This is a genomic window from Magnetococcus marinus MC-1 (assembly GCF_000014865.1).
GTDB lineage: Bacteria > Pseudomonadota > Magnetococcia > Magnetococcales > Magnetococcaceae > Magnetococcus > Magnetococcus marinus.
Genome location: NC_008576.1, coordinates 2,868,803 through 2,926,473, shown reverse-complemented (window position 1 = coordinate 2,926,473; position 57,671 = coordinate 2,868,803). Strand labels below are relative to the sequence as shown.

At 52.3% G+C, this 57,671-nt stretch carries 51 protein-coding genes (2 of these 51 running past the window's edge); 39 read left to right on the top strand and 12 right to left on the bottom strand.

Going from position 1 to position 57,671, the window contains the following annotated elements; all coding sequences use genetic code 11:
• Nucleotides 1-206, top strand: partial view of a peptide-methionine (S)-S-oxide reductase MsrA gene (msrA, locus tag MMC1_RS11780; protein WP_011713916.1) — the 3' end only. It extends 421 nt beyond the left edge of the window; 206 of the gene's 627 nt are visible here — the last part of the coding sequence; its start codon lies off the left edge, out of view; it ends in the stop codon at nucleotides 204-206.
• Nucleotides 207-299: 93 nt separating this feature from the next.
• Here the strand turns inward: msrA and MMC1_RS11775 are convergent, their stop codons facing one another.
• The 3 genes from MMC1_RS11775 to MMC1_RS11765 form a co-directional block, all read right to left on the bottom strand.
• A complete protein-coding gene (locus MMC1_RS11775) occupies nucleotides 300-1,364 on the bottom strand; it encodes a glycosyltransferase family 4 protein (protein ID WP_160162704.1) in 1,065 nt (354 codons plus the stop codon).
• Between the two features lie 95 nt (nucleotides 1,365-1,459).
• Nucleotides 1,460-2,326 (bottom strand): endonuclease/exonuclease/phosphatase family protein, encoded by an 867-nt coding sequence (locus MMC1_RS11770; RefSeq protein ID WP_011713914.1) that lies wholly within the window; start codon nucleotides 2,324-2,326, stop codon nucleotides 1,460-1,462.
• Nucleotides 2,327-2,473: 147 nt separating this feature from the next.
• Entirely contained in the window at nucleotides 2,474-3,268 is a 795-nt protein-coding gene (locus tag MMC1_RS11765) for an HAD-IIB family hydrolase (RefSeq protein ID WP_011713913.1), read from the bottom strand.
• 127 nt (nucleotides 3,269-3,395) lie between these two features.
• Here MMC1_RS11765 and MMC1_RS21925 point away from each other — a divergent pair, with 127 nt between their 5' ends.
• The 7 genes from MMC1_RS21925 to MMC1_RS21685 all read left to right on the top strand — a co-directional run bounded on the left by MMC1_RS21925 (nucleotide 3,396) and on the right by MMC1_RS21685 (nucleotide 7,976).
• On the top strand, nucleotides 3,396-3,542 hold the full coding sequence (locus tag MMC1_RS21925) for a hypothetical protein (RefSeq protein WP_160162703.1): 147 nt from the start codon (nucleotides 3,396-3,398) through the stop codon (nucleotides 3,540-3,542).
• Nucleotides 3,543-3,790: 248 nt separating this feature from the next.
• On the top strand, nucleotides 3,791-4,162 hold the full coding sequence (locus tag MMC1_RS11760; RefSeq protein WP_011713912.1) for a diacylglycerol kinase: 372 nt from the start codon (nucleotides 3,791-3,793) through the stop codon (nucleotides 4,160-4,162).
• 629 nt (nucleotides 4,163-4,791) lie between these two features.
• On the top strand, nucleotides 4,792-5,286 hold the full coding sequence (locus tag MMC1_RS11755) for a Ros/MucR family transcriptional regulator (protein ID WP_011713911.1): 495 nt from the start codon (nucleotides 4,792-4,794) through the stop codon (nucleotides 5,284-5,286).
• Between the two features lie 159 nt (nucleotides 5,287-5,445).
• Nucleotides 5,446-6,360 (top strand): ABC transporter ATP-binding protein, encoded by a 915-nt coding sequence (locus tag MMC1_RS11750; protein ID WP_011713910.1) that lies wholly within the window; start codon nucleotides 5,446-5,448, stop codon nucleotides 6,358-6,360.
• Between the two features lie 4 nt (nucleotides 6,361-6,364).
• On the top strand, nucleotides 6,365-7,156 hold the full coding sequence (locus MMC1_RS11745) for an ABC transporter permease (protein ID WP_011713909.1): 792 nt from the start codon (nucleotides 6,365-6,367) through the stop codon (nucleotides 7,154-7,156).
• A gap of 6 nt (nucleotides 7,157-7,162) precedes the next feature.
• Entirely contained in the window at nucleotides 7,163-7,729 is a 567-nt protein-coding gene (locus tag MMC1_RS11740) for a hypothetical protein (RefSeq protein WP_011713908.1), read from the top strand.
• Nucleotides 7,713-7,976, top strand: coding sequence for a hypothetical protein (locus MMC1_RS21685; protein ID WP_143711418.1), 264 nt, complete (start codon nucleotides 7,713-7,715; stop codon nucleotides 7,974-7,976). Before MMC1_RS11740 ends, MMC1_RS21685 begins: the two co-directional genes overlap by 17 nt.
• Here MMC1_RS21685 and MMC1_RS11735 read toward each other — a convergent pair.
• The gene (locus MMC1_RS11735; protein ID WP_011713907.1) at nucleotides 7,921-9,675 is read right to left on the bottom strand and encodes a chemotaxis protein CheA; all 1,755 of its coding nucleotides are present in this window, start codon (nucleotides 9,673-9,675) and stop codon (nucleotides 7,921-7,923) included. The two genes, MMC1_RS21685 and MMC1_RS11735, sit on opposite strands and share 56 nt — an antisense overlap.
• 199 nt (nucleotides 9,676-9,874) lie before the next feature.
• On the opposite strand from MMC1_RS11735, the gene MMC1_RS11730 reads away from it, so the two are divergent.
• From MMC1_RS11730 to MMC1_RS11715, 4 genes are all read left to right on the top strand, one after another.
• Entirely contained in the window at nucleotides 9,875-10,240 is a 366-nt protein-coding gene (locus MMC1_RS11730; protein WP_011713906.1) for a response regulator transcription factor, read from the top strand.
• A 141-nt stretch (nucleotides 10,241-10,381) separates the two neighbouring features.
• A complete protein-coding gene (locus MMC1_RS11725; RefSeq protein WP_041641198.1) occupies nucleotides 10,382-11,023 on the top strand; it encodes a chemotaxis protein CheC in 642 nt (213 codons plus the stop codon).
• A 44-nt stretch (nucleotides 11,024-11,067) separates the two neighbouring features.
• Entirely contained in the window at nucleotides 11,068-13,125 is a 2,058-nt protein-coding gene (locus MMC1_RS11720; RefSeq protein WP_011713904.1) for an ATP-binding protein, read from the top strand.
• 3 nt (nucleotides 13,126-13,128) lie between these two features.
• Nucleotides 13,129-14,187: an esterase-like activity of phytase family protein gene (locus tag MMC1_RS11715; RefSeq protein WP_041641197.1), complete on the top strand. Its 1,059-nt coding sequence runs from the start codon at nucleotides 13,129-13,131 to the stop codon at nucleotides 14,185-14,187.
• 54 nt (nucleotides 14,188-14,241) lie between these two features.
• Here the strand turns inward: MMC1_RS11715 and MMC1_RS20170 are convergent, their stop codons facing one another.
• Complete coding sequence (locus tag MMC1_RS20170; protein WP_011713902.1) at nucleotides 14,242-14,673, bottom strand: rhodanese-like domain-containing protein; 432 nt, start codon at nucleotides 14,671-14,673, stop codon at nucleotides 14,242-14,244.
• Between the two features lie 252 nt (nucleotides 14,674-14,925).
• Between MMC1_RS20170 and MMC1_RS22545 the strand changes: the two genes are divergently transcribed.
• Nucleotides 14,926-15,138 carry a hypothetical protein gene (locus MMC1_RS22545; protein WP_407081011.1) on the top strand — a complete coding sequence of 71 codons (213 nt, stop codon included), beginning with the start codon at nucleotides 14,926-14,928 and terminating at the stop codon, nucleotides 15,136-15,138.
• A gap of 285 nt (nucleotides 15,139-15,423) precedes the next feature.
• On the opposite strand, the gene MMC1_RS20165 is transcribed toward MMC1_RS22545, so the two are convergent.
• The 3 genes from MMC1_RS20165 to MMC1_RS21255 form a co-directional block, all read right to left on the bottom strand.
• On the bottom strand, nucleotides 15,424-16,497 hold the full coding sequence (locus tag MMC1_RS20165; RefSeq protein ID WP_011713900.1) for a sensor histidine kinase: 1,074 nt from the start codon (nucleotides 16,495-16,497) through the stop codon (nucleotides 15,424-15,426).
• A 212-nt stretch (nucleotides 16,498-16,709) separates the two neighbouring features.
• Nucleotides 16,710-17,903, bottom strand: a complete 1,194-nt coding sequence (nhaA, locus tag MMC1_RS11700; RefSeq protein WP_011713899.1) for a Na+/H+ antiporter NhaA — start codon at nucleotides 17,901-17,903, stop codon at nucleotides 16,710-16,712.
• A 130-nt stretch (nucleotides 17,904-18,033) separates the two neighbouring features.
• Nucleotides 18,034-18,471, bottom strand: a complete 438-nt coding sequence (locus MMC1_RS21255) for a cyclic nucleotide-binding domain-containing protein (RefSeq protein ID WP_011713898.1) — start codon at nucleotides 18,469-18,471, stop codon at nucleotides 18,034-18,036.
• 618 nt (nucleotides 18,472-19,089) lie between these two features.
• Between MMC1_RS21255 and MMC1_RS11690 the strand changes: the two genes are divergently transcribed.
• Entirely contained in the window at nucleotides 19,090-19,674 is a 585-nt protein-coding gene (locus MMC1_RS11690; protein WP_011713897.1) for a hypothetical protein, read from the top strand.
• Between the two features lie 14 nt (nucleotides 19,675-19,688).
• Nucleotides 19,689-20,024 (top strand): hypothetical protein, encoded by a 336-nt coding sequence (locus MMC1_RS11685; protein ID WP_011713896.1) that lies wholly within the window; start codon nucleotides 19,689-19,691, stop codon nucleotides 20,022-20,024.
• A gap of 82 nt (nucleotides 20,025-20,106) precedes the next feature.
• Here the strand turns inward: MMC1_RS11685 and MMC1_RS11680 are convergent, their stop codons facing one another.
• Entirely contained in the window at nucleotides 20,107-20,379 is a 273-nt protein-coding gene (locus MMC1_RS11680; RefSeq protein WP_143711417.1) for a hypothetical protein, read from the bottom strand.
• A 233-nt stretch (nucleotides 20,380-20,612) separates the two neighbouring features.
• On the opposite strand from MMC1_RS11680, the gene MMC1_RS11675 reads away from it, so the two are divergent.
• The 9 genes from MMC1_RS11675 (at nucleotide 20,613) to MMC1_RS20150 (ending at nucleotide 33,485) form a co-directional block, all read left to right on the top strand.
• Nucleotides 20,613-21,959, top strand: a complete 1,347-nt coding sequence (locus MMC1_RS11675) for an alanine/glycine:cation symporter family protein (RefSeq protein WP_011713894.1) — start codon at nucleotides 20,613-20,615, stop codon at nucleotides 21,957-21,959.
• Between the two features lie 10 nt (nucleotides 21,960-21,969).
• Nucleotides 21,970-22,386: a CZB domain-containing protein gene (locus tag MMC1_RS11670; RefSeq protein WP_011713893.1), complete on the top strand. Its 417-nt coding sequence runs from the start codon at nucleotides 21,970-21,972 to the stop codon at nucleotides 22,384-22,386.
• Between the two features lie 111 nt (nucleotides 22,387-22,497).
• Nucleotides 22,498-22,908: a hypothetical protein gene (locus MMC1_RS11665; RefSeq protein ID WP_011713892.1), complete on the top strand. Its 411-nt coding sequence runs from the start codon at nucleotides 22,498-22,500 to the stop codon at nucleotides 22,906-22,908.
• A 203-nt stretch (nucleotides 22,909-23,111) separates the two neighbouring features.
• On the top strand, nucleotides 23,112-24,395 hold the full coding sequence (mamH, locus tag MMC1_RS11660) for a magnetosome biogenesis transporter MamH (protein ID WP_011713891.1): 1,284 nt from the start codon (nucleotides 23,112-23,114) through the stop codon (nucleotides 24,393-24,395).
• A gap of 268 nt (nucleotides 24,396-24,663) precedes the next feature.
• Entirely contained in the window at nucleotides 24,664-24,894 is a 231-nt protein-coding gene (gene mamI, locus MMC1_RS11655; RefSeq protein WP_011713890.1) for a magnetosome protein MamI, read from the top strand.
• An 87-nt stretch (nucleotides 24,895-24,981) separates the two neighbouring features.
• A complete protein-coding gene (locus MMC1_RS20160; RefSeq protein ID WP_160162702.1) occupies nucleotides 24,982-27,312 on the top strand; it encodes a trypsin-like peptidase domain-containing protein in 2,331 nt (776 codons plus the stop codon).
• Between the two features lie 71 nt (nucleotides 27,313-27,383).
• A complete protein-coding gene (locus tag MMC1_RS21675; RefSeq protein ID WP_011713888.1) occupies nucleotides 27,384-31,136 on the top strand; it encodes a hypothetical protein in 3,753 nt (1,250 codons plus the stop codon).
• A 703-nt stretch (nucleotides 31,137-31,839) separates the two neighbouring features.
• Nucleotides 31,840-32,241: a magnetosome protein MamC gene (gene mamC, locus MMC1_RS11640; protein WP_011713887.1), complete on the top strand. Its 402-nt coding sequence runs from the start codon at nucleotides 31,840-31,842 to the stop codon at nucleotides 32,239-32,241.
• Nucleotides 32,242-32,345: 104 nt separating this feature from the next.
• Nucleotides 32,346-33,485 carry a DUF2202 domain-containing protein gene (locus MMC1_RS20150; protein WP_049757669.1) on the top strand — a complete coding sequence of 380 codons (1,140 nt, stop codon included), beginning with the start codon at nucleotides 32,346-32,348 and terminating at the stop codon, nucleotides 33,483-33,485.
• 240 nt (nucleotides 33,486-33,725) lie between these two features.
• Here the strand turns inward: MMC1_RS20150 and MMC1_RS11630 are convergent, their stop codons facing one another.
• From MMC1_RS11630 to MMC1_RS11620, 3 genes are all read right to left on the bottom strand, one after another.
• Nucleotides 33,726-33,911 carry a hypothetical protein gene (locus MMC1_RS11630; protein ID WP_041641195.1) on the bottom strand — a complete coding sequence of 62 codons (186 nt, stop codon included), beginning with the start codon at nucleotides 33,909-33,911 and terminating at the stop codon, nucleotides 33,726-33,728.
• An 890-nt stretch (nucleotides 33,912-34,801) separates the two neighbouring features.
• The gene (locus tag MMC1_RS11625; RefSeq protein WP_041641194.1) at nucleotides 34,802-35,620 is read right to left on the bottom strand and encodes an HD-GYP domain-containing protein; all 819 of its coding nucleotides are present in this window, start codon (nucleotides 35,618-35,620) and stop codon (nucleotides 34,802-34,804) included.
• Nucleotides 35,621-35,646: 26 nt separating this feature from the next.
• Entirely contained in the window at nucleotides 35,647-35,865 is a 219-nt protein-coding gene (locus tag MMC1_RS11620) for a hypothetical protein (protein WP_011713883.1), read from the bottom strand.
• 1,044 nt (nucleotides 35,866-36,909) lie between these two features.
• On the opposite strand from MMC1_RS11620, the gene MMC1_RS11615 reads away from it, so the two are divergent.
• From MMC1_RS11615 to MMC1_RS11540, 15 genes are all read left to right on the top strand, one after another.
• Nucleotides 36,910-38,946, top strand: coding sequence for a hypothetical protein (locus tag MMC1_RS11615; protein ID WP_143711415.1), 2,037 nt, complete (start codon nucleotides 36,910-36,912; stop codon nucleotides 38,944-38,946).
• A gap of 788 nt (nucleotides 38,947-39,734) precedes the next feature.
• Nucleotides 39,735-40,775: a MamK family actin-like protein gene (gene mamK / locus MMC1_RS11605; RefSeq protein WP_011713881.1), complete on the top strand. Its 1,041-nt coding sequence runs from the start codon at nucleotides 39,735-39,737 to the stop codon at nucleotides 40,773-40,775.
• A 105-nt stretch (nucleotides 40,776-40,880) separates the two neighbouring features.
• Entirely contained in the window at nucleotides 40,881-41,207 is a 327-nt protein-coding gene (locus tag MMC1_RS11600; protein WP_011713880.1) for a magnetosome magnetite crystal formation protein family, read from the top strand.
• The gene (locus MMC1_RS22445; RefSeq protein WP_081436277.1) at nucleotides 41,165-41,467 is read left to right on the top strand and encodes a lipopolysaccharide assembly protein LapA domain-containing protein; all 303 of its coding nucleotides are present in this window, start codon (nucleotides 41,165-41,167) and stop codon (nucleotides 41,465-41,467) included. Before MMC1_RS11600 ends, MMC1_RS22445 begins: the two co-directional genes overlap by 43 nt.
• An 85-nt stretch (nucleotides 41,468-41,552) precedes the next feature.
• Nucleotides 41,553-42,551, top strand: coding sequence for a magnetosome biogenesis CDF transporter MamM (gene mamM / locus MMC1_RS11590; protein WP_011713878.1), 999 nt, complete (start codon nucleotides 41,553-41,555; stop codon nucleotides 42,549-42,551).
• 37 nt (nucleotides 42,552-42,588) lie between these two features.
• Entirely contained in the window at nucleotides 42,589-44,589 is a 2,001-nt protein-coding gene (mamO, locus tag MMC1_RS11585) for a magnetosome protein MamO (protein WP_041641192.1), read from the top strand.
• The gene (gene mamP, locus MMC1_RS11580; protein ID WP_011713876.1) at nucleotides 44,586-45,371 is read left to right on the top strand and encodes a magnetosome magnetite formation protein MamP; all 786 of its coding nucleotides are present in this window, start codon (nucleotides 44,586-44,588) and stop codon (nucleotides 45,369-45,371) included. The genes mamO and mamP overlap by 4 nt, the downstream gene beginning before the upstream one ends.
• A 14-nt stretch (nucleotides 45,372-45,385) precedes the next feature.
• The gene (locus MMC1_RS11575; RefSeq protein WP_011713875.1) at nucleotides 45,386-46,045 is read left to right on the top strand and encodes a tetratricopeptide repeat protein; all 660 of its coding nucleotides are present in this window, start codon (nucleotides 45,386-45,388) and stop codon (nucleotides 46,043-46,045) included.
• Nucleotides 46,046-46,085: 40 nt separating this feature from the next.
• Nucleotides 46,086-49,154: a tetratricopeptide repeat protein gene (locus MMC1_RS20145; RefSeq protein WP_011713874.1), complete on the top strand. Its 3,069-nt coding sequence runs from the start codon at nucleotides 46,086-46,088 to the stop codon at nucleotides 49,152-49,154.
• Between the two features lie 45 nt (nucleotides 49,155-49,199).
• On the top strand, nucleotides 49,200-50,126 hold the full coding sequence (mamQ, locus tag MMC1_RS11565) for a magnetosome protein MamQ (protein ID WP_011713873.1): 927 nt from the start codon (nucleotides 49,200-49,202) through the stop codon (nucleotides 50,124-50,126).
• A complete protein-coding gene (mamB, locus tag MMC1_RS11560; RefSeq protein ID WP_011713872.1) occupies nucleotides 50,123-51,007 on the top strand; it encodes a magnetosome biogenesis CDF transporter MamB in 885 nt (294 codons plus the stop codon). The genes mamQ and mamB overlap by 4 nt, the downstream gene beginning before the upstream one ends.
• 206 nt (nucleotides 51,008-51,213) lie before the next feature.
• On the top strand, nucleotides 51,214-51,846 hold the full coding sequence (gene mamS / locus MMC1_RS20140; protein ID WP_011713871.1) for a magnetosome protein MamS: 633 nt from the start codon (nucleotides 51,214-51,216) through the stop codon (nucleotides 51,844-51,846).
• 9 nt (nucleotides 51,847-51,855) lie between these two features.
• Nucleotides 51,856-52,359: a magnetosome protein MamT gene (gene mamT, locus MMC1_RS11550; protein ID WP_011713870.1), complete on the top strand. Its 504-nt coding sequence runs from the start codon at nucleotides 51,856-51,858 to the stop codon at nucleotides 52,357-52,359.
• A gap of 11 nt (nucleotides 52,360-52,370) precedes the next feature.
• Entirely contained in the window at nucleotides 52,371-57,488 is a 5,118-nt protein-coding gene (locus MMC1_RS11545; protein ID WP_011713869.1) for a coiled-coil domain-containing protein, read from the top strand.
• Between the two features lie 72 nt (nucleotides 57,489-57,560).
• On the top strand, nucleotides 57,561-57,671 hold the 5' portion of the coding sequence (locus MMC1_RS11540) for a hypothetical protein (protein WP_011713868.1). 750 nt of this gene lie beyond the right edge of the window; 111 of the gene's 861 nt are visible here — the first part of the coding sequence; the start codon lies at nucleotides 57,561-57,563; its stop codon lies beyond the right edge, outside the window.

The window sequence follows — 57,671 nt, the reverse complement described above, 5'->3', positions numbered from 1 at the left end:
ATCTGGCCCATGAGGCGGAGCTGGCCCTGGCCTTGGCAACCCGGGATGCCTATCAGCAGCGTTTGAGTGGTGCGGGTCTAGGCACCATCACCACAGAGATTTTACCCATGCCCCCCTTTTATTACGCAGAAGCGTATCATCAACAATATTTGGCTAAAAACCCAGGCGGCTATTGCGGGCTGGGTGGAACTGGGGTGGTGTTTTAGACCCTGCTTACCTAGAGACGAACCGATTTTGGATCGGTAAAACCCTGCCCGTAGCGCGGTCCACCTTGGTAAGCGGGTGGGCCGCACGGTTTTTTAACCCGCTGCGCAGGGTACAAGGTTATTACGAAATTGCGCTGTTGCCCCGGCAATGGAAAAATCCGCCGCCCGTTTCAAACAGAGCAGGGGATCAATCTGGCGTGCCGCCAGCATGGCGATTTTGAGATCATCATGCATGACCCCCGCTCCAGATTGACCCAATACAAACGCCGGTGCCAAATGATGGAACGCCGCTATAGGGGTGCCACTGGCGAGAGCCTCAATCAACACCTTGCCAAAGGTGTCTGTGAGTGAGGGGAAGACAAAGACATCCGCCGCGGCATAAAAACGGGCCAAGGCCTCCCCCCGTTGCAACCCCGCAAACAGAGTGTTCCCCCCCAAACGCTGAAGACGCTCTTGGTCAGGACCTTCCCCCACCAAAACCTTGGTGCCCGCCACATCGGCATGAATAAAAGGATCCAAATTCTTCTCGCGGGCCAAACGTCCCACATAGAGATAGATCGGCCCCTTTGCGTGGCGTAAAATCTCTGGCTTTTCGGTGGCAGGGCGGGGCCGGAAAAGCTGCGTGTCAACCCCCCGCATCCACAAGGCAATGCGGGTGTTAAACTGTTTTTCTTTAAGCATATCTGCCATGGGCGGCGTGGTGGCCATAATGCAGGCCGCGCGGTTATGAAAACGACGCATCAAGGGATAGACCCAGTTGCTGGAGATCAGCCCACGGCTGCGACGTTGGGCATACTCAGGCCACTGAGTGTGGTAGGTGGTGGTAAAGGCCAAATGGTGGTTGCGGCAATAGCGACAGGCTGCCATGCCAATGGGGCCTTCGGTGGCAATATGGATATGCTCGGGTTGAAACGACTCGATCAAGCGGGCAGTTAACCCTTGGTCGCGAATCATCTCCACATTATCCCCTTTGAGGGTGAACCATTTTTTTTCAAAGCGGCGGGGATGAATAACCTCTAAGTGGTCCCCCCACAGCCGCAATTGATCCACTGTGTCCTGGTAGGTTAGCGCAACACCATTTACCTGGGGGGGGTCCCAGGCGTCGGTGGCGATAAGAATCCGCTTGTTGCGGCCAAAGGTAGGATTCGGGTTTTCCATATGGGGCTCGGTTTGGCGCATGGCAAGGTCGATACTCAAATAAGAGAAAGGGTTGGGGCCGGAGGATGGCCGTTAAAATACCCCCATGCAGCCCCTTAGTTGGCGGCCACCAAGCGGCTGCTCACGGCGGCGTGGTCCGATTGAAAGGTGGTGGCTATAACGCGCCCCTGTTCTGGTTGGGGATAACACCCCCGGGCCAAGATATGGTCCACAGAACGGCGGTCCCACCACTGTAGAAAGGTGGGGGCTTTGGGTTGGTTCATGCAGTCAGTAAAATTTTGCAGGCTGGGTACCTCATGCTGCAAGCGATGCAGCGGAACATTAAAATCCCCCATCAGGATCAAGGGGGCCTCGCTGGGTACGCTCAGCATGTTGTGGTTAAGGGTTTTTAAATGGTGTTGGTAGAGGGTGAGCTTTTCTGTGGTGCAAAGGTGCACATAAAAATAGGTTGTGCCGCTCTCGCTGCCCCGTGCCATCACTGCCCCGCCGCCGCCGCCAATTTTTTTAGCCCAGGGAAAAGGGTGGGGAATGGCAACCGCTTCGCTGGTTTCACGGGTGGCTAGGATGACGCTAAGGTGCTCTTTTACCCCTTTGGCTTTGTGTCCCAGCGCTGTGTGAATGGTTTTAAAACCCATGGTGCGCAAAGCCTGGACGTAGAGCGGTTGTTGCGAACGCAACACTTCGCACAAGCCGACCACATCCATGGGTTCATCTTGATTAAGGTGTTGGAGTTGATCGATAATCCGTTGGGGTGATAACTTGCTATAAACACGTTTGCGGCGCTCTTCTAAAGAACGTTTGCGCCACTTAAAGGGCATGCGCATGCCCAGCAGTTGTTCGGTAAAGGATTGCAGCGGTCGTTTGTAGTGTATGCCGTAGTGGATATAAATGTGGTGCCAAAAACCCCTGCCATCTCCCCCTGCCATGGTATTGAGATGGAAACAGTTTTTTTGTGCAGACATGGGATGCTCCCCCGGTTTTTTTGATGAGCTTAACCGGTGGCATTGTCCCTTGAGGGCAAGACCTAAATGTCGCGCTTGAGTAACAAAATTTTATGGTTGCGTGTCTTTTTTATGTTGAGCGACCAATATTTTAAAATAAAGTTGGTTCTAAGGGCCGTAGAAGTGGTGAAACCCTTCACAGATACCGTCGGCGTAATTCTCTCGTGCCAGATAAAGGCTCTGCGCTACCCCCGCTTGCTGGCACTGGTAGAGGGCTTGTTCCCGCACGCTTTTATCGGCATTTCCCACTAAAATACTGGGTACCGAGCTGGCAAATACCGACAGATCGTTGGCCGAATCCCCCGCAAAAAGGGTGTGGCTATCGTCGATCGCACAATGCTGTTGCAGCATGCGTATGGCGGTTAACTTATTGATACCGGATGGTATAATATTTAACAGACGTGTGCCACTCTCTTCATCGCGGCTCCAGCGCTGCTCGATGGGTAATCCCTTTAGCCGTACGGAAATCTGCTCCATAAGGGGCTGTTTGTCTAAATCAGGGGCAACGCTATAGCTCTGCTTAAACCGGCTTTGGCGGTCAACACAGCGTGGGGTGAGGGGGAGGTCACGGAGCAAAAGAGGAATTTGATGGCGCAGCTCCAAACTCCAAGTGGAGGCTAAAATGGTACGCCAGCCGGGCAACGATTGCCAATGACCGTCGGTAAAGAGAGAGATGGCTCCCCCCGCATCGGCGACCATAAAACGAGGGGTCGGGAGTTGGTAGGTTTTTATGGCCTCTTCCATACCGCTGTGGTCACGACCAGAAAGGTAGCTCAACTGGATATGGGGTTGCTTGACCAGTTGCTGGAAGCGGTGGCGTGCGCCATGGGGTTCAGGGCTTCCCCCATTCGGGAGAAGGGTGCGGTCCAGATCGGTGCAAAGCAGTAGGGCTGGGGTAGACATGACGGTTTTCCGCAGGGTTGCAAAGAGGGGGGTTGGACAAAGTAACGGAACTTTTACGGCATATACTTTCTAAGTGGCAGTGTATGATAACACCAATTCTCCCTGATTTTAAACGACGAGGTGGTTTGTGAAGCTGGATATGCAGAGTATTATGTGGATAGCTTGGGGTTCAGCGGTTATTATTCCTATAAAAATTTACCTGATTATACGCTATTTTAAACGCAAAATAGCCGAAGATGTCGCTAAACAAACCCAGCAAGATCAAGCTTCTTGACGCACTTTTTTTGGCAGAGTGTGGTGGCTTTTAGGGGAAGCAACGGCATGTCCAATATTTTTTATGTGAAATGTTGATGGAGGTAGGCGAATTTTTAGTGAAATATGCGCTTAAATGGGCGATTCTGTGTCGGGATGATGACAACGGCCATGGCACGATTAAACCCTAATCGAGTATCCCGTTTATCCTAAAAGGCGTTATGGATTTGGTTTAAGGTGAAAATTAATAAGGATAAAGAGGGATCGAATATGAAACAGGCGCAGGAGAGCGGGCTATTACATTTGGTACGGGCATCGGGCTATTCATGGCAGGGGTTAAGAGCGGCCTGGAGCCACGAAATCGCTTTTCGGATGGAGGTGGCACTCTGTTCTTTGATGATGCCTGTCGGCATGTTGGTGGGGGGCGATGCGGTAGAGCGGGCATTGTTGGTGGGTAGCCTGTTGATTGTGCTGATTACAGAGTTGCTTAACTCGGCTGTGGAGGCCGTGGTGGACCGTGCCGGTCCAGAGTGGAACGCTTATGCCAAGCGGGCCAAAGATTTGGGTTCGGCTGCGGTGTTTATGAGTGTGGGTTTGGCGCTGCTGGTATGGGGTATGCTCATTGCAGAAAAATTGGGTTAAAGCGTGCCTTAAGCTTGGCTTGTGAAGAGGGACGGGGTCGGCAGAGGAGAGGCACCTCATGCGTGGCGTGGAACGAAGATAGGATTTATGCAAACCCAATGCTGGCATGCTGAGGTTTGCTTGGTTGCGCAGGGGGAGGCGTTTTCGCAAAATCGACGACGGCACCCTGGGTGTGCCGCTGCCCCAGCGGAGTGGTAAAGGTCAGAATAGATGCGGCGTCTGCCCAGGTAGACGCCGTTTTTTGTATCGAAAGAGTCGGGCGATACGAAGAGCATGTCGAAACAAAGAGGTGACTTTACCGTTTTTCTGTTAAAAGTTGCGGTTTCTTCCTTGGAAAGGTGATTCAGGTTAGGCTATAAATAGAAGCTAAGCGGGGAATGGTGTAGCCATGCTAATTTGGTGGCAAGGGTTGCACAGGCAGGCTGTGGAGGAATTGACCATGGCCCACGATTATAAATAAAAAACCGTGGCGATTCCAATGAAGTGGTGCGCCAATCCCCTCGGGCAGACTTTTTAACCAAGCACGCCTATCAAAAAAACGTGTGGACAGATGTGGTGGCAGACGACATCTGGGTGAAAGCCTGTTTACCAGACCGATCCAAGTAAAAAAAGCAGACAGGGAGATATACATGTCAAGGGATCTGATTCAAACCACAGCCGGCATCATCCAGTCCTATGTAAGCAATAACCCCATCGAGGCTGAGCAGTTAACCGGCCTAATTGGTGAGGTGTTTAACTCCCTAGAGGAGTTGTCCCAAAAGGGTTCGTTGGGGGATATTGACGCCGCCACTGCTGAGGATCTGGACCGTTGGGTTGATGGCCTAAACAAAAAAGAGCGTACCGGGTTGACCAAGTTGCAACCTGCGGTGGCCGTGGATCAAGCGGTGCAGGAAGATAGTGTGACCTGTCTCATCTGCGGCAAGACCTGCAAGGCCCTTAAAGGGCATTTGACCCGCACCCATAAGTTGGATGTGGCCGATTATCGCGCCATGTTTAATTTGCCTAAAGATTTTCCCATGACCGCCCCCAACTATTCGGCGCGGCGGCGTGTGTTGGCTGAAGAGGTGGGCTTGAGTGAAAAACTGCAAGCTAGCCGTGAGCGTAAGAAAAAACAGAGCAGCTAATAACAAGAGATCCAACACCCTATAGGAACGGGCTGAGACGCTGCATTGTCTCAGCCCGTTCTGTTTTGGGTCGGTATCTGTTAGGGTGTTTGCGGGTATCAACACGGTAGCAGCCGGGTGGGTTGTGGCGGATGGTACTAACTAGAGGATTTTAAGCGCATGGCTGGAACAGCAGCAGCCCTGTTGGTCGAAGGGTTGGTTAAACGGTATAAAGGGGGCATTACGGCCCTCGATGGGGTGGATCTGCGGGTAGAGCCTGGAGAGGTGTTTGCCATTTTGGGTCCCAATGGTGCGGGAAAATCCACCTTAATTAATATTGTGGCGCAAATAACCACTGCCACGGCCGGTGCGGTGGCGGTCTTTGGTACCGCCTTGCAGCAAGATCCACTGGCCACCAAGCGGTTGGTTGGGATAACCCCGCAAGAGATCGCTTTGGACCCCTTTTTTACGGTGCGTGAAGTACTGGTCAACCATGCTGGTTATTATGGCTTTCGCGATGCCTCAGCGCATGTGGAGCGTTTGTTGGAACGGCTGGGATTGGCCGAGCATGCGCATAAGCGTACACGGCAGCTCTCTGGGGGAATGAAGCGGCGTTTGACGGTGGCGAAATCCCTGGTCCACCAACCCCCCTTGATTATTCTGGATGAGCCGACCGCTGGGGTGGATGTGGCTCTAAGGCGGGATTTGTGGGCCTTTGTCAGTGAGCTGCATCAAGAGGGAGTTACGGTTATTTTAACCACCCACTACCTGGAAGAGGCGCAGGCGTTGGCGGGGCGGGTTGCCATTATTAACCATGGCCGGGTGGTGCGTTGTGCGCCCATGAGCCAGTTGTTGAACAGCTTTGGCGGGCGTCGTGCGGCCATTCAGTGGCAGGGGGGGGTGGCTAAGCCTGCTCAGTTGCCGGTGGGGATGCAGTGGGATGTGGCCGGTGAAGCGTTGTCCGGCACCGTGGATGAGCAAGCCTTGCCACAGTTGTTGGCTTGGGCGGCAGAGCATGGCCATGGGGTGCGGGATTTGCGTTTGGAGCCTCCCCGGCTTGAGGATGTTTATCTGCAACTTACCGCAGAGGGGTGATGGCATGAACCATACACCACAAGCACGCCCCAGCAGTTGGTTTGGGGCTTGGTCGTTGTTTAAACGGGAGTGCCACCGCTTTATGCGGGTATTTGGGCAGACCGTCGGGGCTCCTTTGGTCTCGGCCATGCTCTATTTTGCCGTTTTTGGAGGGGCTTTGGGGCACCGTATTGGCCCCACCGAAGGGATCAGTTATCTACAGTTTTTAATCCCAGGTTTGGCCGCCATGGGCATTGTGCAACACGCCTTTCAAAATGCCAGCTCATCCTTAATCCAAATGCGCTATATCGGCATGTTGCCCATGGATTTGGTGGCGCTGCCGCTGCACCCTTTGCAGGTGGTGCTGGCGATGGTGGGGGGGGCGATGGTGCGGGGATTGTTGGTGGGTTGCGTGGTGTTGTTGGCGGCGCGGATTTTTCTACCCTTTCACATTGAACATGTGGCTCTGCTTGTGCTGGTTTCGGCGTTATTGGCAGGGATTTTTGGTTTGGTTGGGGTACTCACGGGATTGTGGGGGAAAACCTTTGACGATATCTCGTTGGTGAGCAATTTTGTGTTGACCCCTTTAACCTATCTTGGCGGGGTGTTTTTCTCAGCGGCGATGCTGCCCCAGGGTTGGCAACCGCTGGCGACGTGGAATCCCATCTATCATTTAGTGGGGCTCTATCGGTATGCCATTTTAGGGTTGCAAACCACCGATCTTACCTTGGCCATGGGGTTTGCCGTGGGCTTTATGTTGGTGCTGTTTGGCGTAACGGTGTGGATTGTGCGGCGCGGATGGCGCCTGAAGGAGTAAAAAACCATGTCGGACAAGGATTATGTGGCCGAACATAGTGGGCCAGAGTGGAAAAAGATGATTTTTCTGCTGGGCATTCCGCTCATTTTTTTGGCTCTCAACTTTATGCGTATCGAGATGCCAAACCCGGCAGATATGGCCGCGCATTTTCAAAAAAACCAGCCTGCTTTTGAAGCATTAGTCAAACAGTTGGGGGGCGATCCCCCCTTTGCATTTTTAGATGTGGAAAAGTTTGAGAGCACCCGTGACCGCCATGGCGAGCGGGTAGCCGTGGCGGCTGGTCGCTACAGCCGTGAGGTGTGGCGGCACTGGCAGCAGATGTTGCAACAGGCTGGGCTAAAGGCGCTCAAAATTCGGTGGTTGGAGGGTGACCGTCGGCATATCCTGCTCTATAGCGCCTCGTTCCGTAAGCTTAAAGATGTTGGTAGTTTTGGCTATCTCTATTTAGAAGATGATCTGGCCCATGCTAAAGAGCTCTTTGCGCGGGAAAAAATTCGGCTTTTCCCTCTCCAGGGGCGTTGGTATCTGTTTCAATGGGATCCTAAAGGGGGCGTAGATGTTCCCTCTCGCTAAAGGGCTACAGCGTTGGTTTGGTGGGCCATCGACGCGGGTGGAGGATCAGTCGCCACAGCCCTGTGCTGAACCCACCTTGTGGCAGGCGTTAAGCGAGCAGCAGCAGTTGGCGCTGCAACAGGCTTATGGGTTTTACCTGGATAAAAACCCACAGTTGTGTGGCTGTGACCGCCGGGCGAAGGCCCGTTCTTTCACTGTTTTTTTGCAGCGTTATCGGGTGATCTATCCAGAGGACGAGAGGTACTAAAAATCTGGCTGAGTTCGGCCACGTTGAGTAAAAACGAGATGGAGCCATCGGGCATGACCGCAGAGCCCGACAGCATCTGTACCGATTTAAAGACATGGGGCATAGGCTTAACCACCAGCGATACCGGTTCGTCAATACTGGTCACGCGCAGGGCAAAACGGCGCTCTTCTGCTTGCACGACCACCAGATGCAGGGCCTGTTGTTGCTGGAGGTAGTGTAGGGCATGTTCCGCTTTTTGTGGCACGCACTCTTCTAAAATACACTCAAGATCCAACAGGGGTAAAAGTTGATCTCGCACCCTGACCATGGGGGTTTGTAGCTTGTTTTCTAGGTGGGTAGCCACTTGCGCATCGTAGTAGGAGAGCAGCTCAACCACGCTATTTTGGGGAATGGCATAGCGGCTTACCCCCACGTGGGCAATGAGTGCCGGGACAATGGCCATGGTCTGGGGAATGCGAATCAGAAAACGGGTGCCTTGGCCCGGTGTGTTGTAAATACGTAGGGTTCCACCAATTTTTTGCACGGCTGCGCTAACGGCGTCCATACCCGTGCCACGGCCAGAGATGGTGCCGACCTCACCACGGGTAGAGAAGCCCGGTCGTAAAATAAGGGCGCAGAGGGCTTGTTCGCCCATGGTGGCGGCCTCATCGGGGGTGATCATCCCTTGTTCAAGGGCTCTTTTGCGCAGATTGTTTAGCTCTAAGCCGCGCCCATCGTCGGCAATGCTGAGCAGGATCCAGCCATGTCGGCGCGAGGCTTCGAGTTGAATTTTCCCCACCACCGACTTGCCCGCTTGTTTGCGCTGTTCGGGTGTCTCTAAGCCGTGGTCCACGGCATTACGCAGCAGATGCACCATAAAATCTTTGACCGAAAGCAGGATGCTGCGGTCGACTTCGGTTTCCTCTCCAGTAAGGTTGAGCATGACCTTTTTGCCGGTGGCGATGGCCAGATCCCGTATGAGACGGTGGTAGGTCTCCCAAACATGGCCGATGGGCTGTAGCCGGTACTGTAAAATTTCATCCTGAAGGGTATGGATATGTTGTTCGAGCGCTTCTAAGTGTTGGGTGGTGTGGTCCGATCCGTGTAACACGCCAAAACGCAATTGGTTATAGCTTGCAGCCAGTTCACCAACCATATCCATCAGGCTATCCAGCTTATCAATGGAGAGACGAATGGTCTGCAAGCCTGCCTTCTCCCCCAAGGCTTCGGCGGTTGCCGTTTCGGTGGTTGGGGCGGTGCTCTCCAGATCCAGATGAATCCCTTGCGTGGTGGTCTCTAAATAGGTTTCGTCGGTGGCTGTTTCGGCGCAGGCTGCGGCCTGTTGCAACTGTTGGATCAGGTGGGTAAACACCATGCCATCGTCGGATCGTTCTTGGGCAACGCGGTCTAGGGCATTACGCAGGCTATCCAATACTTCCAAGAGCAGGGTGCCGATGGCTTCATCGACGATAAGCTTGTGGTTGCGCACCAAATCCAGTAGGTTTTCGGCTTGATGGCCGAGGCTTTCTAGTCGTTCAAAGCCCACCATGCGACAGTTGCCCTTAACCGTGTGCATATAACGGAAAATTTCGTTGAGCAACGCTTGGTTTTTAGGTGTCTCTTCCAGTTGCAGGAGTTTGCGCTCAATATGGTCGAGAGCTTCTCGGTTTTCACTGAGAAACTCATCAAATACCTCTTGAGGTAACGCCAACTGACTCATAGATAGAGATCCGTAAGGATAAGTTAAATGGGTGGGTTAAGCGCTAAACCGCTTGCTACCGATGTTGGTCCATGACACCATAGGCCTACATAGGGTGGTAGGGAAACTTTTTTGGCCCTAATCGCGTACCTTTTTATGTTGTTGGTTTAGCAACTTCGGCCACGCAACGACATTATAACATAGTGTAGGAGTGGATGGGATGGCACAAAAACGTGTGCTCATCGTTGATGATAGCAGCTTGGCGCGCATGATGATGCGCAACAACCTGACCAAAAATCATCCAGAGTGGGAGATCTTGGAGGCGAAAGAGGGGGCTGAAGCATTGAACCTAGTTCGCGCAACTGAGATAGATTTGGCTCTGATTGATTATAATATGCCGGGTCTAAATGGGATTGATTTGGCAACGCAGTTAATGGAACAGCAGCCGAGTGTGTCGATCCATTTGGTGACGGCCAATATCCAGGATCGCATGCGTCAACGGGCTGAAGCCTTGGGTGTGGGTTTTATCATGAAACCCATTACAGAGGATAAGCTTGCTGGTGTGGTTCATGAATTGGAAGGGTGATCTGGCCAACAAACCGGGCGCATTGAGGGTGGCATGTAGAGCGTGGTACCCAGTAAGCCGATGTGACTGGCGCCCCCTCCCGCTATTGTGCGCCCATGCATGGGGTGAGGGTAACCATCAGCGTTGTGGAGTGGGTGTCTGGTGATTCAGCTTAGCAGCTTCGAAAAAGATGCGCTTAAAGAGTTGTTCAATATAGGTATTGGACGTGCTGCCGAAGCCTTGGCCGAGATGGTTAACGACGAAGTGCTGCTGTCGGTGCCTGAGCTTGAAGTTTTACCCAGTCAAGAAGCGGTCGCGCTGCTAAGCCGACATGTGGTGGGGCAAGTGGCGGCGATACGCCAGCAGTTCAAAGGGCCGTTTTGCGGTTCGGCGCTGTTGATTTATCCAGAGACAAAAAGTTTAGAACTGGTGCGTACCTTATTAGGTGGGGCTATTTCACTAGAGAGTTTAACCGAGTTGGAGCAGGAGAGCCTGCTTGAAGTGGGCAATGTCATCCTCAATGCCTGCTTGGGTAGCTTTGCCAACATTATGCATTTGGAGTTGGATTTTTATCTGCCTGAATATATGAAACTCCAAAGTGAAGCGCTGCTTAACCTTACCCCGCAGAATGGACCCAGTTATGCGTTGGAGGAGGATCGGGTTATTTTCCTCATCGTTGATTTTGTGACCGGAGCCCATAACCCATTGAAAAACAGTATTAAAGGGTATGTTGTTTTGCTGTTGGATGCCGAGGCCGTAGAAAAATTAAAACAGATGATTGGTCAAATGTTACCGTCAATTTGAACACCATGAATGCGTTTGGGTGAAATGGGGGTAAGGGGGGTAAGATGCAAGAACTGGATCCCCAATTAATGTTAGCCGGAATCAACGACGGCGCTTTGGGTAGCATTTTTCTGGATGACCAAGAACAGATTGTGTTCTGGAATCGCTGGATGGAGCGTGCTTCTGGTCTAAAACGAGCAGAGGTTCTGGGGCGTCCATTGCGAGAGGTTTTTCCAGAGCTGGTGGGTGGTCGCCTTTTGCGTGCTGTCGCTACCGCGTTGGAGACGGGCCTGCCGGCCTTGTTGTCACACAAGCTTAATCTTTGGCCCTTACCGCTCTATCCTTCTTATGCGGTGCGTCCACATGGACCGCGCCTCTGTCAGCAAATTATGATCAATGCGCTGCGACCCCATGGGGAAAAACGTTTCGTACTGATCCAAATCCAAGATATCAGCCACACGGTGCAGCGCGAGCAGCTGCTGCAAGAACAGACCCGCGTGCTGATGCAGCGGGAAGAGGAGCTTACCGCCAGTCGCTTGAAGGCCGATCAAGCGAACCAGGCCAAGAGCGAGTTTTTGGCGAATATGAGCCATGAGATCCGCACCCCGATGAATGCCATTATCGGTATGGCAGATCTGCTGCTGGAAACCGAGTTGAATAAGGATCAACGGCGTTATGTGCAAATTTTCGCCCGGGCGGGGGCGTCGCTGTTAGAGCTTATTAATGATGTGTTAGATCTCTCAAAGGTGGAGGCCGATAGGCTGGAGTTGGAACATCGACCTTTTGATCTGTGGGCATTGGTCGAGGGTGCGGTAGAAATTTTTACCCTGCGTACCCAAGAAAAAGGGGTCAAACTGGATTTTGAGCTCTCGGCACGCGCACCACGCTATGTGATTAGCGACCAGAAACGGCTTCGGCAGATCTTGGTCAATTTGCTGGGTAATGCGGTAAAATTCACCCAATCGGGTCAAATTCAACTCTGGGTGGATGTGAGAGATTGTGAAGATGCAGGCGGTTGGCTCTATTTTCGCGTGCAAGATAGTGGCATTGGTATGAGCAAAGCGCAGCAAAAGTCGATTTTTGAGCCCTTTGTGCAAGCGGATGCCTCTGTTACCCGTCAGCATGGGGGGACAGGCTTAGGTTTGGCGATTTGTAAAAAGTTGGTGGAGCTATTATCCGGGGATATCTGGTTGGAGAGCGAACTCGGCCAGGGCAGTCGTTTTCATTTTACCGCACGTTTTACCCATACCGCTCTGGTGGCTGAAAGTGAGCGAGCGTTCACGTCAGCCAAACTGCACGGGCGCCATGTTTTGCTGTTGGGCAGTCAACCGCAAAACCGAGTTTTGCTGGAATCTGTGTTACGCCGTGCCGGCTGCCAGATTACCACGGTCACGCATCAGGCGCAGTTGGCGGGCCATTTGTTGGAGCCGCCAGCGGGATTGCGCCCTTTTCACGCGGTGCTGGTGGACTGTTACAATAGCATGGCGCGTGTTCACCAGCAGATTGCCTCGGTCCGGGCCAATGGCAGCGTTATGCCCATGGTGCTGTTGGTGGGTGAAGCGCGGCAAGAGGATATCCAAATAGCGGCAGATTTAGGGGTATTGCTGCTGGAAAGGCCCGTTTCGCACGGTCGCCTGCTTGAGGCGCTGGGGGCGACGATGGAGCAGGGTGAAGCAGCGCTATTATCTTCTTCTCTGTCACCGACAGCCGCCATTGAGATGCTTAAACAGGTGCCGCTTAAAATTCTGCTCACGGAAGATTCGGTGGACAACGCCGTACTGTTTAAAGCCTATTTAAAACAGTATCCCTTAGAAATTACCCATGCCGCCAATGGGGCTGAAGCACTCACGCTTTTTGAGCAGCATCACTATGATCTGGTCTTTATGGATTTACAAATGCCGGTTATGGATGGCTACAGTGCAACCCGTGCCATGCGTTTTTTTGAAAAGCAGCAGCGGCGACCGCCCACCCCTATCTTGGCCTTAACCGCCTATGCATTAAGTGGTGATGCAGATAAAAGTCGGGATGTTGGGTGTGATGCCCATTTGGTTAAACCTATTAAAAAATTGGAATTATTGTCTTCAATTGCCCAATATGGTCTAAAAATTTCGCTGGAAAGCTAGGCTATGTTTAAGGGGATGGCTTGGGCAGTGTTGGCTTGGTTTGTCATCACGCAAGCGCATGCGCAGGTGACGCTGTTGGGTAGTTTTGCTGTGGCTACCGGTTCGACCTTGTGCCGCTCTTTGGCGTCTCCCCAAGCAGAGTTGGCCTTGGGGGGGTTAAGTGGTTTGGATTATGACCCTAATAGCGGCCTCTATTGGGCTTTGAGTGATGATAAAAAGAATCCAAGAATTTATCAGTTAGAGATCTCCCTGAATGAACAGGGTATTCATGGGGTGCATTGTGTGGGGGTGGTTGCCATACAGGGTAGCGATGGCTTACCGCTGAGACCCAACCAAGCCGATGGTGAGGCACTGCGTCTGTTTGGTCAGCAGCTCTTATGGAGCAGCGAACAACGTGGTGGCGCTGCGGTACCGGTGGTGCGCAGCATGGGTTTGGATGGCCGAGTTGGACAAGAATTTAAGCTGCCTGCCCGATTTGGACGCGGGGCGGGGCGGGTGGTGGCGAACAAGAGTCTTGAGGGTATGGCGCGGATGCCCGATGGGCACACCGCGATTTTAGCCATGGAGCAGCCTTTACGGCAGGATGGGGGGGTACACCGTTTGCTGGTGTTGGACCTTCAGCAGGGTAGGGTGGTTGGCAGCTATGGTTATCCCCAATCGGTGGTAGCGGGGCATGCGCTGGAGGTGGTGGAGTTGCTGGCGCTGGATGCCACGCAACTGTTGGTCTTGGAGCGATTTCACCCGCACCGTTACTGGGGGGATGTGCTGGTGCGGCTGGTGCTCTACGATTTGAGTGGCGCCAAAAACCAGCTTGCTCAAGAGCATCTGTCTGCGGCCTCGCCGGGCATGGGGGTGAAACGCTGGGCGGTGGAGCTCAACGCATTGCAGACCCCTGCACACCGACCGGCCAGCCACAATCTAGCCAGCCACAATCTAGATAATCAGGAGGCGATGAGTTGGGGGCCTCGGCTGGCGGATGGGCGGCGCACGTTGGTGTTGGTATCCGATAATAATTTTAACCCGCAGCAACGCACGCTGTTTTTATTGCTGGCGTTTGAGTAAGAGGGCTCTTTTGCGGCCCAATGTTCCCCGCGTGCCCTTGTGGTGTTTATCCTTTTAGGGCACAAAGCGGGGCATGTTTTGGCCGTCAACCAAGGGTAATCCCTGCTCTGCCCAGCCATTAATGCCCCCTACCAATTCACAGGCTTGCAGCCCTGCTTCCACAAAGGCTTCGACGGCAATTTCGGTGCGGGGACCGGTGCGGCAAAGCAGAATATAGCGTTTGTCGGCATCGAGGTCAGCGGGGGTGCAGCGGCTGAAAAAATCATGCTTAAACGGCTCGGTATCTGCGCGGTTTTGCAGATTATGGGCAAAGGGATATTGTAGAGAGTGGGCAACCATGCCCTCGCGGAACTCTACTTCAGTGCGTATATCCAAAATTATGACATCCTCTGGTTTATGCGCAATGACCTGCTCAAGCTGTTCCGCAGAGATCATTTCCGAATCAACCGCCCGCTGCATAATATTTTCAATAACGTCATCGACCATGGTTCACCTATGATAAAGGGGGTGTGGGCACGCTAGGGTGGCACAGAGATGAGAAAAAAAGGCAGGCCATATATACCCTATTTAGGCGGCTAGGCCAAGTGACCATCGGGTAAAGCGAGGCCTCGCTTGGGGGTAAGCGGTCAGAGGGCCGCAGGGTTGCGGCTAGGCGGGGGGAGTGTGTCGTCATCTAAGGCAAAAGCGTATTAAATTTTGGCGTAATCACCTTAAAGCACAGCGTTGTCAGGAATAAGTGTGCAAGCGTACGCTGATCGGCATGGATTAACGGCGTCTACGTTCTACGCGTGGTGGAAACGGCTGGCTGAGCTCGGTGAACCCTTGCAACCAGAGCAGGTCAGCGGAGAGCCTCATTTTCAAAGCCTCAAGATTGCGCCCCCCAGAAAAAACCCGCTTGAGTTTCGGAGATGGCTTGACCAGCGGACTCTGCAAATGAGCGTTTTAAGATGAATTCAGGCCAGTTTGGCCCACAAGGGGCATGTTTCCGGCCAAAAAAAGAGAAGTTCCGGGGAGATCTATGGACCCGCCCCCTAATTATAAGAAGAATTTTTTTATCTGGCACAAACATGGTGCGAATGCAGAGATCTATTCGGCCTTTAGGAGGGATGGCTGTTTGATCTCTGGCCCTGATGGAAACCGCGCGTTTTCTCCTGGTCAGTTATACGGCCTCGAAGGCCCCTCTCCTCGGAATTCCCCAGAATTCGCTTTTAAATAATGTATAATAATTAATGATAATCAGCATGATGCGTTTTGGGTTAAGGTGATGGTTACAAGGGTACCCTCCTGCTCAGACGTTATCATCGCCACCTCCCCACCATGGGCATGCACAATGAGTTGGGCGGCATAAGTACCCAACCCAGTCCCCCCAGGTTTGTTTGCGGTTGCCAATTTATCGAAAAAACGTGCCCGCACCGATTCAGCCACCACCGCAGGATTGTGAATCGTAACCTGCGGGCTTGCTTCACCTGTGAGCGTAACCGTAACCCTATCCCCGTTAGCAGAGGCCTCAACGGCATTTTTAATCAAGTTATTGAACACGGAGAAAATCAACATCTCTTCCCCCATGGCGACCGTATTAGAATGGTAATGGATCTCAATACCAACACCCATTTGCTTGGCGAGTGGTGTTAATTCCTCTTTTACCCTTTGTAGCATGGGGTAGAGTTGAATTAATACCGGATTGAGTGTGTATAATCCCTTTTCTATCCGGTAAAGGATAAGTGAATGGTTGATTTCATTGATCATTCTATATCCAGTTTTCTGGATTTGTTGAATGAGTGTTCTCTGCTCTTGGGTGAGATTGTCCGATTCCAGCAGAATATCCGGTGCACCAATAATGAAATTGAGAGGGCTTTTTAAATTGTGGCGGGTAATGTGCTCAGCATCTTCACGGAGTCGAATATTCTCTTTAACCAACGCCTGTTCGTTATAAAGATAATTATTATGTTTTGATAAACTTTCTAAAGTTTCCCTAAGCTTGGAAAATATGTATGCACCAATGAGCGAGATAATCAGCCGCATGATGCTATTAAACACCAGTGCAGCATGGGTTTCCGTTTCATGGTCCAAGATCCAATCAATCTGTAGCCACGCTGTCACCGTAAGAACCGCAACCGCGATGCCAACAGTAAGGCCAAGAAACCATGAGGAGAGCAGGACCGGTATGCTTAGGAAAATGTGGAATTCATACGAAAGTCCAATTAAGTAATGTAATAATAAGATTGCTGCGCCTAGGGTAATTATGCAGAAAAGAGCCACTACTTTTTGAAAGGGGTTCGGTATCCAATAGAGCCAATGTGCCAGAGTCATAGATCTGTTCCTCTATCGAAATGCGATTTATAGGCGAAAGATACCGATTATTGCGGCGTCTGAATGGCACCATGCCTAGTCAACAGCGTTATCCACAAACAGCCCCGTTCGTTAAGTGAACAGAGCCAATAGGCTGTTGATTGGCTGGATGCACGCCTGAACATGGTGCCGCACAATGACATGGCCACCCTATTTTTCCCATCTAATACAACCTATTGCGGAGGTTTTGGTAAGGAAAAACGCAAGAGGATGTATCCGAAAATGCCGGAAAGGATAGAGCCAGTGAGAATGCCCAAACGAGCGCTTCCCATATCGGGAGCGCCCGACACGAGGGCGGAGCTACCATGTTCAAAAGCCAAGGAACTGATAAATAGACTCATGGTAAAACCAACCCCACACAGTAGCGCGACACCATAGAGTTGCTTCCAGGTGAAACCCTCTGGTAATTTGGCCAAACCACTCTTAATGCTCAGCCAAACAAAACCGAACACGCCGATTTGTTTGCCTAAGAACAGGCCCAGTGCAATGCCCAGGGGAACAGGGTCCAGCAGGATGGAGGGCGTAAGCCCTTGCAGAGAAACCCCCGCATTGGCAAAAGCAAACAGGGGCAGAATACCCAACCCTACCACGTGGTGAAGATCGTCTTCCAGTTGATGCAGGGGGGAAAGCTCCCCTGGTTCTTCCCCCTTAAGCGGAATGACAAAACCCAGCACAACCCCGGCCAATGTGGCGTGCACACCAGACTTCAGCACAGCAATCCACAGCACGATGCCCACTACCATGTAGCCAGAAATTCCCGTAACACCTAGGCGATTCATAAGGATAAGCGTACCGATCGCGCTGCCTGCAATCATTAGGGAAGCGGGGGAGAGCTCGCTGGTATAAAAAAAGGCGATGATTAGGATGGCAGCCAAATCATCGATAATGGCTAAGGTTAACAGGAACAGTTTCAGAGATGCAGGTACACGCTTACCCAATAAGGCCAGGATACCCAACGCGAAGGCGATGTCCGTGGCTGTTGGTATGGCCCAGCCATCCAACGCCGCAGGGTTGCCTTGATTGATTAATGTGTAGATTGCAGCTGGCAGAGCGATGCCGCCTACGGCACCGACCACCGGTAAGATGACGTTGGAGGGTTGTGACAGCTCTCCTTCAAGAAACTCACGTTTAAGTTCCAAACCGACCAAAAGAAAAAAAACCGCCATTAAACCATCATTGATCCAAAGCAGCAGGGGCTTGGCAATGGTTAAATCGGCAAACTGTACCGAGACTGGAATATCGAGAAAGGCGTTGTAGTGAGTGTTCCATGCACTGTTTTCTACAGCCATCGCTGCAACAGCCGCAAGAAAGATCAAAATTCCACTTGCCGCCGGATTGTGTAGCATTTTTCTAATTTTAGCATTCATGAACACGCTCCTCGATGTGGGTCTTCAGCAGACAACGTTGCTTTTTATCACGCATGGCGGAGTAAACATACATGGTCTCTATATGCCGTGGACGTTTAAGATAGGGTCACATGGCCGCAGCTACAGGGCACTAATAAGCCTGATGTTTGCTCAGAAGATGATCAAGCAATATGATAGAGATACTCTGGTACATGACGGCAAGGTTTTCAGGGGGAATATCCTGCAAGACTTTGCTTGGGATCTCGATAAGTTCCGCATCTTCGTCAATGGAGATGGTGACGGGGCGTGCGGCTCCTGGCTGAAGGAGTCCCTTAATCCCTGTGATATGGCCGGGTTGTGTGGCAAGGCTGCGGAACGGTTTGCGCAGGTCGTGGACCTCCATGGAGAGTTGCCCGGAGATAATGATCCAAAACCGATCAGCGATCTCTCCTACCCGGTAGAGTATTTCGCCCTTCTTTTTTTTGACAATGCCTATTTCAGGATGGTTGGCGATGGTTTCTAGATGGTCATTGCTTATACCATTGAAAATGTAGGACAGTTTAAGCAAATGTGTTAAATCTGTAGACATGGCTTACGCCTCCTTGCAGGGGGGGAGAAAAGTTGAGCAACACTTAAAAAGTAAAGCAGAGATGCTCAATCATTCGTTTAAACGTGCGGTATCACGGGCCAAGCCCTAGGCACAACCCCTGTAACAAGGCTAGCTAAGCTGGGTCAATAGGTGCCATGTTTTGAGCAGTGATGAGCTTTGCCTATGTTGTGCTCAGCGGCTAACAAGGTTGCTCAAACAGCGACGTTTGAGGTGCCTTCCTTGTCTATTCTAAGAAACAATCTGCTATCATGTAAATTCGTAAATTACGCATAATAAATCAGGATAAACCGAATGAATAGGCGTGCCGCAGGGCGATCTCCACTCCGAATAAGGGCGAAACTGCCACAAAAAAAATCCGGCGGCTCTCCCTGTAAACGGTGGATAAGGGAAGGCGATTTGATCAATTTTGGTCTTAAAAAAAGCCCCATAGAGCGCAAAACCAGATGGTTAGCGGATACAATGAGTCTAGCTAAAAATATTTAATGCCTTAGCGTTTGACAGTTGTACAAATTTGAGTATCATGTAAGGGCTTGTAGCATGCGCCACACTGTGTGTATGTGGTGCTTCCAGTCCTTTTGCGAGCATGGGGGAGTGATCATGCCTGTTGCTGTACCAAATAAAGCCATACCACTGAAAATTCCGGCTGAGTTAGAAGGGGCTAACGCTATGAAACCCTTCGCTTGCCCGGCTGCGCAGGGTAAGGGTGCGGCTGCTAAGGGTGCGGCTGCTAAGGGTGCGGCTGCTCAAACCCAAAATATGGCGGGTGGGACCAACCCCGTTTGCATACCGCAGAAAGCAATGACGGCGGGTGAGTGGGAAGCGCCTGAAGCGCCTAAGGCGGCCAAAACAGCCAAAGCGGCCAAAACAGCCAAAGCGGCCAAAACAGCCAAAGTGGCCAAAACAGCTAAAGCAGGCACCATGAAAGCAGCGCCTCTTGCGGCTAAGGGCATGCCTGTTGCGATGACCGCGACCAAGCCCGCAGTCTCTGGCTCTGCGGCGGCTGGCGGTGCGGCAGCCGTAACGGCTTCGGCGGCGGGTCCAAGCTTAGGTTTGGGGCTGGGCTTGGGCGCGTGGGGTCCTGTTCTTCTGCTAGGTGTTGCGGGTGCCGTGGGTTATGGGATCTACGCCTACATGAAAAATCGTGGCGAACAGGCCGATGAATTGGAAGAGGCCATTAGCTGACGGAGTTGAAGGTTATGTTGCCACGTCGAGATAAAGGGGTAGTCGCCAAGCGGCGTGCTGCCCGTAGTCGTGTTTTTGCCATGCTGAGCTATCTTGGTATTCTCTGCTTGGTTCCCCTGATTTTTAATCAGGATGATGAGTATGTGGATTTCCATGCACGGCAGGGCATCGTGCTGTGGACATGGGGGGTTTTATCTATTTTAGCCCTGCATGTTCCAGTGGTTGGGCCTTTTTTCTTTAGCTTTTCAGCGATGGTCATTGGTCTTTTATCCCTGGTTGGGCTGGTCTCCGTTTTGCTTTCCAGGGCATGGCGCATTCCGGGGGTTGGGTTGTTAGCAACCAAACTCTGATGCAACGGGACGTGGAATAATAAAAGCCCGGCTAGAACTAAGCCGGGCTTTTTTGTGAAGCGTGTTAAAAAATTAGACCCCATCAAGCTGGGGGATTATGCTTTTGCACGGCATCACCAACCAACTTGGTTAAATAGGCTAAACTCAGGGTTACACCAACTAGGCCGAGGGCTGGGCCCATCAAGTTGAGCCCCAAAATCGTTGGTTTGGCCGCGCTGGCCAAGACAGGCAACGAAAAGTGTGGAGCTTTGAAAATGGCAATTTGTTTGGAAGCTATGATCTTGACTTCGCCAGGTCCAGTGATGGTTAGGGTCTCTTCAGTCGCGAGTTTTGTAGTGATGATCGTGCCGGGCATATCTCCCCCCAGGTGGATAGATAACTTTAAAAGTTGCTCAACAGTCTTACCCCATTTCATAAAAAAATGAAAGAGTTTCTATCACCTAAAGTCGTGTTTTTTTTTACATTATTTGATGTTAACAGAATCGGAGCGTGTAAGGCGAGTTGGCAAGCTCACCTTTTTCATTAAACCTATATAGGGTAGGGGTGGGTCATCCGTCGGCTCGGCGCGTACCGGAAGAGAGGGCATGTATGTTGGGTGCGTTGGCTGACGGGATTTGGAATCCCTTTTTCAGCCTTATCTATTTAGAATTGGGAATACTGTTTCTCGTGGTGACCGGTGGTTTTGCGGTACGCTACCTGCTGCCCGTATTTTTTGCGATGCGCAAAAAAGGGCTGCTTCGCGAGGCTGATGGTGACCCGATTAACCACTCACATGGTTTTTTTGCGGCGCTGGCCACCAGTATCGGTGTTGGCAATATGGCGGGGGTTGCCACGGCCATTCATCTGGGTGGTCCGGGTGCGCTCTTTTGGATGTGGGTTTCTGCGGTGTTGGGGGTCTCCTTCAGGATGTGTTCGACCTACATGGCCCTGCGCTATCAGCCGCAAGATGCCAAACACCCCCTGTTTGGCACACCCCTTAGTTATCTGGATCGTTTTTTTCAGGGGCCGTGGCGCTGGATTCCGACGCTGTTTGCCGGTTTGGTCATTGTTCAGGGGATGGTTGCTGCCAATCTTATTCAGACCAACTCGGTTGCCCACGCTGTTGAGTCGGATTTGGGGTTGGCTCATGGGCTGGTGGCATTGACGTTGGCGGTGCTGGTGGCGATGGTCATTGTTGGTGGATTGAAGAATATTCTGACCGTCAGTAATATCCTGGCGCCGTGGATGGCGGGTGTGTATGTGGTGTTCGCCTTTGGTGTGCTGATAACGCATCCAGATCAGGCCATGAGCGCCTTAGAAATGGTCTTTGAGCATGCTTTTGTGCCCTATGCGATGGCTGGCGGTGTGGCGGGTTATACCATGTTGCAGGCGGTTCATTTTGGTATTTCGCGTGGCGTGTTTTCTCATGGTTCTGGAATGGGAATCGCACCATTTTTGCATGCGGCCAACCATGATCACCCAGTGCGAGGCGCGGTCATTGCCGGTATGATACCCATTGTGGATACGCTGCTGGTGTGTAGTGCCACGGGTTTGGTCATTTTAAGTGGGGGTCTGTGGTTGGAACACACCGGGGCCTACCTGACAGTGACCTCGTTTCAGTTGTATGCTGGGGCTTGGGGGCGACTGTTGGTGACGCTGTTTTTGGTGGTGTTTGCGTTTACCACGATCATTAACTGGTCCTATTTTTCTGAGCGCTGTTTTCTTTATCTTGGGGGCCGCAATACGTTGGCTTTTCGCTGGGTTTTTGTGGCCATATCGTTTTGTGGACCCTTTTTGCCTGTTTCTACGATCTGGTCTCTTGGGGACATCTTGATTGCATTGATGATAATCTTCCATCTGCTCCCGCTAACCTACCTTGTTATGCGTAAACAAGCACTACTACGGCAAGATCTGCGGGTTTTGGTAGGTAGCCTGTTGGGTAAAACCCAATCCTGAAAGGTGTGGTATGATTGACCTCTCCGTAGCGCGTATGCTGCACTTAGATTATGAGTTTCAACTCGAAAAAGCCATTCAGACCGGAAAAGTTTCGCGGGTCACGAGCTCAAAAATTCATGTTTCACACCATCAGTGCGAATTGGGTTTGTGGTTAGATCGTTTTGGTCTTGATCGTTACCAGCATTTTCCTGAAATGGCTTCTCTTTATGAGCATCATAAGCGTTTTCACAGTTTCGCGGATCAGGCCATACGCTCGATTAAAAAGGGCGACAGTGCCGATGCTGGCAAAGTTTATAGTGAGCTAAAAGAGGAGAGTCGTGAGTTGATTTATTTGATGACGCTCATGGAGTACCGGTTATTGCACGAGCAAAATTTGACCTCATTGCTAAAAAATCCAATGCGGATATTGAGGCGTGTTTTTGGTTAGGGCGCAATTCAACGTGGAAATTACGCGAATGTTAACGTAGAATCGATTTCCGGTACCTACAAGGTTGCCATCGTGTATTACCAATTATCAGAGTGATGTGGAGCGGGCCTGATGGCGATTACAAATCTGAATGCCACATTAGTGGAGGGCGAGCGGGTTACTTTGACTGGCCCAGGTAAAGTAAAATTTAAAGCGACCAAGCCCATAGCTAAAGCGCTGCAAACGATGAAGGCAGCGACACCGGCCAAAACCGCGACAGTAACCAAAGCAGCCACGGCGACCAAAATAGGGGTTGCGCAAGGGGCCGCGACACAGGCTGCGGCAACGACTACAAAGGCAGCGGCGGCCACTAGTGCCGTTCCAGTTGCAGCGGCTGGGAGCAGCTCTGTCTTGGGTGCGATGGGGCTAAATGTAGGATTGGGGCTCGGCTCTATGGGTACCTTGGCGGTGGGGGCCTTGATCATCGGCGGGGGGTATTATCTCTACCGACGTCAAAAGGCAAAACGCTTCTGGTCCTTTTAGAGCGGCTGGCGGAGCTCTGCTTGCCAAGCCAAGCGTGTGTGAATCTCCATAAGCCTTATGCGCGGCATGGCTTGTTGATGTTTTTAGAGCGCCTTGGCTTAGCGATCGGTCGTGGTTGTGACGAAGGAACGGTGCCCGCACCGTTCTTTTTGTATTGAAGTCAGGTTTTTTTAATCGCTGCGAAAGCTGGTTGGAAACTGTCTATGAGACCCACCCCCATTATTCTGGAGCGGCACCACAATACGCTCTACCTTATTGTCGCGCTCACCATGGTTTTTATGACGCTGGTGCTGGCCACTCAGCCACTCTATTTGCGGAATGTACTGCAAATTGGTCGGGAAAATGCGGGGTTTGTCAATGCCAATATCCAAGTCATAACAGAGGTTCTGGATTTGGTCTTGGTTGGTTATTTGGGCTATCTTTCGGACCGGTTTGGTCGCATTCCCATCATTTTTTGGGGGTTTGTCGCCGCAGGTGTCACCGCGCTTTTGGCCCCTATGAGTGGGTGGTTGGGCGTTATTTTAGGTATAGATGCCTTGGCCATCTACTACCTTGCCCGCATTCTCATGTCACTGGGCACGGCCGCTGTCTGGCCGCAGCTTTCGACCTTGACGGGCGATTATACCACCAAGGAGAGCAGGCCGGTTTTGTTGTCCAAAGTGGCTTTTATGATGGCTTTTGGTGCGACATTGGTTTATGCCGTGCTTATGCAATTGCCGAACTATGTGGGCGTTGAATGGGTGATGGTACTACCGGCTGTTGTTGCCTTGCTCAGTGCTTGGCTGGTGCGACACTTTTTGTTGGAGACATCCACCAAGCTGGAGTCCAGCACCTTTCCCCTGCGTCGGGTTGTCTATCTGGTGCGCAAACGCAGTGCGTTACAGTTAAGTTTTTTGGCCGCGTTCACGTCACGCAATGATATGGTCTTGATTGGTCTGTTTCTCATGACCTGGTTTATCTATTTTGGCGATCTGGTGCCGGGGGTAGATCATAATCAAGCAGCGGCTAGAGCCGGTTTTGTTATTGGTTTTATCGGCGTGACGATCTTATTGAGTATTCCCTTTTGGGGATGGTTTATCCGCTATTATGGCCGGGTAGAGGCGGTTGTTCTGGGATTGTTGCTCAGTGGCGTGGGGTTTCTTGGTTTTGGATTGATCATCAATCCTATGACCTGGTGGTCACTCTTACCTGCGCTGTTTGTGGGGTTGGGGCAGGCGGGCTGTCTGGTCGCGCCACAGATTTTGGCCCTGGATAATGCTGAACCAGAGATTCGTGGTTCTATCATGGGGGCCTTTAATACGGCGGGGTGTATTGGCATCATTGTTTTTTTGCAGATTGGCGGTTTTTTGTTTGACTATATCAGTCCAACGGCCCCCTTGCTGTTTACTGGTTTTGCCAATCTACTGATCATGTTTTACGGCTTGGCTGTCAAACGCTGGGGCGAACAGCCCTTTGAAGAAGAACCCATTGTTGATTATGAACCGTGATCCAGCCACATTTGCAAGGCTGGCAACCCATGCTGTGGTTTAGAAGCTGGTATAAGATTTTAACTCTGTGTTATGATGCAGCGTTACGGCGTGTGTTGTGCGGTTTTTGTTGGACTATTCCCCGTCTGATCATTGACTTGCTGTGTTTGCTGGTAACACGGGTGGGCAACGGCAACGCGGTTGTGTCGAGGCTCTCTTGCTGAATGTGCGGATGTTTTGAGTTTCGGAATGTCTTTATCTTTCCATTTTAAACTAGGATGTGAATGCGATGCCCAGCATCATTTTTGGCTTGATTGCCATTTCCCTGGGGTTGTGGGGGCTCTCCGCCTGGTGGTGGTCCGTGGTTGAGTTCTTACGCGGATTTGTGCCGATTGGTTTGGTATTCCTGGGCTTTATCGCCTTGGGATCCGGTGTAACGCGTCTGCGTGAGGTTGATGAGCAGATTGTGGACTCTAAGTCCGTAGGGGCTGAGTCCGTTCAAGAGTCTACCCGAGAGTAATACTGTATGACACCCGAGCAAGATCCCAGCTGCGGGAGACACTATCTGAAATACCTATACATGTTATGGGTTGGATCGTTCCTGCTTATGCTGGGCGGATATTGGTGGGCCGACTATCAGCAAAAGCAAGAACAGACTCTGGCAATGTCGAATAGGCCGGTGATTTCGGCGCAGGTAAACGCCCCTGCGCCTGATACTGCGGGTAATGCGACAACTGCTCAGATGGGGGTTTCTGCTGTACCGGTTGCACTGAATCAGCCTATGATGGGGGCTGGTAATACGGCTTTGTCTATCCCACAAAACGTGAGCGGGACTTTTCCCTTTGCCCATGTGGTTAAGTTGATGATGCCCAGTGTTGTCAACGTGAGTGCCACCATCATGACAACAACGGCCGATCCCAATGCGGATCCTAAACGGGGGCTACAGTTTGCCAATCCCTTCAGTGGCATTGCCACTGAAAGTATCGGTTCGGGTATCGTCGTTACTGAGGATGGCTATATACTCAGTAATTTTCATGTGGTTGAGAATGCCAAACAGGTTTTTGTAACCCTGTTTAATGATCAGGGAACCGTCAAACTTCCCGCAGATGTCATTGCTTTGGATTCGCGGCGGGATTTAGCGCTGTTGAAAGTTGAAGCGGATACACCGCTGCAACCGGCCCCTTTTGGCGATAGTAAAATCGTTGATATTGGGGATCCGGTTATTGCCATTGGTAGCCCGTTTGGGTTGGATCAAACGGTTAGCAAGGGCATTATTTCTGGAAAGCGCAAGGCGGTTAATATCGGTGGTACGGTGCATAAAAATCTTCTGCAAACCGATGCGGCCATCAATAGGGGTAACTCCGGTGGTCCTCTGGTGGCGGCGGATGGTAGTGTGGTCGGTGTGAATACAGCTATTTATACCACGACCAGCGCGTTTGCGGGGGTTGGTTTTGCCGTGCCGTCCAATACCGCGCGGGAGTTTTTAGAAGAGCAAATTCAGTTGCCCGTGCTTACTCCCCTTAATGCGACCATGCTACCTGTGGCCGCCCCCAATGCCCCCCCTATTGCGGCGGATGCTGTGTTGACTCATGGGGATAAAGGTCCGTGTGAGAATTGCCACCAGATTTTACCAGCCGCCAATGCACAGCCGGTCGCGGCACGTCCGCCACCGCCCATACCAGCCAACGCGGTGATGCCCCATGGGGATCGCGGTCCGTGTGAGAATTGCCACCAGATTTTACCAGCCGCCAATGGACAGCCGGTCGCGGCACGTCCGCCGCCGCCCATACCAGCCAACGCGGTGATGCCCCATGGGGATCGCGGTCCGTGTGAGAATTGCCACCAGATTTTGCCAGCCGCCAATGGGCAGCCCGTTGCCATGCAGCAGGGCATGGGTCAGGGCGGCGGTGGCCAGGGCGGCGGTGGCCAGGGCATGGGTCGACACCGTAACCGCGCGGATCGAATGTTCTCTTTCGACCCCAACGGCGCTTTTGCTTTGCCCGCAGCAGCTACGCTGCCTGTGGATAGCGGCATGGCGGTTCCCGCAGAGATTATGGCGATCGTTAATAGTAAAATGGGTGTGACTTTTCAGGTGCTGAACGTTGAATTAGCCGCCCAGGTTGGATCCCCCTATCCCAAAGGTCTGTTGGTGGATCAAGTCAGTGTAGGTTCGACTTCGGATCAGGCTGGTCTGCAAAAAGGGGATGTGGTGATCAAGGCCGATGGCAAATGGCTGGACTCTTTAGCAGCCTTAGCCGAGTTGGTGCAGGCAGGGAATGAGCAGATCCGTCTCTCTGTGGTGCGGGGTGGGCGTCGTGAAGAGTTGGTCATTGGTCTGGCGCAGTTGCAAGCGGGTCCCGGTGCGCAGATGCAGCCTGTGGCAATGAACCAGACCCAAGGTATGACGCAACCCAATTTGGGCTATAATCTTCAGCAACCCATGCAGCAGCCCATGCAGCAGCCGTCGATGCAGCAGCCCATGCAGCAGCCGTCGATGCAGCAGCCCATGCAGCAGTTTTCGATGCAGCAGCCCCAGGAACCTATGCAGGCGCAAAACTGGAATAATCCCGCACAAAATGGCGCGACACCTGCATGGCAAGGGAATAACAGAGCACCAAACATGAATGGTGCCCCACCTAAACCGGCCCCAACTGAGTTTGAGTGGATGGGCATGGAGATTATGCCCATCACACCAGCGCGGATAAGTCGGCAGCCCATGTTAAAAGGGAAAAGTGGTGGTGTGATTACGGATCTTGGGGCAGCCTCACCGGCTATGCGGGCTGGTGTGCAACGTGGTGACGTGGTGGTGGCGATTAATGGGCAGGCGGTTAGCGATGGTCGTACCATTGATCAAGCCATCAAAGCTGCCAAAGGAAAGCAGTGGGCTTTGCTAGAGATTGAACGCAATGGTACGCGGATGTTCGTTAAAGTACAGTGACGGGCACTCTGGTTGTGACCATGTCAACATTCTGGCTATAAGCTCTGCTATGCTAAAGGGTGCAAGGGAATATGGACACCGATCAGCACAAAGCGGGCAGTACGTTGACGGATCAAGCGGCCAGCTCAGGGTCCGACGAGCGGCGTATGGCCAGGAAAAATCGGCGTATGAAGGGCATCGCTGCGTTCCGTGCCGCTGCTCAGGAGATCACGGAACGTTCTCGGCTTAATCGTCAAGCCTTGGAACTGGGCAGCCAATCTTCGGTACCGGCTAAGCTGGCTCAAGCGCCCTCCGAGATGGGTGGGGATCAGCCACGCCATAAAGACGTTAGCCAGCGCACGGCAACACCGCGTACCGGCCTAAATACCCCAGAGAGTGCCCAAGCTCAGGCTCTGTTTTCTTCTCATAACGAAAATCCACGTGATACGCGCATTACGGTAAACAACGGGGCGTATGCCGTGCCGGAAGCCGCCAGCCATGAGCCGGAAGCCGCCAGCCATGAGCCGGAAGCCGCCAGCCATGAGCCGGAAGCCGCCAGCCATGAGCCGGAAGCCGCCAGCCATGAGCCGGAAGCCGCCAGCCATGAGCCGGAAGCCGCCAGCCATGAGCCGGAAGCCGCCAGCCATGAGCCGGAAGCCGCCAGCCATGAGCCGGAAGCCGCCAGCCATGAGCCGGAAGCCGCCAGCCATGAGCCGGAAGCGAACCAGAATGCAGCGGTTGCTGTTGGAACCGACTCTGTGGGTGAGCCCATTACTCTGTCGGACAATCTGGTGATTATGGATAACGAGCAAGCGGTGGCAGATTTGGCCAATAAAAGGGCTGCACAGGATCATGACGTGCCGCAGCCTGACACCAAGGTGTTGAAGCCGCAAGCGGGTTTGCGCACTTTACAGCATGTGGGGGCCATACGCGATCATGAGGTGCTGGCTAAATTGGTGGCTCAAAAGATGGCTGTTTCCAGTGGTGAAACGTTTCACTCAAAACTAAAACCACACGATGAGGCTGACGTGGCTGATGGCGCGGAAATTCAAAAAGGTGGCCTAGAGACGTTAGAGAAAGCTACCAGAAATCGTTCAGTTGAATTGGAGCGACACCTGCATGATTCACGCTTGTTGCGGCCCGTGTTGGATGAGAGCAGCGCACTAAAGGATGGTGAAGAGATTCTTGCGGCTCCATATTTGGCGGTGCGCCCGCGTGGTTCCAAGGCAATTTCTCCTGAGAAGAGTGACGTTCCCTGGTCATCCCAGGTAGAGGGTGATCGTACGGAGCAAGTTAATATCCAACCGAGTAGGCTGCCCGGGCAGGAAGAGATCGCGGTGGTTTCTGGTATGGAAGTTGGATCCGTTACAGAATCGGCTCACTCCAGTGTTGATCAAGGGCAGCCTTGGACGTCGAGTCGTCAGGAGCGTAAACAAGCGCTCGCCCAGCAACGACCAGAGCATCTTACACAGGATTTTGAACCCAGCGTGAATGCCTTGGTACGGAAGTCTGCTATGTCTATCGAGCAGATCAAACAGCGCATGTTGACACTTGAGCCTGACGCACCTTGGTACCCTATGGTTTCAGTACCCGCTACTGGTGCCGCCGATCTGCGGTATGAGGCGCAACCTAAACCTATGCAGCCCGTGCAGTCGATCCCGATGAACCCCGAGCGCAAATTGCCCTTCGCCGCGACCAAGCCGATGGCGGTTGAGCCGTTATTAGCCGTGCCCAGTGAATCATCCCACGCCATGTTTGCGGGTGCCTCGCTCAAAAATATGGGGGGGCTGTTGAGCATGGAGCCCCCTAAACAGAGCATGAGTGATAGACAGAATGAAGGGGCAGTGCCCCATAAAGTGGCGGTTTCAAGCTTGGATTTACAAACCCTTGTTCAGCGCATTTACGAGCCTAAAAAGGTGGATCCGTGGGGGATGGATGCTCAAATTGTGGGTAATTTGAGTGCGCTGTCCGAGGTGAAACAGAGCGCTTTGGTGCTTCAGTCAAAATCCTTGTCTATGAAATCTGAGCCGCAACAGACCAAGGATGAAGAGACCTTTCATTTGGGGGTGGGCACGCGCCGTGAGCGGCCGCTGATCCATGGTTGGATGGAGTTGCTCACAGCACTGCCCGTCAATCGGCACGCAGATGTCAGCTCAGAGCCTGCGCACGTGCAACCGCAGAACACTTGGCTCGATCTTTTGATGCAACAGCCTGATACAAAAAAAAATAAGATGGTTCATCATATTATGCCTGTTGCCAGCAAGGGGAAGAAGAAAAAAGGGGCCTTCAGCCCCCTTTCGCCGTGGTTGGCATCCGGTGCGTTGGCAGAGTCCATGGCGGCGTCATTGAGTACGATTATGCCGCAACAGATCTCTTTGCCTACGTTTACCGAAGCCTTGGTTCAGGCTAAGCTAACCGCAAAGCAGCAGGTTACGCAAAATATTGAAGCGCAAAGCGATCCCGAAACCGTGGTAAATACAGAAACGGATGAGAGCGTAGCAAGCCCTATGGCTGTGGAGGATGCCACTGAAGCTCAGGATGTGCCAGGGATTGATACGCCTGCTGTTGTGTCAGAGATCACGGTGCAAACAGGTCCCGTCAAACCCTGTGCAGGGGGGCTGTTTGGGGTAACACTTCGGAAAAAACGTTTCATTCATACACAAGAGTTAAAGGTTTTAAAGGGGTTTATGGGGCAGGCGCAGTTGCGAGGACCCTGGGGGGTTGAACCAAAAGACCCTTTTGCATCGCACCTTAGGCTCAGTTTGAGCCATGTGGAGATTAAGCGGCGCAACAAGAAGCTACAGGTTGGTGTCATCCCCTTTGCGCAAGGCGCACCAAGTCTGCATGGGTCGGACATACTCGCAGGTAGCAATCGGTGGGGGGCTATGTATGACGCCTTACACAAAAAAAAACCGAGCAGCCTCCCCCCTTTAGTCTCGACGCCACCATCCTTGGCGGTGGGTATGCATGGTTACATTTTTAATGATAAGAGCCTTAGCAGTGCAGGTGCTATGCATTGGTATCTAGGCGAGGTGACCTCAGCGCAAGAGCAGCACCACCTGCCCGAAACCGAGGATGGCAACTCGGTGCGCCGCAGTGATTTTAACACGCCGTCGATACCCCATCATGCCATCGTCAATCGGGTGAAAAATGTTTGCTTTCTGGATTCACCTTTTGAAGGTGAAAGAGAGCGGCAGCAGAAGCCTCGCGCAGAGCCTGATTCTCTTTTGAGCGAACCTTCGGATACCACAGCTAAGACGCATCTTTTTGAGGGTAAGCTCGAAAAGTTTAGTGTCGAGCGTATGCGCAGCAAGCTACCCAAGATAACGCAACAGGGGATTCGTCGCAGCACACCGCAGCCAGCGTCGCCATCTGTTGCACAGAGCGCAACCTCTTCTTCTTTGGAAAACATTTCAGGCATGCCGACTAAGAAGGCACTGTCAGGGCGTGTTACCACACGGCCAAGCCTCCCGGCAAAACGTTTGTATGCCAAGGTTGTGCGCAAAGATAAGTCGATTAATTCGGAAAAAGCGCATCAAGACGCTGCCACATCCAGCAGTGTGCAGAGCCTTGGGTCCAATCGGGTTGCCATCGTTAAGCCGGTGCAGCGCATCGGGACGGCGTCTGAACCCACACCTGCCGCTGCACGACAGAATGGTGTCGCGATCCACTCTAATGTGCCAGTCAAGCAACTGGATAAAAGGGGATATGTTGAGGCAGTTGAGGTCGAGGGGTTGGGCGAGGGTGTGGCCAACTTGTTAGGGGATGCCGTTGGAGGGGTGATTCTTGGGGCGCGTTGGACAGGCGGCGTCATGAAAAAGATGGTCTCCTTTTCAAAACGGTGACAGCGTGCCCATCGTGAGCACGTGGTCATGAGAGATTGAACCGTTTGCCTGCCAAACTGGCGTCTTCCATGATTGATTGAGCATGGTTTAAAAAGGGCTTTTTTAGCACACCCCGCAAGCCTACAGGGTGCCGGTGTTAGCGTTAAGGATGAGCACCAAAGCTAGGCCTACGTTATAATCGGTACGATCAGGTATGGTGTAGCCGCGCGCGGCCTTGGTCTGCATGGTTGCTAGCGGGGGGTATGGCCTTGCATGGCTTTAGCCCGGTTGTGGTGTTTTCAGCTTCATGGATAGAGCGTCGCGCGCGCGCTCATCAAGCTAGGCGAGCCTGCTGTATAACCCTTTTCCTCAACAGCCTCATTCCCCGTTTTTTATTTCTTGTTTATTCCTATGGTTATGGCCTTATCTGGCCCATGTCTTACGCAAATTCTCCTGCTTTCAGACTTTATCGTTGAAAAAAACGCGCTTGACCCTTGGCCGGGGCGTTGCTTGTGGGTCGGTAAAAAAAAGCCATAGGCATATCAGTTTTGCAATGAATCTGTTTAAGGATGGGCAAAGATCAGGTATCATGAGCGATCTATTTGGAGTGGCCCTAGGGAGGGGAGGGCTCTGGCTGATGTTTGGCCCGCTTCACATACGTTATCTTATGACTTGAACCGACAGCCTCGCAATGTGGGGGCTTGGCGCTATAAAGGAGATCTCCATGGCTGCCTTTAATTTGGCACTGTACTTATCAAAAAGCATCCCAGGCGTTGGTGTTTTGGGTGGCGTTATAGGGGGTTCTGCGGCGCTGGCCAAAAACTTAAAAGCCAAACAACGCGGTGAAATAACAACCGAAGAAGCTGTAATCGACACCGGAAAAGAGGCCCTAGGCGCAGGCTTGGCGACAACCGTTAGTGCCTATGCCGCAGGTGTGGTGGGCGGTGGTTTGGTGGTCTCTTTGGGTACAGCCTTCGCCGTGGCTGTGGCAGGTAAATATGCCTGGGATTATGGCATGGAGCAGATGGAGGCTAAACTCCAGGAAAAAAAACACCAGGAGCAGGGTGGACAAACCTATGGGGATAATCCAGACCCGTTTGATCCCCAGGAGTTGGAAACTCCGTAATGCTTTTCCCGCTAACCATCTGTGATGGTTAAGGATTCATGGTGTGTGCGCTGTTCCGTGAGATGTGCTGAGGACTTCTCCTTCCTGTGGTAAATGGAAAAATTATGGATATTGAAGATTGGGAGCCCTCCCATAAACCGAAGAACCATCCAGCGGAACAGAAGGCTGGTGAGCAAAACCCAACCATCGCCCCGCAAGCCCATTCTCCCCATGGGCAAGCGATGCTGGATGATCTGGATGCAGAAGCTTTTGCAGACATAGACAGGCCCATTGAGGCCACGCCCCTAGCGGAACAAAAGCCGCCTAAGGGGACCTGTGCCTCTGCTCAAGATGACGCCATGCCGTCATCTATGGATGAGGAAAGCAGCTCTTTTCAACCATTTAAATTCATTATGCAGAAAAAATCCTGCGCGGCTGATGACTGTTCCAGTTGTCAAGACAAGCCCCCCATTGCGGCTGTCTCCAAGGCACGTTCGAAGTTTAATTTTATCGGTGTTGGGGTTGGTTTGCTGGTGCTTATGGTGGTTTTGTTGCAAGTATACCAAAACTTTGAAAGCAAAAAGATCTCTGCCACGATCAACGCCTTTAATGGATTGATGCCAGATACGCAGACCGTCGCTTTGACGAACGCGCAGACACCTTGTGGTCAGCCTGTCGCCATGGGCATGGCAACAACGCCCTGCGGTCAGCCCGTGGCCTTTGGTATGGGTGGGGTATTAACCCCTGCTGAAAAACGTTTTCTGATCTATATGCGTGAAGAAGAAAAGTTAGCTAGAGATGTCTACTTAAACCTGTATGATCGCTGGAAGGTCGCCATTTTCCGTAGTATTTCGCGATCAGAACAGCGGCATATGGATGCGGTTTTGCGCATGATTACGCGTTATGGCTTAGAGGACCCGGCCGCGCAAGATGTGCGCGGGCAATTTAAGGATCGTGATTTACGAGAACTCTACGAAAAGCTTATTGCGCGGGGGGAGCGCTCACTGGGAGAGGCTCTAAAGGTTGGCGGTTTGGTGGAAGAGTTGGATATTTTTGATCTCAATAGAGCTCTTCGTGAAACCAGCGCCCAGGACATTACCCGGGTCTATCAAAATATTCAACGAGGTTCCTTTAACCATCTCCGCAGCTTTGCCCATGGCGTGGAGCTGCGCGGCCAGCGATATAAGGCGCAAAAGTTGTCACAGCAACAAGTCGACACCATTTTGCATGCCCCTATGGACACCAATATCGGCCTGCTCCCCTGAGGGATTGGGTGACTTCACCCAGACGTGCGGGTGTGGGGCAAATGAGGTCTAAGGACAAACCCATGCACCGCCGTTGCCGATGGGTATTGGCTGAGAGGCTCTCCCGGCTCCCCACAACGCCGTGCAGTTGTGCGCCGGTTCGCTATTATGGTTTTCAGGCAAGAGCTTGATGTTTTGTTTTCAACGCCTTTATAGAGAAAATATTTTCTCTATAAAGGCGGTTTGCAGTCTGTAGATTTTTTATTTAGCGTGACGAGCATGCAAGCAATAATATGCTGCGGCCCCGCAGGCTATACCAACCGCAGGGGCGATCAATACCAAGCCCAAGAGCAGTTTACTACCCGCTATGGCCGCTGTGCCACCACCCGCCATGCCACCCGCTACCCCAAACATTTTCATAGAACCCACCTTGGCCGGGCCAGCCATATGTGTCCCCGTGTGATGCCCGCTAACCGCCCCGTGGCTAGGCCCCGGAAGGTGCGATGAGGATGGGACGTTAGGGGCAGAATGGGCCGTTGGCGTCGTAGAATGGCTGTTTTGGGCTGAGATAGATACATCATCCAAAAAGCTGGCGGGTCCATCCATCACGCTAGACTCTTTTTTATCTTTAGACGTTTGTGACTGGCTCATGGTGCGTCCCTGAGTTAAAGGTCGTGTGGCATAAGAGGTGCGAATTGATCTGAGACTGAAGTTACGTAAAAATGTGGCATGCTAAGTCAACACGTTGCTTTATTGGTTAAATGCCGTTGGGCTAGGGGCGAAGATCCATCCTGAGCGTGGGCTACGCAAACGCACAAATACGCCGCCGTGTTAATTGTAGCGGAATTTGCTCTAGGGTGTAACTTTTGCTGTCACAGTTGTGGTTTTTTTCTGCTGTTTTCGGTGGTGTCCTACGTATGTTGACCTAATCGGCGTCACAGGGCGAGAAACCCACGCCATGAAGGTCCAAACGTGATCAGCCAGACCGGCCAGACATGACCGGGGTTCTGTCTTCGTCTTTGCCCTCATCCCCTCTCATCCTGAGGGTGCGGACAAGCCAGCAGAAACTGTAGCTGTACGCAACAAAGGCTCCGGCGGCATTGTGGAGATCCCAATCCTTTGAGAAATACAGGGTCTTTCGGCCCTTGCGCGGGGGGGGGATGCCGGGCAGACGCACTATTGCGTCCACGAAGGCTTGAGTTGATTATCTCACTGGCAGTCGAACGGTTTAACTGGTTGCTCTGCGCATGCTCAATTGGGAAATAGATGAATCGACATACAAACAACAGGCTCATTCACCCAACAACACAACCCAGAATTTTTCTTGTTTAAGCGGTTTAACGATAGAGTTCCGCACCAAAAAGATAATCCCGTGGGTCTACGGCCAACTCTTGAGAACTCTCCATGGAATGCACACGGATCGTAGAGACCGATTTATCCTGGGCTAAATCCAAAATATAGGGCTTGGACAGCAGTTGGTTTTGCTCATTTGTGATTATGCGCAAGACAGGACTCAACAGACCAGAAGGTCCACAGTGTAACACCACACCCAAACGATTATCGTTCAGGCGAACCAACGATCCCACAGGATAGATCCCTACACTTTCGATAAAAATCTCCAGTAGCATACTGTCCAACCGTTTTGGGTCCCGGCCCTGTCCGCGCAACTGATCCAGCACCCATTGGTTATCCGGTGCGTACCAGAGACTATGCTGGCCATACAGATTATCGATGGTATCACAAAGCCCCAATAAACGCCCCACCAATGAGATCTCTTCACTATGCATGGCACAGGGATAACCCGAGCCATCAAGCCGCTCATGGTGCTGCAAAATGGCGGTGATAATGGAGTGGTCGTCCACGCCCATTTCATGGCAAATTTGACGGGAGAGCAGTACATGTTTTTGATATACTTCAAAATCATCTTCACTAACACGGCACGGCTCGGTAACAATCCGTGTGGGCAACAGTAATAGCCCCACGTCATGGAGCATGCCCGCAACGCCAAGCCGTTTTACATAGTCCTGGTCCAACCCAAGATAATTTGCTAAATGCATTACATATACAGATACATTGACCACATGATCCAAGAGATGGTAGTCGCTATGTTTGAGCATGGTCAGGGCCATCACCACACTATTGGTATGCGTGATCAAGTGGAGCAATTGATCAATGGCACTCTCTAGGTCAGCCGGTCGAGGGCACTGTTTTTTGAAATATGCGTCAAATAGGTTGGATATTTTTTTTTGGCGTCAAAGATCGACTCTAGTGCATCTTTGGTTTCGTCCACCCAATTTTTTTCTGCCAGTTCCCATATGTGCTCAGGAGTTTTTTTTTTAGGTGCGCCATCCAGAACCAAACTTTCGAGCTGTTTGGCAAAATGATCCTCAAGAGTATCCATGATCGATTCCCAAAAAAAACTTCACGCTTTTGTCTTCAAGGCTTCCGACATGCTCACCCTAGGAACACTCTAAAGATAAGGCTTAGTGTGACACACGTTAAAAACCTATAATGTTCTAATAAGGACTGCTTAACACCAAAAGAACGCATTTTTAACGGAAAAGCGGCTTAAATTGGACTCTTTTCATGGATACGTTGGGGCGAACAGTCATCAAAAGTAAACATCGTAATCTTTCACCCTACAGCAACCAAATACAACCCATCTTCACACTGAGGATTTAGCCCAGTGGAAACGTTTTTCTATTTAACACAGCGCTTAGATTAGCTTTTAAATTTAACAAATTTCTGATGACTTTTTCAACCAAAAAAACTGACTCAACCCCACCCCCGACTCCCCTGCATAAAGCCGTTTCCAACGACTCACAACAAGGTGTAGTATAAGCTTCATGTTATTTGGTTCATCAGGTGTCTGAACAGCGTTTTACACCCTACCTAGCCCACTAAGCAGAGGCAGAGTGCATGTTCGGAATACCTAGGCTTTTTTCGATTTCCTGCGGGTTAGTCGATCCTCTTCTCGCACTCTAAACAGATACCCCCTAAAACACCCTTTTGCGGCAAACATGGGGTTTTATTGGGAATGGCTGAAGGCTTGTTCATGTCTACAAAAGATCCCATTATTAAAATGAAGAGCACAACACAATCTTCAGAAACAAACCCGTGGGGCCATGCTCATGTGCCAGCAGAACCGCTAAACACCACTCTACCACACTCTGTTGATAACCCGTTGCACCAAGCCGATATTTTAACGCCAGGCTCCTTAGCTGTTCAGCCATCCCATGCCCGTTCGTTAGCGGCACACTCTACCGTTCAACCCATGCAGCCTTCGGCATACTCACCTCTGTCCCAACTGCAATCTATACCCGTTGCCCACCCCCACAGGGCACCCACGCCCCCCATTTTCAGCCAGACACAAGAGGCGCAATTTGCACCCAACCCGCCTGAAGAGCGTGAACCCCCGATGGAACCCCCCCAAAGCATACCTTACGTGCACGCGAGAGATGAGCATCCCTCCAAACACGCCAACGAAGCCGAAAGAGTGAAGAAGGCTCATGAAACGGAAAGCCGCCTACGCCGACAGGAACAGGCGCTTGTTAACAAACAGTTACGGTTTGATCAAGATCTTCAACGCCTCCAACAAATAACCGATAGGGTTATCAAACTGGAACAAAATCTACAGGTTGCACTGAAAGAGGCCACGGACAAAGCGCTGTCCGCAGAGCATTCACAGAGCCATGACGTGGCTCTCACCGCACGACAGATGAAAGCGTTAGCCGAGCGGGCTCAAGAGATCCGCAACAGAGAAGCCTCTCTTATGGCCACCGAGGTCCGCTTGGCACACCAGATTGATTATTTGGCCGAGAAAGAGGCTAAATTAACCCAATATGAGCTGCACCAGATCAACCTTCAAACCCAATTTGCAGAACGGTTTGCGGCACTTAGAACCCGTGAAAAGGCGACTGAACGCCTGGAGATCCGTATCCATGCAGAGCAACAGATCCGCGAGAACGCGTTTCAAAAACACAAAGAAACCGCCGATTTGTTGGACGCACAGTTAAATAAACGGGTTGAAGAGCTTAAAACCAGGGCTTTGGACGCACAAAACAGCGAACAAAAGCTTGCGACACACCAGCAGCTGCTGGACAAACAGCAAGAACAGGTAGAAACCCGTAGCTTGGAACAAAAACGGGATGCCGAGCATTTGGCCGCTTACGAAAATAGATTACGGGAGAAAGAAGAGTCCTTAAACAGTCTTAAGCATCAATTAGATAATGCGATAACGATCTTAAATGCGGCTCAACAGAGAGGCCATACTCAACCGAAGCAGAGCGGTAAATGGTGGACCATAACCCTGCTGGGCATTGCCGTACCTGTGGTGATGGTCGGTTATTATGCTCTAAAACAGACCTCCCCCCCCTCACTGCCAAGGCAAGCAACCCAGAGCTTCCCAGCATTCTTAGAGGAGCGGACGTTTCAGGAGAGCACCAAAAACGCTGCTGTTTTACCGGAATTGCCTGCATCCAAGCGAGAGCCTCAAAGTGCAGCGAATCGGGAACCAATAGAGGTTTACACGCCCAATCAAACCACCACAAAGTCGCAGCAGGGGGAGCAGACCAGCCCCTCGGCAGGGTATGATGGTACAGAGCAGGGCCAGAAGATCCCTCCCATTGCGGCGCATGATGGCTCCCTTTCCATGACCGCTGCCCTTTCCGCCTCAACAATTGCGGGTAAGGCGTCTCAGCTCAAGACACCCTCGACCAAGGAGAACCAGCCTGCCACACTTGAGAATAGCACGGGGGCCGCCGTCGCCATCGGAATGGGGGTGGACGTTGAAAAGCCGCGAGTGGTTGAGACGACTCAAAACATGCGAGAGACACCCCTGTCCCCCCAGGGGGTTGCGCACAACAACAGAGTGGTGCAGGCTGACGCTCTCTCTGCGCAGGATCAAGCGGCGCAAGCCCTCTCACCGGTTCCCATGGGGACAACTGCCTTAACCTTGCCAAAGTCCCCGCAGGCTGCCCCTGCAAACCAGATGATGGCTATACAACCAACGCCGCAGCGCGACCCTCTCACGCTGTCCACAGAGGCCGCGACCCGCACCCCCCCCAAAGCCGAGCAAGCAGAGCCAATACCCGCTCTCTCAGCCACAGAGATAACCGAGAAAGAGTCTCAGGTAAAGCGCTTATTGGAGCTGGCCATGCTGGATATTCCACGCAATCGGCTAAGCTGGCCAGAAGATAATAATGCATTGATTAAAATAAGAAAAGCGTTAGTCATCATACCTGGCTACCCAGATGCTCTGCGCAGTTTAGAAGCCGTGACTGACCGCTACATATTTTTGGTTGCACAGCACATGCGGGAGGGCCAACTCAATAAGGCTACCCTTTTCTTAAATAAAGCCAAAAGCCTACACCCAAAAAGAGAGACGGTGTTGCGTGCCGAAGGCCCACTGTTCGATGCCCTGGCTGGGCAAACCACGCCGCGCGTTAAAGCTTTTTTGGATAACCCCGTGGCGAATCCCTAACGATCACGGCACATCGATCGGCCTTCTGCTCTTGCCAGGTGGTTTTTATTATGACTAAGCCGATGATCTCAATCTGCAATCAACTGCAACAGGGGGGGCATAGATCTCCCCGGAATTTGTCGTTGAGAAAACGACCGGGCCAGTGCGCCTTGATCATGCAAGATGGTCGCGCGGAAGCAGAGTCGAGCCTGGGCATCGTTGCCCAGATCAGGCTGTCACCGACTCAGGTTGGCAGTAGGAGAGAGCCACGCTGGACAGAAAAGATGTAATTTGGCAAAATATGTGCGGTGTCAAGGGCTGTTTGGGTTTTTTCGGTGGCTACCTGTTCCGGCAATCCTCCCTTTGAGCCGTCGAGTTCCAGAAAAATGTCAACGTAATTCGAAAAGGATGGCTGTTTAGCCTTGGCGGCCAGTCGATGCAAGTGGGTGCTGGGTGCCATAGGATCGGGTCGTGCCTCTGAAACCCTCTCCAATTTGAGGGTGCCGGTTTGCATAGCACCGCTTGTACAATAAATACGGACTCTCATGGGAATAGGTGTTAAGATATCTATCTTTCTGATAAAAAAAGGGTAAAATTTAATATTTGCAGAACCGGTCGAGATCGTTTTCCTAAGTTAGGGTGGCTAAAACGACCGCTTTTAAAATGTTAGCTTGAATTTTTTTGTCATTATCGCGACAATCCTGTGATTTGGTGTAACCTTGCTGCTCTATAAGAATGTGCTTTTAGGGGACTTGAGGTTCATCATTTTTCCGTATCACACACTAAGCTCACTGTTTCGAGGAGGGGTCATGCAGTCTCCTGCAGGTAATGATAAGCAGCTGTTTGTCGGTATTGATCTGGGAACCTCCCGTACGGCTATTATGACCAGGCGTGGCGTCAAGACCATGGTTCGCTCCGTTGTGGGCTATCCTAAAGATATTATTGGCGTGAAAATACTCAACAATACCGTGGTCATTGGTCAGGAGGCTCTGGATAACCAAGCCTATCTAAACCTCTATTACCCGCTGGCAGATGGCGTGCTCAAAGAGACCAGTGAAAAAGATGAAATGGCCGCCAAGGAGTTGCTGAAGTATGTCATTAGCCAAGCGAAACCCCAGGGCGATGAGCAAATTCTCGGCATCGTTGGGGTTCCGGCTCGTACTTCAATCTACAATAAAAGCCAACTTCTCAAAATCACAGATGACCTGATGAGCATGTCCATGGTGGTCTCTGAGCCGTTTATGGTTGCCTATGGGTTGGATAAACTGAACAATGCCATCATCATTGATATTGGTGCAGGTACCATCGATATCTGCGCAATGAAGGGGACGGTTCCATCGGATAAGGATCAAATCACCCTACTCAAGGGTGGCAATTATGTGGATGAAGTCTTTACCCATGCCATTGCAGAGTCCTATCCTGATGTGCAAATCACTTCTTACATTGCACAAAAAATCAAGGAAAAACATGGCTTTGTAGGAGAGCCTACCGAGGAGGTCGTGGTCAACCTACGCGCCGGCGGCAAACCCATGTTGCATGATGTAACCCGCGAGCTGCGTTTTGCCTGCGAGACCATTATTCCCGATATTCTGGAAAGCGTAGAAAAATTGGTGCTCTCCTTCGACCCCGATAATCAACAGGAAGCGCTTAAGAACATCATCCTGGCCGGGGGCGGTAGTAATCTTATCGGCCTTGATACCGTCCTGACCGAAGGGTTGAAGGAGTATGGTAAGGTCAATGTTTCGCGTGTCGCGGATCCTGACTTTGCTGGGGCTGCCGGTGCTTTAAAATTGGCCACTGAGCTGCCTACCGAATACTGGAACCAGGTTGGCGACATCGTTGGGGGCTAATCCTGATACATGCAGATAAGCGGGTCTTTTCTATAGGGGCGGAAGGTCGGAGAGGTTGCAAGCACTTCTGCCTTCCGCCTTGTGCTTATAAAATATGGTGGTTTAATGGCTGCGTTTCGACTGATAAGTGATCGCGATCGTCTGGTAGCACAGGTTTTAGCAGGGATGAGCTATCTGGGTATTCTTGCACTGGTACCATTTATGATTGGACGTCGAGATCCTTTTGTGGCATTTCATGCTCGGCAAGGCATTATCATATGGATATGGGAGGTCATCGCGGTTTACGCATTGATCGTTCCAGGTTTGGGTAAAATAGCCTTTCAACTGTCAAGCGTGCTCTGTTTTGTACTTTCCTTGGTGGGGTTGGTTTCCGTTATCTTGGGCAGGGCATGGCGTCTGCCTGGGGTGTCGAGTGTGGCCGAAAAACTGTAAACCCACCTCTCATTGGTTTTGACGAGTCGGAGAGATTCTTGTTCAGGTTGCTGCTATCACTGATCCTTACGTTTTTTTTGCTGATCTTCTCCTCGCAAAACATGCACGATGTTGAGGTTCGTTTTGTCTTTGGTGAACCCGTTGAAATGCCACTTATACTCGCCTTGGCGGGTGCGTTTATCGGTGGTTTTGGCATTGCCACATTCAGTTTTTTGGTGCAGAGTGCGGCATCGCGTAAAAAAGATGTGGATGAGTTCTGATCGCTTGGGTTGGACGTGTTAGGGCCTGTGGTTTCAAGATTACGGGTTTTCTATGGGATGTTGGGGAAAATACGACAGGTAAAACATGCGTTACTCTAAATGCATCGTCTGCTATGAAATGATTGGTTGGGCCGGGTTGTTGGTCAACCTTATCCTCTCAGCTATGAAAATTTTTGTCGGGATCATTTCAGGTTCCCATGCGTTGCTGGCAGACGCCCTCTACTCTAGTAAAGATGTGATAACGTCGGCCTTGATCATTGTAGGTTTGAAAGTTTCAAACAAACCTATTGATGAAAAACACCCCTTCGGTCATGGCAAGATTGAGTTCTTGCTCTCTTTGGTCGTCAGTTTTGTGTTGCTGGGCATTACGGGGTGGTTGCTGTTTAATGTCGCCACTGTATTGCTGGAAGGCAGCCATAAAGCCCCCCATCTCATCGCGTTGTGGACGGCGATTGTATCGGTTTTGGTGAACCTGTTTTTTTGGGGGTATACCCGCTGCGTTGCCCTCGAAATCAATAGTCCTATGGTGCAGACACTGGCTAAGCATCATCACGCGGATGGTATCTCCTCGGTCGCCGTGGCTTTTGGCATCATAGGTTCGCACTATCTTGGCATGCCATGGCTGGATAGTGTGGTGGCTGTGGGTGAAAGCATTCATTTGTTGATTTTGGGTGGTCAGGTGTTCTGGGATTCGGTTCAGGGTTTGATGGATCAAGCGGGTTCCAAAGAAACACAAGATGAAATTAAGCGCCGCGCCAATGAAATCAAAGGGGTGGAGACAGTCCTGGAGGTACGTAGTCGGCGGGTGGGGCAGGAGTTGTGGATCTCTGTCAACATTGGGGTCGTTCCTGATATGGATATTAGAGAGGCGAAGATGATCGCAGATCGGGTTGAAGAGCATATCGCCGATACCATACCCCATGTTGGGGATGTCAATGTCCGTTTCCTCTCGCTCCCTGGTTCTGTGCCTGAGTTTGGGGAAGTTGAAGAGGATTTGGTTAATCTGGCTAAACTGCGTGAGGGTGTTCGTAACGCTGACTTGCTTGCGGATGATGATGTATTAACAGATCTGGCCAAGAGTTGATCTTTGACCTTGCTTCTATGGAATGGCATTCTCCCCCATGAAGAAAAAAGCCGAAAATAAACGCATTGCGCCCTTTTGTCGTCAAAGTTGGCGCGTACCTGCTGTAATACTTACCCTGGCCTGTTTAGCGACATTTGCCTGGGGTTTTCACCTGCTCAGTGACCACCGTGACCAACTTGGTCAGGTTAGCTATCTTCCTAATATGAAATCAGGTGGTGTTCCTGGCCATGTTTTACCAGGTAGTGGCCCGATCACTCCAACAGGGGATGGTCAAGCGCAAGGGGTTGCGGTTGCCGCGATGGGGCAGGCTGCTGAACAGGCTTCGTCACCCTTGGTGCGTTCTTCATTGGTCTCTCTGTTTGTGGCAATGGATAAGGGTTCAAATTTGAACCCTGTTGGCTCAGGTGTCCTAATTAGCTCAAAGGGCTATGTTGCGACCGCCGCGCATTTGGTCAATGGTAGTGTAGCTTTGCAGGTGAGGGTAGCCACCCCTGGTGGTTCCAAGGATTATCAAGCGCGTCTGGTGAAGGTTATCCCTGAGCATAATTTGGCCGTTCTTAAATTGATTACGCGGGATAGCTTTCCCTATTTAACACCTACGGATACGCGCAGTTATGATCCAGGTTCCCCCTTGATCTCTTGGGGGGATGGCCTACAGCGCAATGTTATATCTCAGAGTGGTACTGTTACTGGGGCACCGGTGGATTTAACCGTGAGCAACCAGAAATATCAGGGATTGGTGCCAATCAATGCCATTTACCACTGGTCACAAAGTGGTGGTGCTGTCGTGGATAGACAGGGCACGTTGTTGGGGATTGGGGTGATGTTCCAAGAGAATAACGGAACATTGCGCGGTTTTTTAGTCCCCGGCTACTTGATTCGGGCGCACTTTCGCGATGTTATGGAGATAGCTCCCGTAGGTACCAATGGTGTTGTGCCTAGGGCTGGTTTGGGTGGCGGGCCAGGGGTAGACCCGCCAATGATGCAGCTTGCCGCTGCTCAGGGACCGCCGGGCCAGTTGGGTATGAGTGCGGTTGGGCAGCAGCAGTTAACGGGCTTAAATACGGTGAATACCGGTCGACCATCGGACGCATGGTGGGCAAAAGCCAGAAATTTCATGCATGACCAGCTTAATCTTCACCTGCCATCCTCTCCGTTTGATTTTTCTTGGCTCTCTTCAGATCTCAATAGCGCACACAGTCAGCAAAACCAGATTTTTGGCTATCCAGTAAGCACATTCTTTGGATTGATGCTTTTGGGTTTGGTGGCCGGTGTGAGTGGTGGCATGATGACCATGGGTGGGGGCATCATTAAGGTGACAGGGTTAATGTCCATCTTTGGTTATGGACTGGTATTGGTGCGACCGGTGGCCTATTTGACCAATATCTTCATGTACGGTGCCGCAGCCTTACGCTATAAACGTTCCGGGACCATCCATTGGCCAGCTTTGCAGCCCTTGATCCCCTGGGTGATCGGGGGCGTTGTGGCGGGCTATTTTATTGGCAATGTGCTGGATGCTTTTGTCATTCGCATGTTGTTGGGTCTGTTTGCGGTGGCACTGGGTATTAAGATGGTGCTGGAGATCTGGGAGCACCATCGTCACGGCATTGATCGTGAGGCAGAACGAGATCACCTTTTTCAAAATCGGGCACACATTGAAAACCGTTGGATGCGTGAAGGGGTGTTGGGTCTGCCCATGGGATTAATCAGTGGCATTTTAGGGATTACAGGTGGTGTTGTAGAAGTACCGTTACAGCGGTATGTCAACGGCGTGCCCATGCGTATGGCGATCTCGAACAGCGCGGTTTTGGTGTTTTTTGCCTCTATTGTCGGTTCTGCTGTGGCGATGTGGCACGGTATAACGAGCGGTGCTTTTGAAGCGGAAACCCCCTTGATTATGGCCCTTATCTTGTTGCCTGGATCCTACCTCGGTGGTATGATCGGGGCTTGGCTAACCACGGTTGTGCCCATGGACTTTCTTAGGTGGCTCTATGCCATTCTCATGTTTGCTGTCTCCTTTCGGATGTTCGTTGTATGAAAATCAGGGGAACCACCATTGTCGCACTGGGTATGTTGGTGGTGGCCATAACCGTTCTTGCCAGTATGATTGACCTGCCGGGGTCAGATATGTCTGTAACGCCCCCTCCCGTGGAGACCCCGGTTGGGGCTCCTATTGCAGGGAACACGGGAGACCCCGCCATGGGTATTGCCGTGGCCATGCGGCGTGGGGTTGTGGAACAGCGGGCACCCATTCCCGCTCTTTCAAGTGCGAATGGTAGCTTTGTGGCCCCCAATGTTCAGTTTTCTGAAGCGCATTGGCAGGGCATGGAAGCACTGCCCCTAACTATTGAGTTGAAGCGCAAGCTTAAACTCCCCTTGGACTTAGAAGGTCTGTTGATTGATGAAACCACCTTAAACGCCGCCGTAAGCGGATTGCTGGCTGGTGATGTGTTGATCGCCATCAATGGGCGTAAGGTGAAGAGTTTAAAACAGATGCAGGATGAAACTCGGCGGAGTCAGATGGACCGTCGTGCAAGTTTAGCTGTCTATAGAAAGGGGCGTCTGTTAACGCTGACGCTGGTTGATGAAGCCAATCTTGGATTGGCTCAAGTGGAAACCGCCCCTATGATTTTACCCGGGGATATTATGCCCCATCCTTATCGTGGTCCGTGTACGCAGTGTCACGCCATTGGTACGGCTGGGCTTATGATGCCTGATCCGGACTTAATTGTCCTACCGCCGGGTCCCATTAGGGCCGGAGCTACAATGCCGCACCGAGACAGGGGTCCCTGTGGGGCTTGCCATGCCATCATTCAGTAAAATAGGAAATTGAGATGGGAAGCAGATCGACCAAAGGTACAATTTGGGATGAAGTGGGCTTTTTTGGTCACACTGTGGGCATGGTGCTAAAACGTTCGACGGGAGCGGCCATCCGCTGGTTTGACGAAACCTTTAGCGTTGACACAGACTATCGTTCGGCCTATTTCCGGGATAAGGGTATCAAGTATGCCAAGCAAGGCCGCTATACCCATGCGGCTGAGGTGCTTGAAGAGGTTGTGCAGACCAATTATGAAGATTTTGAGGCGGGTTTTCACCTGGCGTTTTGCTACTTAAAATTGGATAAGCTTCAGTCTGGTATCAATCTATTGAGTCACTATTACAAAGCGGGTCACAAGGATGCGAAAGTAATTTCCATCTTGGGCATGGCTTTAATCCAGAGCGAAATGTATGAGGACGCTGTGGAGGTGCTCAAACAGGGCGCGGCGGAGAACCTTGATAACTTCAATATCCATTATCGCTTGGGCATGGCGCTGGACCATTTAGAGCGTTATGACGAGGCTTTGCTCGCTTTTCAAAATGCGATGAAATTGCGTCCCGAAGAGCCTCGTGTCTATCGGTCGATTGGTTTTGCCATGGAGCAGTTGGGTATGCGTGATCAAGCGGTACAACTCTTCAAACGTGCCGCACAATTGGAAGAAGGGCGACGCGGCTGATGTTTCGCCCATGCCTTGAGCGCTGCACGGGATGGGGATCATGAGTCATTCCACACCGCGAACCGTGTCTCACTGGATGGAGCAATCTCTAGCTGACGTAGCGGATGCGTCGCAGGCTCAGGGGGATGCCACAGCTACGCCTGCTATTGAGCCCATGGACGATACGCAACGCGCGCTCTTCCCGAATCATGATGATCTGTTTTTGCCTATGCATCGCCTAGACCCTGAGCATGTTTCTGATCTTCTGATGGCTCCAGCACAGCGTCGTGGTTATATAGAGGTAGCCGCTTCATCTGCTGTGCAGAAGGAGGCGATGGAGGCGCCGTCGCCCTTGAATAGTCGTGCGGAGTCCACACGTCAGTTCAGCAAGGTAGAGGAAGAGCGTCATCGCCGCGTGGTGCAGGTAGGCACACCTATCAACCGCAGCAATGTGGTGATTTTGCCGAAAAGGGAGATGGTTGGTGCCGTTGATTATGCGGCGTTTTTACGTAGCCGTGAGCAGCACACATCACAGCATGGGCCGGTTGTTGAAGAGACTCCTGATTTCAACATGGAGAATCAATCTCAACAGCCAGTTGGTGGCTTGCTTGAGGCGACTTATCCCCTCTCTCGTGGTTCTGGCGTTGTCTCTGAGAATAATGCTCAATGGGTGGAAAAGCCGGGCTTGCGGGATGGCCTAAAGGTCGAGCCCTCTCATGCATTGCGGGAGGGTTCAGAGCTTTTGGAGGCTTCTGCGTTCAAGGCGTCACCTCTTGACAGGCTGGAACACGAAGAGGGTGCGCTTTTATTGACAGAGACGGGGTGGTCCAACGAATCACGGCGGGAAGTGGTTGCGCCTGCACGAGAAGAGGCGGACGTCACCCAAAATAGTGAGCGCTTATTTCAGCAAAATTCAGTGCCTTCGCATGAACAAGTGATGACCTTTGTGCAGATTGATAATCTGCTCAATCAGGTCTTGGCGGATCGATTGCTTGTGCAAAGCCAAGAACCCTCAAACAGCGGTTCGAATGTCGATTTTCCTGCCATTTCTCTCCTGCACACAGATCAAACAGCGTTTTTGGGGCTTCCTGATACAATCCTTGATCCACACCGCCCTCGTGTGGATGAACAGGGCGGGCTGTTTTACTCGGATCTACCACCTGCTGCCGAACCGCACATGTTGGACGAAAGCGAAAACCTAGGATCTAGGCCAGGTGTTGTAGCGGCTCCAGAAGCCGAGTCCGTTCAGGAGGTCGAGTCCGTTCAGGAGGTCGAGCCCGTTCAGGAGGTCGAGCCCGTCCAGGAGGTCGAGTCCGTTCAGGAGGTCCAGCCCGTTCAGGAGGTCGAGTCCGTTCAGGAGGTCGAGTCCGTTCAGGAGGTCGAGCCCGTTCAGGAGGTCGAGCCCGTCCAGGAGGTCGAGTCCGTTCAGGAGGTCCAGCCCGTTCAGGAGGTTGAGTCCGTTCAGGAGGTCGAGCCCGTCCAGGAGGTCGAGCCCGTTCAGGAGGTCGAGTCCGTTCAGGAGGTCGAGCCCGTTCAGGAGGTCGAGTCCGTTCAGGAGGCCGAGTCCGTTCAGGAGGTCGAGCCCGTCCAGGAGGCCGAGTCCGTTCAGGAGGTCGAGTCCGCCCCAGTGGAAGAGGAGCGCGGGGTAGAGAAAACCCCCGGCGTGGTGCCAACGGCAGAAGCTACTCACGAAGCGGCGCGTGGGGCTGTAGAAAATGGTTCTGAAGGTGATGCTTCTGGCGGGTTGCAGCATGGGTCGGATAGGCCAGTCCACCGCGCACAGCGGCCTGACGGATACGCTTCAGCGTTTTCCGCTCCTGTTGCATCCATAGCGGCCAATAAGAGTGCCGCGGGGATGGATCCCGCGCAGCTCCACAAACCGGGGTCGGGTCTGTCAGGGCCTGAGGCCGGTGGCAAGCAACAGGCTACCTCGGTGGTCCAGGGAAAAGAGGCAATGGCGTTGGCGGGGGGGGCAGTGCAGGGGGGCAGCACGTTTACGCAAGCGAGCTTTGACTCTGCTTCGAGCGTTACCGTTAGCCGAGTGGCACAAGATATTTTGGAACAGCTCGACAGAGATGAACAGCTTAGTGAGCCAACCTCAAGCCACGGGTTGGGAACGGTGCAAATACCAGCCCATGAGCTGGCCGATGTTCAATTGGATGAGCAGAGCGGTCTAATTGTCGATGAGATCCCGGTCTTAGAGACAACCCGCATCCAACAACGTCGCTCTTTAGCCAATCAAGCCCGGGAACAGGTGGCTCAAAAAGCCGCTGCGAACCCAAAAGAAAAGGAGTATGGGTCTTCTTTTTCATGGGCCAACGGTTTTTTGTTTGGACGAATGAAGTCTCATCGTATAAAACTGGCCGCCGCAGCCCTAGAAGCTCCTGTGCGTATCGAGCCGCAAATTCGCAGGCCGAAACCGCTGGTCAGTCGTCTTGGCCAACAAAGTGGTTTGCCCAAAACCATGTGGCTGGCTTTTGGTTGGTATGCCTGTGGGGTGATTCTGGAAAATCTAAGTTCGGGGGCCATCCGTTGGTACCAGGGTTTAACCCGCTTGGATGGGGATGTGCAGGTCGCGTTCCTTATGGATCGTGCCCGGCATCTGCAACGCCTGGGACGGCAGGATGAGGCCCAACCCTTGTTGGAGCATGTGCTTAATGCCCCACAGGCACCGTGTTCGGCCTATCTGTTACTTGCGGATGTGTTTAAAGCACAGGGAGCCCCTGATCGCGAAGAGCAGGTGCTGTTTAAGGCGCTTAATAAGGGTTATGATGACTGTGAGCTCTTTCTGCGTCTGGGACTGTTAATGCAGCGGAGCAAACGGCGTGAGTCGGCCATTGCCTACCTGCGGCAATGTGTGGCGATCAATCCCGATCTCTACGAAGGTCTTTGCGCTTTAGCCCAGAATCTAGGCCATGCCGGTTTACCCCATGAGGGGTTGGCACATCTTGAGCGGGCTCGGGAGATCCGTCCATACGATCCCCATGCCTTTATGCTGACAGCGGAAATCCTTGAGCGTTTGAATGAGCATGAAGATGCCGCGCTATTCTACCAACATGTTGATGAACTGAATCAGATGTTACAAGTCAAACCTGCCCACGAGCAGGTGGTCGAGGATGAATTGAGTTGAGTGTCGAAGCGTCATCGGGGCGGCAAGTGGATGGGGTAGGTGGTGATGAGTAAAAATGGTCGCGACGCAACGGACGGTTTAGAGGCGCTGGAGTCAGAATCGCTCAATAGTGAGCGTGTGCGCCGTATGAAACGTCTGATGAAAGATATGTATAAGGAGGAGTTTGAGTCCCAGCGACTGCGCTTGCCGCCGATTAAATCCCGCGCCTTGATCGTCACGGTCTCCTTTCTTTCCATCGTGATTTTTGGGGTAACGACCCTCTACAATTTTAACCGTTTCGTGACCCTTGAGGAGCGGGTGCTCTCCTCCCACGGTCATATTGAAGATGCCTTGCAACGGCGTTTGAATTTGGTGCAGAATCTGGTCAACTTGACCCTAAACCAAGCGGCGCTGGAGCAAGAAGTCTACCGCCACGTAGCTGATGTGCGCAAGCAGATTGGTCAAGGGGGGGAAGCCCGTGCCGCAGAGGGGCCGGAAGGCTCGGCGGCTGATCTGGAGTCGGGCTTGGCTGGTCATGATAATACCAACTTTTTAAAGCAGATGTTGGGTATGACAGGCAATGTCAGCAGTGGTGCCTTGGCCAATCTGCTGGCGGTTGTGGAGCAATATCCCAATATTACCGCATCCGTGACATACCAGCAATTGATGGATAAATTGGTGGAAATTGAAAACCGGATTACCCTGCGGCGTGATGAATATAACGAGGAAGTGCGTATTTACAATACACTGATTTCCTCCTTTCCATGGTATATTCTGGCCAAGGTGACCGGGTTTGATCGCTACGACTACTTTACAGCTCGTGATAGCCGCGCAGATCCCGTGTTGCGTGTGCCACAGGTTGACAACGATACGTTTGACCGCTTGCTGCCGGTATTTGACGGCAAAGCGCCAGAGGTCAGAAAGGTTCCCAAGGTTGTGACGCCACATCCGCTTGAGGGACAGAAACCGTCCAATGACAAGAGAGCGCCATGAAGTACGATGAATGTCGAAATTGCCGGGATACGGTTACGTGGTACTCCATTGTTTCTAACCTGATCCTGGTGGTTATTAAGGGAGTTTTGGGTGTTATCTCAGGCTGTCAAGCGCTGGTGGCGGATGCCTTTCACTCCTCTGCGGATGTCATGGCCTCTACCGTAACGTTGGCCAGCTTGAAAATTTCCGAGCGTCCAGCCGATGACGACCACCATTACGGGCACGGTAAGGTTCAGTTTATTTCATCGTCCATCGTGGGGTTGATTCTGATTACGGGGGCGATTTTCATTCTGATTGACGCCATCAAGACCATTGTGACGGGCGATTATGACGCTCCTAATCGCATTGCCATTTTGGGAGCTGCCATTTCGGTGATCTCCAATGAGCTGATGTTTCGCTATCAGAGCTGCGTGGGTAAGCAAAACAACAGTCCTGCCATTATGGCCAATGCCTGGGATAATCGCTCCGATGCTTTTTCATCCATCGCTGTGATGATTGGGGTTGCTTTTGCGACATTTGGTTTTCCTGTCGCGGATCCCTTGGCGGCATTGGGGGTTTCTGTCCTGGTGATTCGTATCGGTATCGAATTAAATCTGGAAGCCATAGATGGTCTGATGGATGCCTCACCAGAGATGGAGGAGTTGGAAGATATTTATAAAATTGTCAAAGATGTCTCCAGCGTACATGGCATCAACTACATGCGAGCACGTACCATGGGGGATAACCTGCACGTGGAACTCAATGTGGAGGTTGCCGAAGCGTTAAAGGTGTATGAAGGGGATTTGATTGTAGACCTGTTAAAGCGGCGTATCTTCCAAGAGGTCAAACACATTGGCGAGTTGCAGATATTTTTGACACCGCTGCGTACGGAGTCCCGTTGAGTGTGTCTGGTGTGACGTAGCTTAAAAAGGGAGAGACAAACGCCGTCTCTCCCTTTTTGTCTATAGGGGGTAGTCTGTTGCGCCCCCCATAGGTAGAGAATGGATGGCGTTTTATGTGTTTGATTTGACCCTGCATCATCTCTGCGTTAGCATCTTGTTTTATCCGCCATTTTGGTTTAACGCCTTGCTCAGTTGTGGATCTTAGTATGAAATGGGAAGAGTGGATCGGCGTACTTGCTGCCCTATTTATGGTGGGTCTTATTGTGATGACCCTTATGCCCAACCAGGTGGGCTCCCTGTTTTCGGGAGATACCGGTTTGGGGCAGGGCGTAAAAATGAATGTTCCGCAACCAGGAGCGGTTGGGCCAGCTTATGTTCAGGGGCAGCCACGGGCGCTGCAAATAGCGGCGCAAACTGCTCCAGCTACGCAACCCCAGGCTACGCAACCCCAGGCTGTGGGGGATGCCTTAAACCCTGTACGCAACGATGGTGGGGCACCGGTGCAGCCGGGGGTGGTGCCTTTTCGGCAGGCGCCTTTGGTCAGTTTTGAAGGTACGATCCAGCAAATATCCGAAATTCAATGGCAAGATAAGCAGATTCACATTTGGTTAAGTCAGCCTGGCAATGGAGAGTTGCATATTTCGGTTGCGCCAAGTTGGTTTTTGGCATTTATGGGCTGCACGCTACAACACGATATGCAGGTTAGCGGTCGGGGCTTTAAGTTTGATAACATCAATAAAGATGCCGTTGTTTATGCAAAATTTTTGCGGTTAGGCGCTAAGCGCTGTCACTTGCGCAACGATGAGGGTTTTGCGCTTTGGTCTAACAAGCTACGTTAGGGGTAGACGGTGCAACTGAACAGTAAACCACCCTCCCCATTAACCGCCATGATTGTGCTGCTTGTCGTTATGGGGGGGGCTTGGTTACTCTATGAAAAAAACAAGGATACGCTAGAAGAGTGGTCCGACAACCGCATTCCACGGTATCTGCAAGGGGAAATTTTTGGCAGCTACCCCATGCCAACCCAACCCACCATTCAGGAAGAGGTGGTCCGAAAAGTGCAACAAAACAAACAGCAGCCAGCCAAAATGGTTGTCAAGATGCTACCTGTAATCCCTAAAAACGCTAAGTTACCACACCCTTATTGGGGATTATGCACCAAGTGCCACCTTATTAAAGGGGGTGCCCCGCCGGGCAGCCAGCCTATTACGCCGGTTGGTAAGGTGCTTGAGAAAGCCTCTATGATCACCAAGGTTGGCCCGCCGATTTATCCGGATTCCACGCGTCACCATCCGGCTGCAGGTCGTTGTATTAAGTGCCATGATATTGTGGTAAAGCTGCCACCCAATTAGAGTTAATTGCCATGCTTGAAGATGCGGCTACCCTATTGTCACACCCCAAAGCTTCGCTATGGTTTGCACTGGCTCTGGTGGTGTGGGCGCTGTTTATGTGGATCTCCTTACGGCTGCGTCAGATCAAGCCCGTGCAACAGGCTCTGGATGATGCCCTGCTCAGTGTTGAATTCGCGCTAGAGAGTCAGGGTTCTGACCGCTTAGAAACCTATTCCGAAATGCTTGCGCAAAACCCTGTTTTGGGTTCAGCGTGGAGCGCCTACCGCAATACCTTTGTCGCCACGGGTGATGATACGCCGCTTCGCAGTGTGGATCGGGTGGAGCACTTCTTTTCAGCGGAGCGGATTTTACCTTTTCATGTCGATTTAAAATGGATACGCACCGTTCCGATGCTGGTCGCTGGATTGGCTTTGGTGGCCTCTTTATTTGGTATGATGACCGCATTGCACGGCCAGCTTAATGGGGTGGAAAACCTCGATGTGCAGACCGTACGCCTTGCCTTGGCGGGGCTTTTGGGGGCGGCCACAAGCAAATTGATGGCGGTGGGTATTGGTCTGCTGGCAGCCATTTTATTTGCCGTTGAAATGCGTCAAAGCGTGGATGCGTTAGAAGGCCGTTTGCAGGCATTTACAGAGCGTTTGGGTAAGCTGGTCGAGTATGTGCCGGCGGAGACCCTTTTGCTGGCCCAATGGCAGCGCCAGAGCGGCGGTGGCGCAGTGCGTCAGGATGTTGACGTGTTAGCCCTTGATCGTTTGAGCAACCGCTTGATTGAGGCTTTACACGAGGGTTTGGAACAGAGCGCGCTGCGTGCTGAGACGCGCCAGGAACAGCTTGCCAACCTGATGCGCGACGCCTTGTTCAGCGGCATGAAAAAGATGCGTCTGGATGAGGGGGAGCGTCTGCACTCTTTTCAACTCAACCAGGATCGATTGATTGAGCGTCTGGAGGAGGGGCTATCGGCGACGCTGCGCCACGCGCTCTTACCTCTTGCCGAGGAGCGCGGCAGAGGGGTGCCCGTGGCGACGGGTGGGGCGGAGGCTGCATTAGGCCGTGATATGCAGCAGGAACGTCTGCTTGAGCGGATCGCCCTGAGTTTAGAAAAGGGCATGCAGAGTTTTTCTGAAGAGTTGGATCAGCAGGGTCGGCAGCATGGCCATCTGTTGGAGCGTTTGCGCGAAGGGGTGGATCAAAACGCCGACGCCATGGGTAAGCGGATAGAAAAGGGGTTGGAGAGCCAATCAGAACGGCTTGAAGAGCAGCTTAAACGGGTGGTTACGGGTCTGGATGAGCATAGCCGCCAGCTGCGCGAAGGGGTGGATCAAAACACCGACGCCATGGGTAAGCGGGTGGAAAAAGCGTTGGAGAGCCAATCAGAACGACTCGAAGACCAGCTTAAACGGGTGGTCAATGGTCTGGATGATAATGGCCGCCAGCGTGCTCAGCAAATGGATCATCTGGGGCGACGTCTGGACGAAGGGGCGGCGTTGCGGGATGAAAAAATGGCTCAGCGGTTTACTGTGATGGGTGCGAAGCTTGAGCAGCAGGGTAAACAGCACTCCGAGCGGCTTAATGCCGGCTTAACCCAACTTGCCGAAGAGATTAATGCCCAGACGGCCCAGTTGCAAACGGGGTTGAATGCGTTGGGGGAGCGGCTTGAAAAAGGCTCCCAGGAGCGGGCAGAACAGCTGCTGCAATTTATGCGTCGGGGTGAGTGGTGGCGTGGCGAGTTTCTTCAACAACTCAAGGAGTTGCTGGGTGACGTGGGGCGCCGAGTGATTGATGGCGTGCGGCAGGAGTTGCAAGGTTTAAAACAGGCTGCCGACCACTCCGCAACAGCGCTGGAGCAGCTGCGGGAGGCATTGGCGCGGCAGGATTTAACCCTGTTGCGCAGTGATTTGGCCCGTGCGGTTCAGGATGCTCTGCGGCAAATGGACAACAACACCGATCGGCTGCTTAGTGGCATGCAGAATATGAGTGGCGATCTGCTGCGTGGCCAGCAGGGGCTTGGTGAAAAGTTGAGTGCGCAAGGGCAGCTGTTCAGCGTTGAAAACCGCGAAACCCAGCGCATGGTTAAAGATCTGAATGATTCAGTCGGCTTACTGCCAGAGCGTCTGCTCTCGCAGATGGAGCCGGTATTAGAACGGGTGAACCAATCGCTCTTAAAGTGGCAAAAACGGCGCGAGCAGGGTTCAGAGGCGGTTGGTGATAGCGCTTGGCAATCACGCGCCGAGCAGCAAGTCGCAGAATTGATCGAGCGTCAACGCAGGGATTTGGTCGTTGAGTTTGAAGGGATCAAAGCGCGGCTTGAAACATTGGCCCCGGTGGAAAGTGGTCGTTTTCAAACATTGAGTGAGCAGTTGGAACGGGTGATGACCCTGTTGGCGGGTCAGAGTGGGCAGGTTGCCGGGCTCTCCCTGGAACCGGTATTGGCCTGGATCAAGGACGAAAGCTCACGCTTGGCCGATGCGAACACGGTGAAGATAGAGTCGGCGATGCACGACTTTTCGGCGCTTTTGCAGGGACAGCGGCAGGATCTACAAAGTCTACAGCAACAGGTGAACAAAAGCGCCCATCAACTGGACCAGGTGCTGGAGGTGGATACCCTTACGGCGCAACAGGCTGAGTCGCTGTTTGCACAGGCACGCAGTCAATGGGAGGGCGTGCTGCTGGAGAGCAAACAGCTGCTGCACCAGGCGTTGGCTGTGCTGCAACATGAGCGTGGCTCTACAGCCGAGGGTTTGTTGCCATCCTTACAGGGGGTGGTTCAACGGCTGGAGAAGGCGCAGCAAAGTTTGCACGAAGGGGTGGCGCAACTTGTGGTGGAGCGCCTCAATGGGGTGGTTCGCCAAGAGCAGGCCAAACAGTCTGAGTGGGTCACGGGGCAGCTGGAGCAACTGCAACAGGGTCTGTTAGGGGCGATACAACAGCAGCGCATGGAGGCCCGCGCCCAGCACGACACATTGATGGAGGCGGTGGAGCAGGTCAAGCGTCAAAAGGTTGATCTGGAGCCGGTGTTGGATGCGGTGCGTGAACAAGGGGATCGGGTGGCAAAGCGCCATACCAGCCTAACATCCATCGTGGAGTTGGTGCGGGATGAGATGCAGGGGTTGACCACACGCATGGCCGGTTTGAACCTTTCTGACGAGCAGATTGAACGGGTTGTTGAGAACAATTTTCAGGCGTTGCACGCAAAATTGCCTGCTGCATTGGATGTGAACCGCATGCGTGAGATGCTCTCAGATGCGTTGCACAGCGCCATGCAGAAGGCCCCCAAAGGGGACGTTTCGCAGGTTGTGGCGCAGCCCATGACCCCCCAGTTTTTGGAAAACAGCGTGCAACAGGCTCTGGAACAGGTTGGTCAGCGCATTGCTGAACGTTTTGAGCAGGATAGTGCGGCGATACGGCGCGCCTTGGATCGGCTGCAACAATCCAGTGAGGCATTGGATGCCCGTTCTAGCCGGTTACATGGAGAGTTGATTGAGGCCCTCGCCCATGGCCAGGGAGAGGAGCAAGCGCAACTTGAGAAGAGTTTGCGCGATTCGCTGGAGCGGGGCTTTCGTCAGTTACGCGAGCAGGTTGAAGCGGAGAGTGGACGCCTACGCCAGACCGCCGATGCATTGGTCAAGCGTCTTGAGGGTTGGCAGCAGCCGCCCGTGGTGGACTTGTCGCCTATTTTAGAGGTTATACGAGCAGAGGGTGGTCGGGTTGATCAATTGAGTAGCAGCACCATCAGCAACCTTTTGCAGGGGTTACGTGGCGAGTTGCAGGTTCAGTTGCGTGAAACAGCGGATAAATTGGCGTTTGTGTCGGGTCAGGTCGCTCAGTTGAACACAGGTTTTGAAAAGCAGCTTGAGGGTTTGACGCCTGCGCTGTTGGCCAAAATATCGGGGGCTGCGCTAGGGGGCACTGCCGCGGGTGATGCGGGAGCATTGCGCGCACTGCAAGAGCAGATGCAGCAATTGAGTGTCACCCTTACCGATGCTATGAGCCAGCGGGTAGATGCGGGTGCTGCCCAGATCGAGCGGCTAAGCCAGCGCATGGATGGGTTGCTGGTGCGGGTGGATCAGCGGGTGCAGGGGATGTCGGAGCACGATATTCGCACCCTGTTGGAGACCCACGTTGCCGAGGCCAATCTGGCGGAGATGGATCAGCAACAGTTGCAAATTATTCTGGAAGGTATGGCCAACGCCGTGCAGGAGCGTCTGACTGGGGAGGCCGACCGTTTGCAGCGTTTGTCAAAAAATCTTGAAGGGACGTTGGAAACGCTGCGTATTAAAGCAGAAAAGCTGGATGAAACCTTCCTGGATAGCGCCTTGGATCTGCTTCGCGAAGAGGGCGAGCGTTTGGCTGAAGGGGGTGTCGAGGCCGTTCATCACGCAATGGGGCGCTTAGGCGAGCAGCTTCGCTTGGAAGTCAGCCGGGATGCCAGCCAGATGCGTCAAACCGCCGAGCAGATTGAGGCGTTGATGGGGCGCATAGAAACGGCCTCTCACAGTCTGGATGGTGAAGCATTTTTGCGGCGTTTGAATGACGCCTTGCAAGAGAGTGGGCGTCTGCAATTGGATGCGGTCAAGGCCTCGGCCCAGCAGTTGCGTGATGAGTTGCAGGGGCTCTTCAGTCAAGCCATGGAGAAGGTGACCATGGGGGGGCAGGGGCTTTCGGAGGCGCAACTGCAAGAGCAGCTGATTGAACCTGTGGTGGCACGTCTTAAAGCCTATGATGAGGCGTTAGCGAGCTCTCGCGAGGCCGCAATGGGGGCATTGCTCGAAACATTGGCTGAGAAGCTCTCCAGCACGGTACAACAAGGGTTGGAGCCCATTCAAACGGCTGTGGCAGGGTTGCGAGAGCTGGTTGGGCAGGGGGGGCAGCGTGCTCAGGAGGAGATTCTTGATAAATTATTGGCCCTGGCAGATCAGGTAGCCCAGTTGCAAGAGAACTCTGAGATGACCATGGAGGAGTTGGAGGCGCTGGATCAGCCCTTTATGCAACTCGCCCAGTTCCTACATGAAAATGCAGAAAATATGAGCCAGACCCACAATGCGGTGGTGATGTTAACCGAAGAGTTTCCCCTGGTATTAGCCGATATGTTGGCCCAGTTGGATGAGGAACCTGAGGAGGAGCCGTTGTGAGTTGCCTGCATAAGCCAGATAGGGTGGAACAAGGTGCCGTTAGCAGCCATAACGATGTGAAGGAGCAAATCCATGAGAGCTTATGAAAAAGGATTTCTCTTCATCGTGGTGGAGCTGATGGCCCTTGTGCTGGTATTAGGCGTATCTCTGTTTCTTATACTCGATTTGGAGCAGGTCTCCCGC

What these genes read in the sequence shown, in the direction of transcription:
- nhaA (WP_011713899.1), bottom strand. Translation starts at nt 17,903, where the DNA reads ATGAATGCTAAAATTAGAAAAATGCTACACAATCCGGCGGCAAGTGGA.
- MMC1_RS11770 (WP_011713914.1), bottom strand. Translation starts at nt 2,326, where the DNA reads ATGTCTGCACAAAAAAACTGTTTCCATCTCAATACCATGGCAGGGGGA.
- mamQ (WP_011713873.1), top strand. Translation starts at nt 49,200, where the DNA reads ATGAGTAAAAATGGTCGCGACGCAACGGACGGTTTAGAGGCGCTGGAG.
- MMC1_RS20165 (WP_011713900.1), bottom strand. Translation starts at nt 16,497, where the DNA reads ATGACTCTGGCACATTGGCTCTATTGGATACCGAACCCCTTTCAAAAA.
- MMC1_RS20160 (WP_160162702.1), top strand. Translation starts at nt 24,982, where the DNA reads ATGCTGGGCGGATATTGGTGGGCCGACTATCAGCAAAAGCAAGAACAG.
- MMC1_RS11685 (WP_011713896.1), top strand. Translation starts at nt 19,689, where the DNA reads ATGTTGCCACGTCGAGATAAAGGGGTAGTCGCCAAGCGGCGTGCTGCC.
- MMC1_RS11690 (WP_011713897.1), top strand. Translation starts at nt 19,090, where the DNA reads ATGCCTGTTGCTGTACCAAATAAAGCCATACCACTGAAAATTCCGGCT.
- mamH (WP_011713891.1), top strand. Translation starts at nt 23,112, where the DNA reads ATGAGACCCACCCCCATTATTCTGGAGCGGCACCACAATACGCTCTAC.
- MMC1_RS22445 (WP_081436277.1), top strand. Translation starts at nt 41,165, where the DNA reads ATGGCGTCTGCCTGGGGTGTCGAGTGTGGCCGAAAAACTGTAAACCCA.
- MMC1_RS11730 (WP_011713906.1), top strand. Translation starts at nt 9,875, where the DNA reads ATGGCACAAAAACGTGTGCTCATCGTTGATGATAGCAGCTTGGCGCGC.
- MMC1_RS11600 (WP_011713880.1), top strand. Translation starts at nt 40,881, where the DNA reads ATGGCTGCGTTTCGACTGATAAGTGATCGCGATCGTCTGGTAGCACAG.
- MMC1_RS11665 (WP_011713892.1), top strand. Translation starts at nt 22,498, where the DNA reads ATGGCGATTACAAATCTGAATGCCACATTAGTGGAGGGCGAGCGGGTT.
- MMC1_RS11620 (WP_011713883.1), bottom strand. Translation starts at nt 35,865, where the DNA reads ATGGATACTCTTGAGGATCATTTTGCCAAACAGCTCGAAAGTTTGGTT.
- mamP (WP_011713876.1), top strand. Translation starts at nt 44,586, where the DNA reads ATGAAAATCAGGGGAACCACCATTGTCGCACTGGGTATGTTGGTGGTG.
- MMC1_RS11775 (WP_160162704.1), bottom strand. Translation starts at nt 1,364, where the DNA reads ATGGAAAACCCGAATCCTACCTTTGGCCGCAACAAGCGGATTCTTATC.
- MMC1_RS21255 (WP_011713898.1), bottom strand. Translation starts at nt 18,471, where the DNA reads ATGTCTACAGATTTAACACATTTGCTTAAACTGTCCTACATTTTCAAT.
- mamS (WP_011713871.1), top strand. Translation starts at nt 51,214, where the DNA reads ATGAAATGGGAAGAGTGGATCGGCGTACTTGCTGCCCTATTTATGGTG.
- MMC1_RS11745 (WP_011713909.1), top strand. Translation starts at nt 6,365, where the DNA reads ATGAACCATACACCACAAGCACGCCCCAGCAGTTGGTTTGGGGCTTGG.
- MMC1_RS11630 (WP_041641195.1), bottom strand. Translation starts at nt 33,911, where the DNA reads ATGGCTGGCCCGGCCAAGGTGGGTTCTATGAAAATGTTTGGGGTAGCG.
- mamO (WP_041641192.1), top strand. Translation starts at nt 42,589, where the DNA reads ATGAAGAAAAAAGCCGAAAATAAACGCATTGCGCCCTTTTGTCGTCAA.
- MMC1_RS20145 (WP_011713874.1), top strand. Translation starts at nt 46,086, where the DNA reads ATGAGTCATTCCACACCGCGAACCGTGTCTCACTGGATGGAGCAATCT.
- MMC1_RS11670 (WP_011713893.1), top strand. Translation starts at nt 21,970, where the DNA reads ATGATTGACCTCTCCGTAGCGCGTATGCTGCACTTAGATTATGAGTTT.
- MMC1_RS20150 (WP_049757669.1), top strand. Translation starts at nt 32,346, where the DNA reads ATGGATATTGAAGATTGGGAGCCCTCCCATAAACCGAAGAACCATCCA.
- MMC1_RS11765 (WP_011713913.1), bottom strand. Translation starts at nt 3,268, where the DNA reads ATGTCTACCCCAGCCCTACTGCTTTGCACCGATCTGGACCGCACCCTT.
- MMC1_RS11750 (WP_011713910.1), top strand. Translation starts at nt 5,446, where the DNA reads ATGGCTGGAACAGCAGCAGCCCTGTTGGTCGAAGGGTTGGTTAAACGG.
- MMC1_RS21675 (WP_011713888.1), top strand. Translation starts at nt 27,384, where the DNA reads ATGGACACCGATCAGCACAAAGCGGGCAGTACGTTGACGGATCAAGCG.
- MMC1_RS11575 (WP_011713875.1), top strand. Translation starts at nt 45,386, where the DNA reads ATGGGAAGCAGATCGACCAAAGGTACAATTTGGGATGAAGTGGGCTTT.
- MMC1_RS11720 (WP_011713904.1), top strand. Translation starts at nt 11,068, where the DNA reads ATGCAAGAACTGGATCCCCAATTAATGTTAGCCGGAATCAACGACGGC.
- MMC1_RS20170 (WP_011713902.1), bottom strand. Translation starts at nt 14,673, where the DNA reads ATGGTCGATGACGTTATTGAAAATATTATGCAGCGGGCGGTTGATTCG.
- mamC (WP_011713887.1), top strand. Translation starts at nt 31,840, where the DNA reads ATGGCTGCCTTTAATTTGGCACTGTACTTATCAAAAAGCATCCCAGGC.
- mamB (WP_011713872.1), top strand. Translation starts at nt 50,123, where the DNA reads ATGAAGTACGATGAATGTCGAAATTGCCGGGATACGGTTACGTGGTAC.
- mamI (WP_011713890.1), top strand. Translation starts at nt 24,664, where the DNA reads ATGCCCAGCATCATTTTTGGCTTGATTGCCATTTCCCTGGGGTTGTGG.
- MMC1_RS11760 (WP_011713912.1), top strand. Translation starts at nt 3,791, where the DNA reads ATGAAACAGGCGCAGGAGAGCGGGCTATTACATTTGGTACGGGCATCG.
- MMC1_RS11715 (WP_041641197.1), top strand. Translation starts at nt 13,129, where the DNA reads ATGTTTAAGGGGATGGCTTGGGCAGTGTTGGCTTGGTTTGTCATCACG.
- MMC1_RS11675 (WP_011713894.1), top strand. Translation starts at nt 20,613, where the DNA reads ATGTTGGGTGCGTTGGCTGACGGGATTTGGAATCCCTTTTTCAGCCTT.
- MMC1_RS11755 (WP_011713911.1), top strand. Translation starts at nt 4,792, where the DNA reads ATGTCAAGGGATCTGATTCAAACCACAGCCGGCATCATCCAGTCCTAT.
- mamK (WP_011713881.1), top strand. Translation starts at nt 39,735, where the DNA reads ATGCAGTCTCCTGCAGGTAATGATAAGCAGCTGTTTGTCGGTATTGAT.
- MMC1_RS11735 (WP_011713907.1), bottom strand. Translation starts at nt 9,675, where the DNA reads ATGAGTCAGTTGGCGTTACCTCAAGAGGTATTTGATGAGTTTCTCAGT.
- MMC1_RS11545 (WP_011713869.1), top strand. Translation starts at nt 52,371, where the DNA reads ATGCTTGAAGATGCGGCTACCCTATTGTCACACCCCAAAGCTTCGCTA.
- MMC1_RS11740 (WP_011713908.1), top strand. Translation starts at nt 7,163, where the DNA reads ATGTCGGACAAGGATTATGTGGCCGAACATAGTGGGCCAGAGTGGAAA.
- mamM (WP_011713878.1), top strand. Translation starts at nt 41,553, where the DNA reads ATGCGTTACTCTAAATGCATCGTCTGCTATGAAATGATTGGTTGGGCC.
- MMC1_RS11680 (WP_143711417.1), bottom strand. Translation starts at nt 20,379, where the DNA reads ATGCCCGGCACGATCATCACTACAAAACTCGCGACTGAAGAGACCCTA.
- MMC1_RS21685 (WP_143711418.1), top strand. Translation starts at nt 7,713, where the DNA reads ATGTTCCCTCTCGCTAAAGGGCTACAGCGTTGGTTTGGTGGGCCATCG.